This is a genomic window from Desulfosediminicola flagellatus (genome assembly GCF_005116655.2).
GTDB lineage: Bacteria > Desulfobacterota > Desulfobulbia > Desulfobulbales > Desulfocapsaceae > Desulfopila > Desulfopila flagellata.
The window spans coordinates 288,358-346,028 of the sequence record NZ_CP050698.1; the positions used below are offsets into that span (position 1 = coordinate 288,358).

Consider the following 57,671-nt stretch of genomic DNA (forward strand, 5'->3'; position numbering starts at 1 on the left):
AACTTCACGGTAAAACGTCTGCAGCTACTGTTTTTATGATACATTTCGGAAGCTAAAGAAAAAACACGATATTTTCATCTATTTCACTATGCTTGCAAAGGGTGACGACATGAAGAAACGTTCTGATTTAATGCGTGTTAAACATGGTAGCTCACGGAAAATATTGCGCCTTGCGTGTCTGGTAATTGTAACTCTAACTCTGATATTGCCGGGAGCGGTTGGGGCGGATGAAGGCATTTTTGAAATAGATGGAAACTTTAAGATAGAGAGACCGTGTAAAGGGTACACGTCCAAAAATACACACTCTGGTGAAGTCGATCTGGAGGTTAATAACATCTACGTAGCCAAATCAGAAAATACCAGAGTTAATGCAAGCCATGTGCGGCTAGTAGTTGATGGAAAGCAAAAATGGGCGGCCCTTGATTGCGGCAATTATGCTGGAGAGAAGCCGCCATTTAAAAATAATGAGAACCCTCAGCCTGAACCGCCTGCTGATTGTTTGAAGTTTTTTGATGATGAGAACAATCCAGTGAATGTCGGATTTGGCGGAAATGTTGATATCACACCTTCAGCTCCACCAATTGAACCCTTTGGAGCTGACGTTAATACGATGTGCGGAGCGCCTGGTAAAAAAACCAACAGGAACGAGTTCAAGGCACTCATGAAAAAGCACCCCGCCGTACTCGCGGATCTTATGAGTTTTACTGGTGGTAAGGTGTTTCCTAATCGTGCAGCTCAGCAGGATCCCGAATCGTATCTCGAAGAACTTACGCAGGCTTGGTATGCATTGAGCGCTTTTGATCATATATATTGCGGTGAACCAAAATCTAATGGCAATATTGGTGGTTTGCATTACCAGGGACGTTACCAGCAGTTGCAGGAAAGTGGGGAAGCGTGTCGCATGCCCAACTATCCTAAAAATGAAGTTGTTCCGGGCAGTATATACACAATGGGTGTAAATATGAATTTTTCCGGAGGTAGAACGTCGAGTGATCAGATAAAAGGCTATGGTCTGACATTAAGCGCCAGCGATATTCTGCTGGCAGCGACACGGGCATTTGTAGAGAATCCAACCTCAAGTGCTGCCAGCACAGGGTGTATTCTCGATCTTACGGATGGCCAGGTGAAAATGAATACCGTGTTTGTCAGAAGGGCAAAAGGGATTCGGACATTCTATCCCGATGCGACACCTGATCTTAATCGAAATCCTTACTGCTCAAGCCCAATAGTTTTACCAAAGGTAGATGAATTAGATCCAGTTTGCGGCGGCACTTCAGATGGCGGACAGGTCATACGTGCGGGACGTTTCCAGATTCGTGTAATCGGCTCTGATGAAAATGGATTTGATATGCGTGTGACAGAGTGTGAATAAGTCTGAAACTCTCATATAGACTAGTGCTCTGTAAACCTTTACCTATCGGATCTTGTTCGCCCTTTTAGCACACTGACTTCGTTTCTCATTCAGTCACATAGCGCTGCTATGCTCCTTCATTCGTGCCTCGCAGTGCACTAAAATTGCCGAACAATCTTTGCGACATTTAAAGATTTACACAGCACTAGAAGCATGCATAAGGATTGAGGCCAAAGGTAAAAAAACTAAGTTTTCAGCAGTTTATTGCATTTTCAATGCAATTTACTCAGTCCTCTCCCCTTTAACCTCAGTCCTTTTGTTGTGTTTTCAAGGATCCCACGCAATCTGTAAGGCTGAGGTTTTGACTTATGGGTAATAGGCATTCCTCGTACAGCCTTCTGGGAAATCAGTAATGTGGTGGTCGCTCATTGGCCACTTCACTGTCCACACCTGAAGCCGAAATGAATTCCTGAAGTTTAGCAAATTCTGCCAGTATCTTATCTAGTTGTACCTGTTGCCGGATTATTACTTGATTGAGGGTTTCTACGGTTTGATCCTGATACTCATGTTTTTCTTCAAGTACACGGATTCTATCTTCTAATTCACTGGACATAGGGACCTCCCTGCGACCATTTACTAGGAGGCTGTCCGACAATGGCTTTTGCCCAAACTCTTCGGAATTTTCAAAATATAATGCTCACAATATCAGGTGTATGGCTGTGATTATTTTTTGAAATACCTCGATTTTGACCAAAAATCCTATTCTCGGACAGCCTCCTAGGATCGCTTTTTTACGTATAAGTCTATAACTTTGCCAAGTTTTTCACTTGTATTAGAAAGCGCCTGAGCCGCCGGACAGTCCGGCGCGAACTCTGCTACAGGCATATAAGCCCTGAGCGCTTCATCTACAATTTCATCATACGGAATTTCGCCAAGCTCGGGAAGATAAATTCCAAGATATTTTGAAGCGAGTTTACGAAGCTTTAAGAGGTTGATTTTAGCACCGGACCCTACCTTGTTTACCACAAGTAACGGATTGAAATTATTAAGTGCAAGCTGTGCCTTTTCGCGTGAACCCTCCTGAATGGATTCGGCGATTTCAAAAACCTGGCTCAGTGAATCAAATTTGGTCTGACGCAGGGTGCGGCCGACATCACCCATTGAAAGAAAACTTCCCAACGCCTTGCGAATGGTTGCAAGCTGCAAAAATGTATAGAAGTCCATAATTGCGGTGGGTTCCGGGCTGGTCACGCAGATCTGAATGTCTGCATACATAAAGAAGTCAAGTGCATGATAGTTTGTGCCTGCACCTACATCTATAAGCAGCACATCCGTATCAATTGTACTTAGACTCCGCAGCAGTCTCTTTTTTTCCTGAAACGTCATGTTGGCTGTGTGCAGAGTGTCACCTGTACCGGGAATCAGCTGTACTCCATAGAAATTGAGGGTATGAATAAGATCTGAAATATTTTCTGTTTTGCGCGTGAGGAAATCAGTCAGGGTACGATCCGGTTCAAATAATCCGTAAAGTATATGAATGTCTGCACCACCAACATCAAGGTCAATCACACATACACGTCGACCAGCTTTTGCCAGCAGCATGGCGAGGTTGGCAATTACCATGGATTTACCGGTGCCACCTTTGCCGGATCCGACTGAAATTGTAATAGTCATGAGCGTTCTTGTTTACCGGGAGTGCATCAGTTTTTATTGTTGTGCCGCTTTTTTCGAATTGTGTGGATCTTTTGTGCCCGTTTCATGATTACGTCAAGAGTTACCTGCCCGGTGTCTGGGCCACTCCAGAGAATCCAGCCTTCTTTTGCTTTTAGTACCAGCATGTTATTTTCATGATAAAGAATTGCTTCTGACAGATCATCGTCATCAGGTTGAATTACAGGCACAGGTACAGGTTGAGGAGAGACAGCATCCTTTTTACGCACGCAATTCCAGCATACGTTTTCATCGTTACTTTCAAAGAGGTTGAGTGCCCCTCCGCATTCAGTACAGAATTGCATAGAGTCTGACTGGTAAATGTCGTGTTAATGTAGTTTTCACGATGGTAACCTGTAAAAATATTATCAGGATTAGAGCGTGTTACGCGTTGTTGTCAGCGCAAGTAATTGCCTTCTCCTTATAGAATACTATAAAGCAGGGTGTAAAAGGAAACGGCGAGCAGAGAATTCGTAGTACCAGGGTACAGCGCTCCTTCTGGATATATCACCAGAAAATTACACACTGACATTTCTTATCGGCTTGGAATGTTGAAACTTTTAGAAGTTGATGAAGAAATACAGAAATCCGCTGGTGAGATTCTCAAGTACATACGGTGGTAATGACTGTCGTAATTGTATTTCTTATCTCGCTGGAGCCTGTTACCATATGCCGGATGATATGTGATGAAATTCCCTGAATACCATTTATGGAGGTGTAGGCAGTATGGCTGTTCGTCTTTTACTTATTGCTGTTTCAACGTGTTTTGTCGGGGCGCTGGTATATGCTGGATGTGTTATCTGGCCACTGCAGATGTTAAAACCAACAGGGCTGATAGCAGCGATAAGCGTTTCATTTGGCTGGGCGCTTGTAGGTGCAGTGTTTCTGGATAGTAGAAAAAGCAGAAAGGACTAAGGGTATAGGACTAAGGACTAAGGTTAATGCTGTAAGCTCAGTCCCCAGTCCTGTCTTTATTTCAATATTTGCACAGCATTACCAAAGCTTGGTAATGTTACACTCAGGTCGCCCTCAAAGAAGTAATCTGACATCCCGGCTGGCAGGGTTGGATCCATATTGAATTCAAAGATTGTGCCGCCATTTGCTTTAACGAGTCCAGGCAGACCGGCTGCCGGGTATACCTTGGCAGATGTACCGATTACCATAAGCAGGTCACAGTGCTGGAGAAAGATATTGATCTCTTCAAGTCTTCTGACTTCCTCGCCAAACAGAACAATGTTTGGTTTTAACGGCTGATTACATCCGTCACAGGTGGGGATGGTATCCATATAGTAGTGCTTATCTTCAACCGGCTCAACAAAGCCGCAGTGGATGCACTGGAGATGCTGGTGATCTCCATGGATCTCAAACACAAATCTGTTGCCAGCACTCTGATGAAGATTGTCGATATTCTGGGTGACGATACCTTTCAGGTAACCCAACTCCTCAAGACCGGCAAGCGCATGGTGAGCTTTGTTTGGTTGTTTATCAATCAAGCCTTTTCCTAGCTCACGGTATAGCCCCCACGCTTTTTCAGGATTTTGCTCAAACACATCAATGGTAGCATATTCTTCGGGAGAGAATTTGGTCCAGAGCCCGCCTGGACTGCGGAAATCAGGAATGCCACTGCCAACTGAGATCCCGGCACCGGTAAGTGCCGCGACAGCTCTGGCAGAAGTGAAGGTTGAGACAGCATCATTCAGATATTCTTCATTATAATTGGGTATAATCGTTTTCATGAAAAGCTCCGTCAAGGGATTGCCGGCACCCCGGTTATTTCAAATAGTTCACTGTTCGGGTATTTGAATAATGAATCAGGTGATCTCTACTGTAACGGCGATCAGTGATCTATTCAACAATTCTACTTTCATTTACCATTCATGAAGCAGCCACTCTTGCAAAAAAATATCTCAGGTCGAACAATCAAGAACGATGCATATTTCCAGCGAGTTGTTGCGGGCTACTATACTGTTTTTTATTATGCTTTATTTGCTCTGTAAACTTGCTTCACCATTCTGCCTATCTTATTATTGAGGTATGGTTTGAGTCAAGCTACTGGAAAACGCAAATAATTTTAAAGAGGTACTTATGAAATGCCCAGACTGCGGGACTGATAGTTTTTACGTCAAAGACCCGGAAGACCAATACAACATTTCTGAGTTTAACCTTGAAAAGGGAAAAATCGAATATGTTGACCCGGATGGCGATGATGAACGAGTAGAGGTATTGGAAGATACAGAGGTTTTCTGTAATCGATGTGCATGGCACGATAAATTTAAGACGTTAAAATAACACGCTGAAGAAAAAAGAGGCTTCAAACAGGAATTGACTTCTCACTGGTCGTGAATTTGACTGGTGAACATACGAGAAAAAGGTGAATACATGACAGAAAAAGCGCAAGCAGCTCAAATGACAAATCTGGACCCTCATTGGAAATGTGGAAATTGCGGTAATACTCTTCAGGCTCCTGCTGCACCGGAAACATGCCCAAGCTGTTCAAAAAAATGCGAATTTAAAGATGTCAGTTGTTACACCCCTGATTGTGGCGGTCCTGGAAAAATTGATCCCAGGTTGCTATAGCATCAAATTTCGTTGAAAATATCGTATGTTCAACGAAGACAAGCATTGGTGAACCGGTAAGCATAGTACATACCTGCTTACTGGTTTGTTCGAATGTTCTTCGGGAGTGTTACTCATCCGCGTGGTTTTTATCTGTCCTTTTAGAGTGTGCAGATGTGTCTTCATCAAGAAATGCACGTATCTCAGAGGCCAGTGGTAGGGCGTCAGTTTGAGATTTTCCATATTCCAAGTTAAACGCGTAATCGAAATCTTCAGGGTTGAGGCCCTGATTGTGCTGTAAAATTGTTTCGATCTTGTCGAGTGCTTTTGCAACTTGTGCCTCTTTAGATGTCGCGTTCTCGTACTCGTCCCAAAGTGACAGGAATTCGGATTGGAGATTTTCCGGTAATGGTTCGATAAGGGATTGGAAATCTTCTCGTTCATGTGTTGATTTTGGGGCGGAATGATTTTGGGATGGTGCCGGGATATCTCCGTTAATCGCCTCTCCAAGATCATGCAGGATACAGATCTTCAAGAGTTTCAGCAGGTCGATATCAGGGAGCATGTCGGAGAAGGTGATAGCAAGCAGGGTTAACCGCCATGAGTGATCGGCAACACTTTCAACTCGTCCTTTGCTGGTATAGGCTAGACGGATGGTGTCTTTAAGTTGTTCAGCCCTGCGTATGAATTCAAGTCGGTTATGTATTGTTACGTTCTTCATTTTTCTGATGATTGGTTTCTAAATCTACGAGTAAATCCCACTGCACAGGTACTACGACAATTGTAAGTAATGTGGCAGAGCAGAGGCCGGTTACAAAGGTCATCGCCATACTACCCCAGATTATAGAATATTCAGGTATGCCAAGCGCCATGGGCAGCAGGCCGAGAGTTGTTGTGAGTGTTGTCAGGAGGATTGGCCGCAATCTGATGTTTGTCGCAAGCAGCAGCGCATCGCGCTTTGCCATTCCCTGCTGGTAACATTTATTGAGAAACTCCACTAACACAAGCGAATCGTTTACGACCACCCCTGTCACGCCGACTATGGCAACAAAACTATTGATGGTAAATAGGGTACGGGAAAAAAAGGTGCCATAAATAACGCCGGTTACGGCAAAGATAACTGCCGAAATTATGATGAGAGGTTGCAGATACGAACGAAACTGAGCTGAAAGGATGAGGTATATGAGCAGTATCGCAATTATGAAGGCATAGGTGAGTGACAGAAATGATTTCTGGGTAGACTCATGTTCGCCAGAAAAATTGAGTGCAGCGCCGGGGAATTCACCCCTGATTGTGTTGTAGTAATCGCGTGTTCGTTTGACCACCATTGCGCTTGATATCGGCGCTCCCGGTTTGATGTTTGCTGTAAGGGTAATGGCGCGCTGGTTTTGAAACCTGTTGAGGTATCCGGGTTCTATGGAAAACATCGGTTCGCAGAGATCACTGAGCCGTATGGTTCCGCTTGGATGATCGATTACGGGAATATCAAGTGCATCTATCATCTGTGAGTTACCGCTAAAACGTGTCTTCACCTTAATATCAACTATCTCTTCAGGCAGCCTCATCTCTCCGACAATCTGGCCATTTAGAACTGATGAAGCCAGTCGTGCAACTTCGGTGAGGTTCAGACCCCATTCTGCGACACGTTCTTTATTGATTTTGATTCGAAAAATTCTCCCATTACTTCCCTGATCATCTTGCAGATCGAGTAACCAGGGTGCGATATCTTCCTGTTGTCTCAGAAAATTTTCGAGCCTGGTTGCAAGCAAGGCGACATTGTTTGCAGCTGTTCCCAGAATCCTTATGTTGATATCCTTGCCTGAAGGCGGGCCATCTTTTTCAGGGCGGATTGACATCGTTGTGCCTTCAGGGATGTGGCGTTTAAGTTCTTCCCGCATGTAATCCAGATGGGCGATGACATCATTTTCCGGATAATCGGCAAAACGACGTTTTTGTGACTGTGGCAAGGTTACTGCCACATGACCGAGATTATTGCCGTATTGCGGTGAGTAATCCTCATTGATATAGAATCCTGAAAATCCCAGTGCAGATTCATTCATCTCTTCACCTTCGGCCATCACGGCTTTAGCAACCTTTTTCACCAGCGCATCTGTTGTATAGATCGGTGTACCGGATGGTGTGGTGAGCTCGATATAGTAGAGTGAATAGTTATCAGGAAAGAACTGAATACGCACAAGATTACTCGTCCCCAGCACTGAACTTGCAAACATGTATATTGCTACTGCAAAGCTTGCTGCAAGCAGCAATAGTGCAGATATCCTGAATCGTATAGAGAGCAGGATAAGAGTGTTGAAGAGCCTGCGGGTGGCGGTCATGAATATACCTTCCCGAACAGCTTCAAGGTAACTGTGTAGATCAGGCAGGTTATCGGTGTGACAATCTTTGATATCTTTGCGTGGCCCGAAGTCGAGGTAATGGCAGGGGAGAATTAATAGGCATTCAAGCAACGAGGCTATAAGTGCAAACACGATCGTTTTAGGGATGATTTCAAAGAAATCACCTACCATCCCTGTCATGATAAGCATCGGTAAAAAGGCAACGCCGGTGGTGAGAGTAGCGGAGACGACTGGCAGAAAAACTTCAGAAGTTCCAGTGATAATTGCTGCTCGAACCTCTTTGCCTGCCTGGATATGACGGTAGATATTTTCTACAACGACGATGGCGTCATCAACAATAATTCCTGAGACGAGTACGAAGGCAAAAAGCGAAACTTCATTGATGGAGTTCCCGGTAAGGTACATAAAAACCATGGTTACCAGGAAGGCAAACGGAATGCCGATGGTTGTAAGTGCAGCGTTCCTGAATCCCATAAACTTCCAGATGATTAGGCATACCAGCACAATACCGAGAAGCAGGTTAACACCAAGAACGCGGATAGAGTCATGAATTTTATTACTTGAATCCTGGCTGACCGTGAGTGTAATCCCCTCACTGGAATACGAGGACCTAAGCTCATCGACGATGTTACGAACCTCATCAGCAATAAAGAGGGCATTACCGTTACTGGATTTAAGAATCTGAAGGGTAACACACTCAACGCCGTTGACGGAGGCGATAATAAATGGATCGCGATAGGTGAAATATCCGTCGTCCGCAATATCGGCTATGCGAATAAATGAACCATCACTGTCGGTGCGGATAATGGTAGAGAAAACGTCATTGCGTGTCCTGAATTGTTCATCAACTTTGATGATAAATTCGCCATTGTCTGTTTCAGTATGGCCGGCCGGGAGATTGATATTTGCAAGTTGTAGTATTTGAGTAGCTTCATTGAAAGTGACACCGTAGCGTCGCATTTTCTCCGGTGAGAGCAGTACATGGAATTCTCTGGTGTATTCACCTGTGAGTTTTGTTTCTTTTACTCCATCAATCTGGCTTAAAGGGATTTTCATTTCCTCAGCCACCAGCGAGAGGGTGGTGTTGGAATGTTTGCCCGAAATATTTACACTGATCGTTGGAAACCAGTCGTTTACATCAAGGAAGTTAAAAACAGGAGGTTCTGGCAGATCGGGAAGGTCACCAACTATGGAGAGCACTTTTAACCGTACATCATCAAACCTTTTTCGATAGTCACTGTCATCGGTAAATTTTATTACGATATTTGAACGCTCTCGATAGGATACGGAGCGAATGAAATCAAGATCTTCAACATCTTCAAGAGCTTCCTCAATCTCTTTGGTAATGAGTGTCTCTACATCTTCAGGAGAGGCGCCGGGAAGAAATGTGTTGATGTACATCTTGCCGAACTGAATGTTGGGATATCGTTCGACCGGCATACGCAGCATGGCAAACGCACCAATCAATATCAGCAGCACAAAGAGTAGATTGAGCACAACTTTCTGTCTCAGTGTGAAATGAACGAAATGGTGCATGCCGCTGTGTAATTTCATGGCAGAGGGTATCTTCTTACTGGCTCAGTTGAGGTGTTGTTTGAAAGGATTGACCCGGTTGCAGCGTTTCTCCGGAAACTATAGCTGATTTTCCATTTTCGGTGGTACCAAGATAAATAACCTGAACACGTGATCCGTCAGGCTGTACCAGCCATGTTGCCTCATATCGATTAATCAGTGCGGATTTTGGCACAATAAACGATCGTGTAGTTTCAGGGCTGACAAATTCTAATTCAATGCGCATTCCGCCCCGTAACGGTTCTGGCAGGTCAGGCTGTGTTGCATTGACGATGAGGTCGATATGAATTTTTCGTGTTACGGCATCAAATACAGGGGAACTGCGATATACAGTGCCGGTAACGTTTTTATCGATATCTGGTAGGTAAAGACTCAGTTGTTGTTGCACAGAAATTGCCTGAAGTTCGCTATAGGTCACGGCAAGAGGGACAATCAGCCTCGTGAAATCACCAAGACGGGCTACAGGTTTACCGGCCTGTATATATTCACCGGACTCAGTAAATCGTTCGATCACCTGCCAGCCTTGCGGAGCGGTAAGCGTGTGTTGTGAATATCTTTCCTGAAGACGAGTTGCTTCGTTTTTTAAATTTTTAAGGGTGAGTCTGTGCAGGTCTGCGGCAAGGTTAACCTCATCGAGACGCGCCTGGGGAGTTGATTTCTGGCTGAGCAGGGTTGTGTAACGCTTAAGGGATTTTTCTTCTTCCTCAAGTTGCCGTATGGTCTGTTGCCGGGCAATAGCATTTGCTTCAATGTCCAGTTGAATAAATGTCGTGTCTATTTTGACGAATTCTCCGCTTTCGGGTACGCGGTCGCCTATATCGCCATAAATTTCCAGACACCTGCCGCTGACCTCGCTGGTAACAGTCATTTCCTGTCGGGGATAAGTGAAACCTGTCAGTGTAATCGTGCGAAGATACGGTTGTAGTTCAAAAATTTCGGCGGCGATTAGTTGCGTGCCTGGCAGAACGATCCAAACTGCAAGAAGCAGCATGAGTGGTATTCGTTTTGGAAATAAGTAATGTAGAGGAACCATAATTCTCCCTGTTTGAGAGGGGCAGGTATGTAGAAAAAATATCTTTAATAAACAGGTATAAAGGATGTTGGTATCATTCTAACACCGGAGTCCGGAAACACAAGGCTAGAGCTGATGAACTGTGTTCTGTTCAGCTTTCTTGGTTAATTATGCTGAGAAAAATCTATAATTTTGCCAAGGAGATAGTGCAGATGATAAGCTTAAATTAGCACGATTCGCGTATGCTCCGGTACAACTGGAGAAGTGGAGTCTAACGAATCTATATTTTTTTTAGATACCCTTTTGTGAGAGGAGTATATGAATAAGCGAGTCGAAGATCTCATCAATTCTATCAAAGAACTGGAAAAAGAACTCTCAGACGAGTTTGAAAAAGAGCTGATTGGAATGCGGGAACGATTAGAATATTCCATTGAACAAGGCAAAGTGAGGTTCAGGCAGCAGGCAATTGCCGCCCAGCGTTCCCTGAAAAAGGATGTGTATCACTATCTCAGGGAATCCAATATCATATTCATTGTGTCAGCCCCGATTATTTATGCCATGATAGTTCCCCTGTTATTGCTTGATCTGTTTTTGAGCGTGTATCAGGCTGTATGTTTTCCACTGTATCGGATCGCAAAAGTTAATCGAGAAGATTACCTGATTGTTGACCGTCAGCATCTTGCCTATCTCAATATGATCGAGAAGATTAACTGCATGTACTGCGGTTATGGAAACGGTTTGCTTTCATATGGACTGGAGATTGCTTCCAGAACAGAAGCGTTCTGGTGTCCGATAAAGCATGCGAAAAGACCACGTGATGCGCATTCAAGATATCATACATTTTCAGAATATGGTGATGCCGCAGGATATGAAAAGCGACTCCGGAAATCACGGGAAGCCAGGACTACCTCTTACCCATAAGTCAAAACTCCTATTCTCGGACAGACTCCTGAAGATTGCGTGGGATCTTTGAAAACACAACAAAAAAGGACTGAGGATAAAGGAATTGGAACTGAGCAAATTACATTGAGAATACAATAATCTTCTGAATTACTCAGTCCTTTTACCTTAGGCCTAAGTCCTTAAGCCCGCTTCCAGTTTATGAATAATAACGAAAGAACAACAGATTGCGGGCTTATGCATTTAATGGGGAAGTGTTAATTGCTTCGCCTCTTTAAAACTGATCAATTTACCACTATCCTCATCCCATAATGTGAGTAGAATGTTGTGCAATCCGCTGATGAGCTGAATGGGTGTGATTTTTTGCAGTTCAGGTACAGAGTCATAGCATTCTTTGAGACGGTAATTGGGGATGCGTGGTGCAAGGTGGTGGATATGGTGGTAGCCGATATTCCCGGTGAACCAACGCATGATTGCAGGCATTGTATAAAATGAACTTCCTTCCATTGCGGCCTTGAGACGATCCCACTCGCTGTCATGCGCCCAGTAAACTGATCTGAACTGATGTTGAACATAAAACAGCCAGACGCCTATTATGCTCGCCCCGATCATCATGGGGAGTAATATAACAAGTGATGCTTTCCAGCCGAGGGTGAGAAAAAAGGCGAGTACAACTATTGTGATCATGGCATTGGTAAAGAGTACATTCAGCAACTCTTTTCTTCGAAACCCGTGTGATGGAAATCTGTTAAGAACTAAAAACAGAAAAGGCGGAGAGACTACAATCATAACGAGTGGATGCCTGAACATACGGTAGAGCATCTTTTCTTTCCAATGAGCCTGTTGATATTCTTCAACAGTCATCAGCCAGACATCTCCCATGCCTCGCTTTTCAAGGTTCGCAACATTGTTATGGTGAATACCGTGGGTTCTCCGCCAGTCCATATACGAGGTAAAGGTGATTACTCCAAGCATATTACCAACCAGGTTACATGCACGTTGAGACTTGAAATACGATGCATGACAGCAATCATGAAAAATAATGAAAAGTTTTATGACCACAGGTGAGGTGATGGCAGAAATTGCAAATATCAGCCAGAGAGAAACTTCGATCTTGAGCAACACTATCATGAAAAGTATAGATGTCAGGTAAATGCCTAGTGTCACAATGAGTTGAGTAACTGATTTTCGGGTATCCGGTACGGTGAATTGTCGGATTGATTTTCGTATTTCTGTAAGTTCCATAATCATACTGAGATAGAGTTGGGTGAAAAAGAGAATCGCAACTATGTTAAAAATATTTTAGCAAAAGAAGGTGGAGGAATTCAAGTTAACGGCAGGGATAATCGTCAATTGCCTGAAATTTTAAAAAGCAGTTGAACATTGTGGTATCACACGTTGATTCTGCATAATTTTTTTCAAAAGTTTATGTGGGCGGGAGATGTCGGAAACTAGACGATAATATCGATGAACTCGCCGATATCTGATGCGGATGTGGAAGGTTGCACAACCGCCTGAGGCGATTGTGCTCTAGGTGTAGATTGTATGGATTCAACGGATTTAAGTAGCAGTTCAAGAGCGAGTTCCGGTTGTCGGTTGGCAGACCTGAGTGATGAAAGTGCCGAATTATATTGTATTGCGCTGAGACTGCCTGAGACATTCATGATGACATCCTTGTGTTTAACAAATGAGCTATAACTAAATAATAATGATACTTTTAAGGGAAGTCAAAAGAGCCCTGAGGAAATCGATAATTTCATTCTGCTGATGAGTTGAAGGTGTCAGTTATGCTTGCACTGCCTGCAGGATACCTGATATGCATACTGCTGATAGAAAACAAAGGGATACATGAACCCGGAATGTACAATGAAGAAAAGGAACGCGTACTATGAAGATTATAGGTGTTGCAGCAAGTCCTCGTAAAAATAAGTCTACGAACTTTCTACTTGAGCAATGTTTGGATGAAGCAAATAAGACAGCGCAGGAATCAGGTATACATCTGGATACTGAACTGGTCGATCTGGCAGGGATGAAAATTAACGGCTGTATATCATGTGATGCATGTAGAAAAGGTCTGCTTTGCAGTCAGCAGGATGATTTTCAGTCGCTCATTGGAACATTCGCTGATCCTGAAGTTGTCGGAATAATCATGGCTACGCCTGTATATATGGGGTCAATGACAAGTCAGGCCAAGGCATTTATTGACAGGTCGGTTCTTTATAGAAGAAATGGTTTTATGTTCAGGGACAAACTGGGTGGGGTGCTGACTGTCGGTGGTTCCAGAAACGGTGGCCAGGAGTTGACTATTCAGGCAGTGCATGCAGCGATGATGATTCACGGCATGATCGTCGTTGGAGATGGAGAACATTTTGGTGGCACTGCATGGGGCAATCACCCGGGTGGCCATGAAGGTGATGCAACCGGTATTGCAACCGCGAGAAAGCTTGGCAAACGAATAACTGAGGTCGCCAGCAAATTTCAGAGCTGATAAGCGCTAGCTCTCATCCTGAAAGAAGTGCAAGAACAAGCCGGAGTTAAAATCCGGCTTGTTATGTTTACATGAGCTAATCAATCAGCCGGGCTGAATTGCGATTTGTCTACACCGCAGACAGGACAGTTGAAGTCCTCCGGAAGATCTTCAAAGGCTGTTCCCGGTGCAATATTCTGACCAGGCTCACCTTGTGCAGGATCATATTCATACCCACAAACATCGCATACGTATTTTCCCATGATACACTCCTTGTGTGATAGGTTATTCAAAAAGCAACACTCAAATTTCTAAAATACTTTTCTCTAAAAGTCTTTAAAAATCGGGAATCAATCTGTTTCATTCGAGCCCGCATTTCTCATGAGCCTTATGAATACAAACTCAAATCCTTGATTTCATGTTGAAGAAATGACTGTCTCAAATAAGAGTTCGTTTTGCGTTTTAGATCAAAAACTCACCTTTTAGGTGAATAGATTTTCTCGTAGATGCAGCGTTAGAAACCTCTTGCGATAGTTTACTGCAGCGGCGCGGCTTGTGCCTCGACCTACGAAAAACTGTATTGATGATAAATCCGGGCGAAGTATAGAAGTATACTATACAGGCTAAATTGATGGCATTGGGTGGAACTGTTGTTATCGCATATGGTATCTGTAGAAAAAAACGTTGTGATGTAGTAATGAAAACCGATTACAGCCTATGAAATACTCATGTTTTCCGGACAGGTAACTCAACCCCGGATTTTACCAACCCATCTTGTAGTTATGGAGTATTTGTTATGTCTCAATCGAGATTAAACCGTTTGTGTAGCAATATCGAACAGCAGGGATTGGCAGCTATTGCCTTGAACGCTGGACCAAGCCTGAATTACCTAACCGGATTGCAGTTTCATCTGATGGAACGACCGGTCGTCATGGTTATTGTACCGGGTCATGATCCTGTTATCATTCTTCCTGAACTGGAAAAACTCAAGCTTTCTCAATTACAGTTCCCCGTGCAATCATTTACCTATGGGGAGAATCCTGATCTTTGGCAGAAAACCTTTACGGATGCACTTCAAGGATTGGGTTTGAAGGGGAGCAGAATAGGGGCCGAGCCGCGTCAATTGAGGCTATTGGAATATACGTATCTTCGGGGCGCTGTTGAAGCCGAATATATTGACGGGACAACAGCGATCTCTTCGCTTAGGGCCAGAAAAGATGCTGAAGAAATTGCAAGCATGCGTCAGGCTGTGGTAATTGCGGAAAATGCACTCAAGGCAACCTTACCTATGATAAAAATTGGGGTGAGTGAAATGGATATCGCCAGTGAGTTATTTTTGCAATTAATTCGAAACGGTTCTGAAATTTCAATTCCGTTCAGTCCTATTGTTGCTGCGGGGCCTAATGGGGCCAATCCGCATGCAAAGCCGTCTGATAGGGCAATTGCTGAAGGGGATTTACTGATTATTGATTGGGGTGCACGATTCAATGGGTATGCTTCTGATTTAACACGTACCTTTGCAATCGGAAAAATTGACGAAGAGGCTGAGAAAATACATAAGATAGTACAGGCAGCCAATAGAGCTGGACGAGAAGCAACTCAACCAGGTGTAGCATGTGCTTCCGTCGATAGAGCGACACGTGATGTCATTGAGGCTGCTGGTTATGGTGAATTCTTTACTCATAGAACTGGCCACGGAATCGGCATGGAGTGTCATGAAGATCCCTATATTCATGCCACAAATGAACAACTGCTTGAAGAAGGGAACTGTTGTACTGTTGAGCCGGGAATATATCTTGAGGGTAGAAACGGCGTGCGAATCGAAGATGATGTGGTTGTAACCGCTGATGGCGCTGAATCCCTCTCAACGATGTCAAGAGAGATAGTCGTACTCGGATAATCACGTCCTTCCAATGATAGAGTAAGGAGTACATCTAAGGAGATTGTTTTTTACTCTGGTTACCCCTTACTCTTTAGATATGCCAGGACAAAGTGGATGTCTGCATAGCGATACTCACTTCCAGCCGCATCCCGCATCTCTTTGAGGGTTGCACCCTGCATAGGCGAGATTCTTTCTGCAATGATATCCCTATCACTATCGGATATCATTGCCTGGATAGCGATCTCACCCTTTTCAATAAAATAGGCAAGATGCTTCTCGATGGTGTTAGTAGTCAAATTACGTTCTTCGGCAATCTGCTCTGCGGTTTTACCTTTTCGAAACAACTCAAGGCTGACCTGTTTGGTATCTACTTTTGGGTCTGCCGGTGATTTTTGTTGTTTCTGTTCTTGCTGCGCTAGCTGCAGAAGAGGTGTGGCGGGCAGATCGACTTTCTTGATATTGTGGCGTTCCCTGTAATCGGTAACTAAGGCGATAAGTTCTTCACCATAATTGTCAGCCATCTTCTTGCCGATACCCTTAACATTTTTCAGCGCAGTAAGTGTATCCGGCAAATGGACGGCAATCTGAACCAGAGTTTTCTGGTGCATGATCTGAAAGAGCTGAACACTTTTCTCAGTTGCTTTTTTTCGTCGCCAGTCTTTGAGGCTCTGGAACAGTTCGGGGTGTCCGACATCAGCTTCAGAATATTCAATAGCAACCGGTTTTGGTTTGGCTTTGGCTGCAGCCATTTCGGCTGTGGAAACTGAGCGGAGATATTCTCCTGGTGAAAAGCCATCCCGGCATGATGAAACCGCTGCAAATTTTACCGCAGTCTCTTCCTGTAGCCATTTGATGGAGTTGTTAATACGTTTTCGTATTTCCTTGTTGTCTGTTTCTATGTAGATATTTTCTGCTGTGGGCAACAGGATAGATTCAAACTTTTCCTGGAAATAGGTTGAGGCTTTCTGCAGCCTTTCAACTATTGTGCGATCTTCTGCAGGGAGTATATCTTCAGGGAACAGGTTGTAGAGCTGGCGTTTGAAGTTATCTCCGACTGCGCATATTTCGCTATTGGTCCGTTGCTGGATTTCCGAAAGATTCTCTGCGCCAAATACCTGAATTACACTCTCGTTACGTTTAATATTGGCGACAGTACGTCCAACCTCTGAGCGTAGTTTGTCAAAGGTGAAGCATTCCATAAGCAGTTGCTGTTGATAACGAATCTTTGCTGCATCAAGCTTTTCTGTTGATGGGGAATTCTCCTGTGCTTCGGAGACAAAACGGTTCACTGTCCGGTCTGTCTTGATTGACGAGGACGTGAGTGCAGAGCTGAGAACCATTCCTTCAAAAGTTCTGCAACGACTGAGGGCAACATATACCTGGCCATGGGCGAAAGCTGCCTGCGCATCGATAATAGCTTTATCGAAGGTGAGACCCTGGCTTTTGTGGATAGTGATCGCCCAGGCAAGTTTAAGCGGGTACTGGGCAAAGGTGCCGATCGTTTTTTGAGAGATTTCTGCAGTCTCGGGATCAACGGTGTACTCGATGTTTTCCCAGGTTGCCCGTTCTACGTCTATGGTTTCAAGGTCATCGGGGCAACTCACTTCAATACTGGAACCAGACATGCGGGTGATTTTACCAATCTTACCGTTAAAGTAGCGTTTGTCAGGTGACGAATCATTGCGGACAAACATCACCTGTGCGCCGACCTTGAGTTGCAGATCAGAGGCGGTAGGAAATGTGTGTTCGGGAAAGTCCCCGTCAGTTTCTGCACTGTAGTTACGGCTTACTCCGTGTAACTCTCTAAGTTTTTTCTCGTTTATAGCATCGGCACTGCTGTTATGTGTTGACAGGGTAATATATCCCTCTCCATCTTCCGGGCTGAAGTCGGGGATGTAACGCGTGTTGAGTTGTTCCAGTGACTGTTTATCAAGCCTGTTGTCGCGAACACAATTAAGCAGCTCAATAAACATTGAGTCGGTCTGTCTGTAAATGTGTTTGAGCTCAATCGGGACCAGCTCTGTCTGGCGAAGACCGTTACTGCTGAAAAAATATGGAGAATCATAGTGTTGCTTGAGGATATGCCAGTCACTGTCTTTTACAACAGGTGATAACTGATGCAGATCACCGATCATCAGCAACTGTACGCCACCAAAAGGTAGATCTAAGCGACGGTACCGGCGAAGAACGGTGTCGACCAGATCAAGCAGGTCGGCACGTACCATACTGATTTCATCAATAACCAACAGGTCGAGGCTTTTAATAATGTTCTTTTTTTCTTTACTTACCCGATGCTGGTTCTGCCGCGGGAATGGATCACTTCCCGGCGCAAAGGGGCCGAATGGCAATTGAAAAAACGAATGCAGGGTTACTCCCCCGGCGTTAATAGCTGCAACACCGGTCGGAGCGGTAATGATAATACGCTTATTCGTTTGATTCTTTATGTTCTGCAGAAAGGTCGTCTTTCCTGTTCCGGCTTTGCCGGTAAGGAAGATATTGCAGCTTGTGTGTTTAACAAATTCTTCTGCAAGCTGCAGTTCCGGATTCTGGATGCTCATAATGGCTGTGTCAGGTAAGTATGGACGCTGAATCGATTATAGAGCAACAGCGATCTGTTTTCTTATACGATGAAATGCAGGTCGATTATGCATAAATATTCTTCAATATTTCGTTAATATCTTCGATCTCTTCTTTATCAAAAAGTTCAGGTCGAAAATCAGGCCCGGCCCATTCTATCATTGCTGCATGATCCTCATGGGTGGGATCTGTATATGCTTCAAGAAATTCCTGATAGCCCCAGATACCCCCAATGTCTTCAGGTGGGCAGGCACGTTTACCCTTGATAACAGTGGGGTGTAATATTTCAGGAGGAGATGGAAGAATCTTTTCAATAGTTATTTTATGTTGCCAGTCATCGCCGAAATCGTAGGTGTAAGAGAAGGAACCTTTTTCAGGCAGCCCCAGGCTATGAAGATTGAATTTCCTTTCATTTCGAATGGACTCCCCGCCCCAGTCTTCATCACTTGGTGGACCGTACAGTTTTTTATCAATTTCAAAATGATGGAGATGTTCGTTATGCCATCCCATGCTTACCTGGATAACTTCGTGTAGTTCGGCAAGAGTGAGTGCACCCGGAACTATAAGTCTGCGCCAGATAGGTGGTTTTGCCCCTGCTAGAGCGATCTTGATCTGGTAGTGAGGAATGTTTTCTACTGGTGTGCTGACTTTCTTCTTTTTACGAAAATCAACTTCGATAACATTCGATTTCCCAGGAAAACGTTTTTTGGTCTGACGCTCAAAGACAAAATCATTAGGAGCGGAAAATGAGGTTTCTTTAATGAGATTTGCTGTAAATTTTCCGCCATCAGAGATTATCTTCTCTATTCTGCTGGCATGATTCTGCAAAGTCTGAATGGACAGAGGCAGTGTTGCAAGCAAAAATGCCTGAATTTGGAGTTCTCTACTTTCTGCACCGATTTCAAAGGTTTCGAAAGCTTCAGAGAAAATCTCATTGGGGAGTTTTTCAAAAAATGGCAGTATCTCAACGGGGTCCACAAGGCCCTGAACCACCATGATACTAAAAAACAGTTCTTCCTGTTGTTTTGCATTAAGGGTTGAGTCAAAATCAGGTTCCCAAAAATCGGGGCGCATTGCCAGCGCTTCTTCAAAGCCGGAAACCCACTCAAGAACCTCTTCGAGTTCTTCTTTTTCAAGTGTTTCCAACTGATAAGGGAATTGAAGTGTCCCTGCTTGATGGCGTGCCTGGAATGTAGAATAAATCTGCCCCAGTACAGTGCTCATGGATCTGGCCTGATCTTCAGCGGATATTCCTGTTTCGTCTTCACCAAAGATGACCGGCATCCATTCTGAAGCCGGTATGGAATCAGGAGTGATGACGAGTCCGAACAAGTACCCCATGAGTTCATTAAAACTGAAGGTTTGTTCTGGTACAGGTGAAAGTGCGAGCAGTTCCTTAAGGAGCATTTTTTCTGTTGGGGATAGCATATAGGGTATGTTGTTAAAATTGTAGACTGGTGCCATTGTTAATCGTATTGGTACCGAGAGAATTGAAAGAAAAGAATATACTCTATCTGGTGAAAAATGAAATAGTCATCGCTGGTATCTGTGAAGGCTATGGTATGGTAGCATATTCCATTTTTACATTAGTGATGGCTTATGGGATGATGATGGGTAATACAATGAGCAGCGTAAATATAAAAGATTGCATTTGAGAGATTTTTTAATTGTATATCCAGTTTCTTGATGAATAATTAGTTTCCATCATTTATTTGAGTAAGGGTAAACTGTAGTGAGTTTTCATTCGGAAAATAGTCGTTTCAGAGTTTGAGCTTACCTGTTCGAGATCAAGGCGCCTATCAGTTTTTTATCTCAGCCATATGTGTGATTTCTTGCTGTATCGTTAGTCATGTAGTTGAGAATTCGATCTTAAGGGCAACGAGGTAAGCGAAGACTTTGAGCGGGAGATGGAAAGCACAGTTTTCGGATGTAAACGAATTAGAAGAATTACTAAAAAAGTGTATCTCAGGAGATAGTTGCACCCTTGTCATGATTTCTTCGAAATTAAAAAAAATAGTATTCGATTGGAATTATCATATCTTTGAACCGGTAATCCGGGGCGTGGGTTTGTCTGCAATAGTGGTACATCTGCTATTTTATTTCACCATGCACCATGATAGCGCTGATTTGATCAATTTTATAGCTCGAATGGTAATTGTTGCACTGTATATCCCCTTTCTTTTTTATCCTACCAAAGACTGGAAGACTCGACACAAGATCTATCTCGAGTCAATCCTTGCTGTAACAATGCCAGGATTTTTCACACTGATGCTGCTTTCAGATATCGGTACCTATTGGGCGGTAACACTCATTTTTATTGTCATTTATTATGGAGTATTTGCCCGCTGGCAGTTCGCTCTCTTTATGTATCCGATCTCTGTTTCGGCTGCTTTTGTTACCGCATCAATCATTTATTCAGAACGTTTTGCTGACATGCACGAGGTGATTCAGATTCACGGTATTGCACTTCTTGCTCTAATTCTCGTTCAGGTATTGAAGTTTTTTGTCGAAAAATCTCATAACCAGATTGTGGTTATGAAGGAGAAAACCGAGCAGCAGAACGAGATCTTTTCGGCATTACTCGATATTTCCGTTGAAGTGAGCCGATTTGATGATCTTGATGAAATATTCCACTTGCTGCTGAAACGGTTTGAGACCATTTTTCCAAAGAGGGGATTTGGGTTACTTGTTGAAGGTCCGCGCCCAAAAATCATTCAGTATATGGCTTTTCGCGGCATTTCCCAGAAAGACACAACCTTTTTGCTCCAGGTCCACCCGTACGTACTGGGGTTTGCTAATGTCAGTCTTGAAAATGATGAAGAGACACTGTCATCAATAGAAGGAGATGACTGGCAGGTATTTGGTGGCGGAATTCGGTCATCATCTATTCAGGGACAGACCTTTTACTGCTTCAAACTGTTTATCAAAGGACGATCACTGGATGGGGATGAGCGCAAAACGCTCGAAGTTTTCCTGGAGACGATTCGCGGTATGACCCGTTCGCGTATTCAGGCGCTGGAACTTGAGCGTTATTCAAATACTGATCAACTGACGGGACTGTTTAATAGAAATTACTTTGACCGGGTGTTTGAGGAATGGAAAGAGAAAGCCAGGCCTGAAAAACCATTCTCGGTGATATTTGGTGATATCAACGGGCTGAAACGGATTAATGATACCTATGGTCATCATGCGGGTGATCTGTTGATTAAGTCCTGCACAACTCTCCTCATTCATGCGGCAAGAAACTCCGATCTGGTGTTCCGCCTGGGTGGTGACGAGGTGGTAGTCCTCTGTCCTTCTACCAGGCTTGCCCAGGCAGATGAACTGGTTAAGCGTATACGGGCAGGAATGGAAACGCTCATAGTACCATGTGCCAATGAAACCACTGGAGAGGTGACAGAAGAACGGGCATATATCAGCTTCGGCGCTGCCTGTTCAACCGAACATGGGCCTGAAGAAGTAGTTGCCCTGGCAGATAAACGAATGTTTGACGCTAAGGAAAAGTGGTACAGGGAGGGAAATCGGGAGCGGTATAGGTAATAGGCAGTCTCCTGCGAACTTCATAAAGCCAATACTGTGCCTATTCGTCCTTATCAGTCTCCAGGGAATCAGAACCTTCAGAGGGTGAGTTCTTTTGGCCTCCGTCATTATCATAAAGCTGTTTCCCTGCCAGCAGCAGAAGTCCCATAGCACAGAGCGGTGCGAAAAGCGGGATGAGACCAGATAATGGACTATCCGGAGCAAGGATATAGGGAGTACCGTATTTCAGCCCGCAATATGATCCAATTGCCAGGAAGACTGAGCCCCACCATGGAAAGCTGTTCATGAGTGTTCCTCCAGTACAAGTTCTACCATTTCCTGCACCTGTGGACTGGGGTCTGAAGCCATCTGTTTGATGTGCGCAACAGCTTCATCAGTGCCGATAGTTCCTAAGATACCTATAGCCTCTCCACGGATATTGGCTGATTCAGCGTTGAGTAAGCGGAGTAGTGATGGAATAGCGAGAGGTACTTTTTCAGGTTGCAGCTTTTTTAACTCTTCAAACAATATTGCCACTCCAACCCGTACTGCAAATCGTTCATCATCAAGGATTTCGCCGGTCCAGTCATAGTAGGCGGGATCTTTTCTAAACATAGTGATGATGTTTTCTACATGCCCCATCTCCAGGAAATCTGCAATCACCGTTTTGAGCTCTTTATCACTTACTTCTTTCATGTTTTACAGCCATTGTGTGGTGTTGTTTTTTAGTGAGTGTTACGGCCATTAATGTGCATCGTATTAAGGGAGTTGGCAAGGTAATTCAAGAAAATGTTGGAAATAACGTCAGGATGATGCGGTAGATTACTTTAGCTATTCCTTTGATATCTAGATTCACTAGTGTCCGGTTAAGTTTAAAATAATTTCAACTGGTTACGAGTGTCGGTATTGACAGGTTTGCAATCTCTTTCTGTAACTAGCTGATAAAGATCGATCTTTTCGAAAGCTGACACGCTTAAAATCTGTAAAATTGTGTAGAGGCTTTCTTCGAAGTTGAGCCGTTTTTTCATTATTGCTACGATGACATAAACAGAGACTGCTATCCAGACCTGAGTTTTGACTGCGTTCTCCGAAGTTCCATAAAATCTTTTTATCCTCAAATGTTGTTTGATCCATTTGAAAAACAGCTCGACTTGCCATCGACTGCGATACAATTGTGCTATTGTTAATGCTGGCAAAGTAAAATTGTTGGTGAGAAACACGAGAATTTTTCCGGTCTTGGGGTCCCGGAATTTTACTCGACGCAAAGTGTCTGGGTAATGCTTGCCTGTATAGAAACCGGTTAACACAATTGTCTGATCGCAGCGAAGCCCCGTCTCTTTGTCGACGGGATGTGAGTAACGTCTTTGGAATTTCATGTTTGTTTTTGCACGGGTAACGAAAAATGCAGGGATCTGGTTGAAGGCATAAAGCCTTTCGAAGTCCAGATAACCTCGGTCCATTACGTAATATGCGCCAGCTTCCAAACGTAGAAGATCGAGGGTGTTGACATCGTGTAGCTTGCCGTCTGAAATGTGGATGAACGTGGGAATGTTGCCTTTTAGGTCCAGCAGTGTGTGGAGTTTGACAGCGGCCTTGTTCTTTCGAAAAAGTGCCCAAGGAAACATTGACAGGCATAGATCGATCGTGGTTGCATCCAGAGCATATACTGTTTCGTTCAGCTCTTCGAGAAACGAGTCTTCCTTGTATAACTCTCTGGCTGTAGCAATCAGGCTTTGAGCGAATTCGGCATATATGCGCCAATCGCGTTTTTCGTTGGCTTCGGCAAGAGTTGACTTTGAAACTGTTCCACGGATTCCCATGTGATAGAGCTTTTTGTTTTGAGATCGTAAGCAGATTTCGATGTCGCGTAGACTTTCTCTGTGCGTAATCTGTGCGAAAGCCATGCATAAAAACTGATCCAGGCATGAGAAGGTTCTTACTCTGAAATCGCCCTGGTATCTGGACACGCAACGGCGGAATGTTGGTAACGGCACGAAGTCCATAACTTGTTTGAAAATCAATTTTCCGGCAAACATCTGTGTACCCCCACAGGGTTTTGCCGAATATCCTCCTCTGAAAGGGATGTGATTTCAAGTCGATTATGGTCATATTGTTGCCGATTTACATTATATTCAAGAGGTTGTGATGTGCTTGGAAAAGTTTAACCGGACACTAGTGATCTAGATTGTTGAATCAGCAGGCACTGGAAAGATTCGGGTTAGCAAGCAGTACCTGTGTTGGAATTTAGAAGGAAGCAGCCGACGAAATTACTGCTGTCAAATTTGGGATTTTACGAAAGCAGTTTGGATGGTTCTATAGGAGCCAAACCGAGAATACACTTTTGCCCTGAATCTTCGTTGTTTGTGAAAATAATGCTCGTAGGTAAGCGATGACCGGGATGTCAGGTATATGGTTGAACATATTGTTTTAGAAATCCCTCGATTCTAAATACACTAACTGTTCTCGGACACCCTCCCAGAGAACAGTTAATGCTTAGTCGTGGAATGATGAAATACGTTAAAAGTTAAAGATATTACGAATTTTTTCTCTTTCGAGATTACCGAACTTGGCTTCAATGGTGAAATTAATACCGTATTGCGGCTCCCGATCATGTGATTCAGGGAAATTGACCTGTGGGGCAATTTCAAAAATCAGCCAATCCCGTAAGAAATTTTGCCGATAACGTAGACGCAAAGTGAGGTCAGAGAGTTTGTGAGAAGGTTCCGTATCAAAGGTGTTTGCCCATTCGTAGGAAATTGCCCGGTATTCTGAGATAAATTGATACAATTGGAAGGTGAGGTAATGATCTCTGCTATTTTCTATTTCGCGCCAGTACATTTCAGCTGAAGAACGTAATAGCCATTTTGCAGAAATATGCCTTTCAAGGTCAAAAGATATGTAGTTTTCCCATCCGTCGTCAGTGTAATATCTTACCCGTTCGACGAATCTGCTTTGCCATGGACCTAAGTCCTTATAATAACGGAATCTCAGCCCACCGTAGAGATAACTGAAAGATCCACCGAAGGTTGTAGAGATATTATATTTTTCAGAGCTTTTTATGAAGTATTGGATTCCGGCTGCAAAACTCTCACGGAAACTGTCGTCGTTGCTTCTGGCTCCTTGAATGTTTGAACCGAGGTCATCCTCCGGGTCGTCTTTTGCAAAAAGGATAAGCTGGGCTTTGTTCGAGAGTCGTGGAAGGTCTATTCTCCACCTGATTGATGGACTGAAGTCAAAACCATTTTCTTCGGTGTACTCTGTGGATATTCGAAGTTTAGCTATGCTTTGGTTTTCTTCTTCAGTGAATCTGCTGTCATCGAAAAAGTGGTCAAACCACTCCGCTGCATCAAGAAGCATTACTGATGCTTTTTTCTGTGTTGTGTCGAGTAATTCCTCATCATCATTCTCTTCTTCTGTGTTTAGTTCCTCCGCTTGTGAAGAGATGAGCTGATCTGCAGATTCGGTTTCTGCAGCATAGATCGATGAAGGACGCAGAAACGTAAGCAGTGCAGTTATAGAAAAAATAGAAAAAAGTATATACACAATGGATAGTGTACGATTCTTCTCTTGAATACGCACTCTCATGCAGAGCCTCTAAATATAAGGGGAAGTCATTACCAGACGTTATATATAACAGTATATGGCACAAGCCTAACAATTTTCAAGGGCATGTCGCAGAATAACCTATGATTGTTGGTAGAATTATCCGAGGCTCTTGTAAAATTAGGCTTTCTGTCTGTTTTTCGATGTAGGTTACGTAACTATCCGAAAAAAATATGATAAAAAAAGGTATAGGTTATAAGTTGTTGAATATATGAGTTAAAAAAATGAATGGGCGAGTGGGGGGGCTGTTTTGGGGCAGGCAGGAAGAAATATTGAGGCTTGTGCATTCTAGAACGTTTTATATGGCAGTAACCGTTTAGTCACCCGATTCTTAGCAGGTAAAGGATGGTCTTGACGATGGTCCGGACTATTGGTCTCAGCGTAACTCTACGTTTTACTTTTTGTCATACTCACCTGTATCCAGTGCGGAAATAATTTCGTAATATCTGCCGCTTGCTTTGAGGATTGCGAGTCCCTGATTGAAGAGCTCAATGAATCGAGAGTTTTCCTCCACATTTTTAGAGAGTATCAGATGGTATTGGCGGAGTTGCAGGACTGTCGAAGAATGAGTGATTTTTACCCGATCTTTTAGGCTGAGCCTGGCACGTTGAAAATATTTTCCAACCTGGTTCACCTGTGGAATCGCATCTATTCTTTTGTGAAGAAGGCGCTGGTAGAGATTGTCATAATTGCCCGATCGATCGATTGTCAATATGCCTTCCTTCTCGGCTGCTTCAAGAGTTGGGTAAACCGTATGCAGCGTGGCGCCGATAGTTAAATTTTTCAGATCCTTGACCTCTTTCCATTTAAGCTTGCGTGATTTCAGATAGAAAAGGTATTCAGGGTCGGAGATCACCACATCTGAGTAATAAAAATCCTTTTCTCTTTCCGGTGTCTTTACCCATATCAGGGTGCCGTGCCATATACCATCAACGGCAAGCTGATAAGCTCGTTTCCAGGGGAAAAAACCGTATTCAACATCTACGCCTACAGCTGCAAAAGCCTCTGTTACGATGTGCGATGCTGCACCGTTCTGCGGGAGTTTTGCGGAGAGGTATGGAGGCCACTCTCCGTTGGTCAGCCGTATCTGTTCATTGGCTCCTGCTACTGAATAGACTGTGAGGAAAAGAGCAATGATTAGAGTAGGAAGTGATTTCATCACTGATACCCCTTTATTGACGTGCTTGATGTGGGGAGTCGGAGGATCCTGGCACAAACCGGGAGACATCCCGTAACTGGCTGTTTCTGTGAAGCAGGTCGCCTTTTGATTCCAGGAGTAGGTCAGGAAAGTGCAGTTTCCTTAAAAACTCATAATACAATGATAGTTCCACAATGTAGTAAATGCAAAAAAGGAACTACTGAAGCCTGCCATTTTGCAAATCCATTGCTACTAGAGAAGAGTAGTGACCCGCGAGTGCCATCAGTTCATCGTGGCTGCCCTGTTCGACAATCGAACCGCTGTCCATAACGATGATATGATCGGCTCTACGGATCGTTGAGAGGCGGTGAGCAATAATAAGTGAGGTGCGGTTACTGAAAATATCTTCAATTGCCGCTTCGAGAATGTTTTCAGATTCTGTATCAATGGCAGCGGTCGCCTCATCAAGTACCAGAATTTTTGGATCGCGGCAGAGAACCCGGGCAAATGAGAGCAGCTGTTTTTCACCTGTTGAGAGTTCCTGGCCACCTTCGCCAATACGGGTGTCCAGTCCTTGCGGTAATAGGGCAACGAATCGCTGCATACCGGTTTTTTGAAGAATCTCTTCGACACTTTCCCTGCTTTTTCCTGTGTCCATAACAATATTAGTCAGCAGAGTATCCTGGAGTATCAGCACATCCTGAAGAACAACTCCGACGATATTGCGGAGTTGATGCAGGCTGAAATCACCAATGGAAGTGTCATCGATGGTTATAGTTCCATGTTGCGGTTCGTAAAAACGGAGCAAGAGATTAACCAGAGTTGTTTTTCCGGAGCCGGTTGTCCCGACAAGCGCCACAGTCTGACCATGCTTGATGCACAGATTGATGTTTCGAATAACCGGGGTGCCAGGACTATAGCCGAATGTTACGTCAGTGAATTGTAAATCTCCCTGAATTGAGGGCACTACTGCCTGCCTGGTAGGATCTTCAATGGTGTTTTTTGTGTCGAGTAGTTGAAAAATCCGCTCAGCTGATGCCATTGCCGATTGAACAATAGAGTATTTCTGGCTGAGTTCACGAAGTGGTTGAAAAAAGAGACGCATATACGAAATAAAGGCAACAAGTTCACCGATGGTCAGCCGTTGTTGAAGTATTTCTCCACCTCCGTACCAGAGAATGAGAGCCATGGCGGCAGATCCCATAAATTCAGTAATCGGCATGAACATGCCAAATAGCTTAATCTGGGAAAGGGCTCTGTCCTGATATTCCAAACTCATTTCTTCAAAATCATCACGGGTTCGAGTGTGTCTCCCGAAGAGTTGCAGGATAGACATGCCTGAAAGTGATTCTGAGAGAAAAGAATTAATGCGTGCGAGTTGAGTTCGGATCGCCCTGAATTTTTCGCGGGCGAGTCTGGCAAAAACAAACGTCAGGGTGAGTGAGATCGGCACAAAAAAAGACATGATCAGTGCCAGTCGCGGGTTCATGAGAAAAAGAGCAAAGAGGATACCTGCAATACGAAGAAGATCGTTAAACATCGTCACCATGACAGAGGTGAACATCTCATGCATGTTCTGGATGTCATTGGTCAGGCGGGTGACAAGTTTGCCAAGAGGATTGGTATTGAAGAAAGGCAGATCAAGCCGCAGCATATGGCGAAACAGATCCTGCCTGATTGAGTGCATAATTGATTGACCGATATATTCAAGCAACAGCACCTGTAAAAATGAAAGAAGAAAGACGGCTAGAACCATCAAAAGGTACCAGAAAGCTGTGTCGGCCAGTCCTGCAAAACGTTCATGAATTGCAAGAATATCACTGGTGATAAAACTGTCAATTCCGCGTTGCATCAACCATGGCTGAGCCAGAGTCGCACCTGTTAAAGCTAAAGAAAGGAAGACAGCAACTGAGAATGATCCCAGTCGATCATAGCTGTAACGGGCTATACGTCGCCAGAGACCGAGGTCACTAATAGATACAGTTTTTCCGCCTTCATCGTAGCCATAATTTCTCATGAGATTGACACCTCGGCGGGATTCTGACGTATCTGTTTTTCAAACATCGTCTTATATAGCGGGCTTCCATCAAGGAGTTGCTCGTGGGTACCGTCATGGGCAACCCTGCCTTCTTCAAGAATGATAATTCTGTCTGTCATTGATAAAAGCTTGATGCGATTGGAGACAATGATCACGGTTTTGCCAGAAAGACGGTGTTGCAATCCTTGAAAAACTTCATGCTCGGTGGCGACATCGACTGCTGAGAGGCCATCATCAATAAGCAGTATAGGCTTATCGCAGAGAAGTGCGCGGGCGAGAGCAAGACGCTGGCGTTGCCCGCCTGAGAGTTTTACTCCGCGTTCGCCAATCATCGTCTCATAGCTGGCTGGAAATTCGAGGATATCCTCATGTATCGCGGCATGTTGGGCGGCAGTTTCAATTTCATCCTTGCTTGCATCCGGTACGCCAAGGGCAATATTCGCGGCAATTGTATCCGAAAAAAGAATCGGCTCCTGTCCTACATAACCAATATGAGCATGGATATAGCTGACAGATAATGTGTTTACATCGTGATCATTTATATAGAGCAGGTCGTTATCAACCGGATAAAGGCGGGCCAGTAACTTACAAAGAGTTGATTTGCCGCTGCCGGTACGGCCGGTAATGCCATGTATTCCAGGGCCGAGTTGAAGGCTGATTCCAGCAAGAGCAGGACGTTCAGCACCTGAATAGCTGAAGCTGAGGTTTTTAAGTTCAAATACAGGATTTTCAAGAGGAGACGTCGGCATTGTCTCAATTTGCGGCAGGGTCGACTTACAGTTCACCAGTGCAAAAATGCGGTTTAAGGAGGTAAGACCGCGCTGTACAAGATTTGCCACCCAGCCTATTGCCATCATTGGCCAGACAAGCATGTACAGATAGCTGATGAAGGCGACAAAATCACCGATGGTGATGCTGCCGGAAATGACAAGACGCCCGCCATACCAGAGAACCAGTAACATACCAATGTTGCCGACCAGCGTTGCTATTGGAAACATCAAGCCCTGGAGAAAGGCTACCTGCAGGTTACTTTTGACGTATTTTTTACCAAGACTGTCAAAACGACCGGTCTGAAATGTTTCTGTAGTATAGGCTTTAATAAGTCGGATCGATACCAGTGTTGAGCGTGCAAATTCAGTGAGTAGAGAAAACTGTTCCTGAACGGTGGTAAACCGTTTATGCATTTTGGCGGACAGGATACGGGTGAAAATTGCAAGGAAAGGCATCGGTAAAAGTGCCAGTAGAGTGAGTTTCGCGTTTATGTGGATCATAAATCCAATAGCTGCGGTCCCCATTACCAGCGCATCAACTGCTGCCACCATTCCCATTCCGCACGCCATCTGAACCGCATTCAGGTCGTTACTCATATGGGCCATAAGATCGCCGGTGGTGTGTTTCTCAAAAAATGGGGCATCCATTTTCAGGATATGATTAAACATGCGATTTCGTACTGCTCGTTCAAGAAGTCGGGAGAAACCGATAATGAGATAGCGCCAGAAGAATCGTAAACAGGCAACAATGACAGCGAGAAAAACGATGAGGCCACCGAGTTTCAGCAGGCCCATTTGAGTGATTTGCTGCTCAGCGAGGCCGTCAACTCCATGTTTAACAACCCGGGGGATAATGAGCTGAATAAAATCTACACATAACAGCGCGATGAATCCAATAACCAACCTTCCTCTGTGTTTACGGTAGGATGGAATCAACAACGTCAATAACTCGGCAATGCGTGCCTTTGCGGGTTGGGAAGCTGTTTGAGTTGATGTGTTTCGCAAGGTGTGTTTGTTGTCGTTAAGTATTGAAATCCCGTTATGTAAAAGTATCAGGGCTGTTCACCTATTATCTCTTTTTGGTATAACAGACAATGGTTCGAAACCCAAGATTGAAAAAACGGTAATGTTAGTGCGTAATTTTCAATTCCTTTTACAAATCCCAAGATATGATTAAGGTTCTTGGTACATTGGATAAGTGATAAATTATATATTCTTATCAACAGGGTAGGGCTGTTCTATGAAGAATGCAATCCTCGAAGCAAAAGAGTTGAAAAAAACGTATATCATCGGAGACCGGCAGGAGTCGATCCTTGATAATGTTTCAGTTACCATTGATGAGGGTGAGTTTGTGGTGATCTCCGGGAGTTCTGGGAGTGGTAAAACTACCTTGTTGAGTCTCCTCTCAGGTCTTGATCGTCCGACCTCCGGCAGGGTGATGATGGCCGGTCAGGATATAACTGATCTGAGTGAAGATCGACTGGCACCGATACGAAATGAACTTACCGGTTTTGTGTTCCAGGCATTTCATCTTGTCCCTTCTTTAAATGCACTCGAAAATGTGATGTTTCCAGCAGAACTGAGGCATGATAAGGAGGCGGGCAGGAAGGCGGCAGATCTGCTCAAACAGGTAGGTCTTTGGCCCAGAAGATTAAACTACCCGCACCAGTTGTCAGGTGGTGAGAAGCAGCGGGTGGCGATCTGCAGGGCGCTGATTAACGAGCCAAAATTGATTTTTGCAGATGAGCCGACAGGTAATCTGGATTCAGAAAATTCAAATGCCATTATTGAATTAATGATGACATTGCACCGTGAGCGTTCTACGACTCTCGTTATGGCAACCCACAGCCGTGAAGTGGCAGAAATAGCTGACCGCATCATCCGCCTCCACGATGGGAGATTACAGGGTAGCGGAGGGCAAACCTGATGCTGAATCTGAGATTTCTTTTCCGGGAAATGATTGAGTCTCGAAATCAGGCTGTAATCTTTGTTCTTTGTGTGGCGCTCTCTATCACAACATTGGTTGCACTTAACAGCTTTAAACGGGATGTGAACGATTCGATTATTGGTGATGCTAGAGCACTGCATGGTGGTGACCTGATACTACACTCCCATTATGAGTTTTCACCCGGGCTATTGGCTGGGGTTGAATCCATGAAAAATGATATTCAATTAACGTCACGGAGCTGGGAGTTTTACTCTGTGGTTCGAAGTTCTTCTGGTGATAAGACTAAGTTCAGTAACATCATGGCAGTGAGTTCGACGTACCCTCTGTATGGATCTGTGGATCTTGATTCAGGTAAAGAATTTCAGCAGGTACTTACGCCCGGAAATATTGTGGTTGGCAGGGAATTGCTTGAAAAACTCAGCCTGAAGGTTGGTGATTCGCTCCATGTCGGAAAGGCAGAGTTGATAATAGCTGATGTGGTTGCAAGCGAATCTTCAAAACCTGTCGAAGTATTTAATTTTGGTCCAAGGGTGTTTGTTGCAGCAGCTGATCTCGAAAAGCTCGACCTGATTAAAACAGGCAGCCGTGTTGAATATGAGATGATGCTGAAACTAAAAGACAGCAGCAAAACTGCTCTTTCGGCTTTAGAAGAGCAGTTAAAAACTTTCGCAGTGGCGGGACAGGAACGGGTAGCTTCATATATGTCTGCCAGGTCAGGTCTAAAACGTTTTTTTGACAACCTGCTCTTTTTTCTTTCACTGATCTCAATTTTTACCTTGTTGCTGGCTGGTATCGGCATGCAAAGCTCTCTTTCTGCACTATTACGGCAGAAAGAGAAAAGTCTGGCCATAATTAAAGCAATTGGGGCAACGCAGAAATTTCTATTAACCCATTACCTGACTCTGGTATTGATCTTTGGCCTGGTGGGCAGTTTGATTGGCGTCTCTGCCGGTGTAGCTTTGAAAGCGTGGTTTCCATTACTTTTTGGTGGAATTCTCCCTGCGGGGACTATCGGCGGTATGAGTCCTGGTGATATTGCTGAAGGTCTTATTCTCGGTTTTCTGGTGGTAGTCTTTTTTACGTGCCTGCCGCTCTACCGTCTACAGGATGTGAAGCCCAATACAATTTTCAGAAGTGAAGGGGGATCTGCAAAGAGAGGTGCAGTATATTATCTCGCTTTAACTGGTGGATTAGTGTTTCTGACATTGCTGGTGGTTCGTCAGCTTGATGATTTTAAAACTGGCGTATATTTTATGGCCGGTACCATCGGGCTTATCCTGCTTATTACACTTCTGACAAAGCTACTTTTGAGTGGCCTCGGACGAATTACCATTAGTTCATTACCATTGAGGCAGTCTGTCAGAAGTTTGCTGAGGCCGGGCAATTCAACGCGGCCTGTCGTCGTTACCCTTGCTTCAGCTTTATCCGTGCTTCTGGCAATTTTTTTGGTGGAGTATAACCTGCATTCCACGTATGTTGAGTCCTATCCTGAAGATGCACCGAACCTGTTTCTGGTAGATATCCAACCTGATCAAAAAGAAGGGTTTACCCAGATCATCGGCGAAGGTGTGCAATTACACCCGATAATCCGGGCACGATTAAAAGCTATCAACGGGGAAAAAATTGAGCGCGGGCAAAAACGCAATCGTTGGAGCGACAGCCTCTCCCGCGAGTTCAATCTGACTTACAGAGATAATCTGTTGCCTGATGAAATTGTTACTGAGGGCAAGGAACTGTACCAGCGTGATAGTAGTGGTTCATTGCCGCTTCAGGTTTCTGTTCTGGATATGGTTGCTGATATGGGTGACATGAAGGTGGGAGATATTCTCGAATTTAATATTCAGGGCGTTCCGCTTACAGCAAAATTGACGAGTATTCGTACCAGAAATAAATCTATGCTCTACCCGTTTTTCTACTTTGTTTTCCCCGAGCAATATCTGAAAAAAGCACCGCAAACATTATTTGCTGCAGTCCATGTTGAAAAGAGCAGAATCTCACAGCTGGAATCTCAAGTGGTGAGTCGATATCCGAATATCAGCATAATCAATATGGCTGAAACGGCTATTGAACTGGGTGCTGTGATGAAAAAACTCTCAGGTATTGTAAACTTCTTCGCGTTTTTCTCGATATTGGCTGGAGGGCTTATCATCATTAGTTCAATTCTGGCAACACGCATGGCAAGAGTACGGGAGGCTGTATATTATAAAGTACTTGGAGGAAAATCCGGCTTTGTTACATCTGTGTTTTTCTATGAAAATATGGTGCTTGGACTGTTGAGTTCATTGCTTGGAGTAGTTCTTGCTCAACTGGGTAGCTGGGCGCTATGTCATTTTCTGTTTGATATCGGATATTCACCGAACTGGTTAGCTTCGGGATTACTTGTATTTTTTACTCTCTGTCTGGTGGTAACTGTCGGTATGACAAGCTCTGTCAGTATCATCAGGCAGAAGCCAATAGTGTTTTTACGGGAGCAGACAATTGAATAACCATTTTTCTTCGAATCGGGTTGTTGTCTTCCTGCTGATGATACTGCTGTTATTGGTAGCAGGTTGTGAGCAGGACATTAAGGTTGAAACCCCAGTTGCTGAGGCGCGAAGTTATACAGGTACCATTGTGGCGGTTGGCGATAGTCTCACAGCTGGACTTGGAGTTGATGAACAGTTCAGTTATCCATCGCAACTCCAGGAACGGTTAGATAACGATGGATATACGTTTAAGGTTATTAATGCAGGAGTGAGCGGTGAGACAACCAGTGGAACAGTCTCCAGGCTTGATTGGATTATGACCATGAAGCCGGATATTGTGATTCTCGAGATTGGTGCTAATGACGGCCTTCGTGGAATTGATGTGAAGGTCCCTGAAGAGAATCTGATCAAGATCCTCAACTATTTTGAAAGAAACAATGTAATAACTGTTCTTACCGGGATGCAGATGGTCTGGAATCTCGGGCCTGAATATACTGCAGAATTTAATGCTATTTATCCAGCGATTGCAAAAGATCATGGTGTGATCTTTATGCCGTTTTTTCTAAAAGATGTGGCAACAGTCAGGGCCCTGAATATAGAGGACGGATTACACCCGAATGGTGATGGGTATACCATAATTGTTGATAATTTGTACCCATACGTGAAAGAAGCCATCGAGCGTTTTACAAATTATTACTCAGATGCAGACTCGATTGAAGAGGTTCGGTAAATGGTAGCAGAGAAACAACGCGATGGAGATGCCCAGTCAATTATCCTTGAATCGATTTCAGATGGAGTCTTCACGGTTGACCATGAATGGCGGATTACCTCGTTTAACCGTGCAGCCGAGGAAATTACAGGTATACCACGCAGCAAAGCAATAGGTAGTTTCTGCCGGGAAATTTTTCGCTCGAATATGTGTGAGAGAAACTGTGCTCTCAAGCGATCTATGAATGAGGGAAAAAATTTCGTCAGCTCTTCAACCTATATTGTCAACAGCAAAAACGAGCGTATTCCCATAACAGTCTCGACCTCACCTCTTGTCAACGAGGGGGGGGATGTGCTTGGAGGAGTGGAAACATTCAGGGATCATAGTCTTGTAGAAGAATTGCGACGTGAGCTGGCAGGCACGGCTCAACTTCAAGGGATTGTCAGCCGTGCCGGTACTATGACTACGATACTGAAAATTCTCCCTCAGGTCGCTGAAAGTGACAGCACCGTGCTAATTCAAGGTGAGACAGGCACAGGTAAGGAATTGCTGGCACGGGCAATCCATTCCTTGTCCGGCAGAAACTCGAAACTGTTTACAGCAATAAATTGCGGTGCTCTGCCTGATAGCTTACTGGAGTCGGAACTGTTTGGCTATAAGGCGGGCGCTTTCACTGGTGCTGAACGTGACAAACCCGGCATTCTTGAGGCTGCTGCTGACGGAACTATTCTGCTTGATGAAATCGGTGACACCAGCCCGGCATTCCAGGTGAAATTGCTTCGTGTTTTAGAAGAACATGAGTTCCAGCCTCTCGGAGGCGTAAGCAAGGTGAAAACTGACGCAAGAGTTATTGCGGCCACTAACTGTGATCTCGAAGAAATGATTGAGAAGGGAGATTTCAGGCGTGATCTGTTTTATCGAATCAATATTGTTCGACTGGAACTGCCTCCCTTAAGAGAACGTGTAGAAGATATTCCTCTGCTTGTTGATCACTTTACCGAGCGGATGAATATCAAAAAAGGCTGTAATGTGAGTGGGGTCGAACCGGCTGCAATGGCGGTTCTTCTGGCACACGACTATCCTGGTAATATACGGGAACTTGAAAATATTATTGAGCACGGATTTGTTCTTTGCCGCAATGGCGAGATAGGTGTTGAGCATCTTCCTTTGTATCTGGTGAAATCTACATCGGGTTTTCAACCATACACGGATGGTGCTAAGTCTTCAGCATCACTGGTCGACGCTGTGCAATCAGCGGAAGGTGAGGCCATTCTTCAAGCGTTAAAGAATACACACTATAATCGTAAAGCTGCAGCTGCTGAGCTTGGTATGCATAAGTCGACTCTGCATCGTAAAATGAAAAAGCTTAAATTATCCCTTCCTCCTCTTGATGGTCGCTCAGGTAAAGCGACGCAATAACGCCACTCTTCGCGACTGTGCGACTGTGCATGGTTGCATTGTCGCGCCTCTAGCTCCTTCCAAATAGTCCTCTGAAATCGTCAGAAAATCTTTATCACATTGAAATATGGTTCTAAAATGCTATTTATGTGCATATGCAAATTTCTGGTACGATGCTTGCTCTATATCTATTCATAAACTGCTCCAGAAGAGTAGCCTGCATGATGCAGGGTTAAAATGATGGAGGTATTACCATGCAAAAAAAGAATCAGGGTAATCAGGGTGGCCGTGGATTGGGAAAAGGTGGTGGTAGAGGTATTTGCAGGCAGCAGAATATTACAGAGGGCACCGGACAAGGAATGGGCCTTGGCAAAAGGCTTGGCCGTAATGAAAATGCCGGGAGTGGAGGTCGATGCGGCATGAGAGGAAAAAACATGACAGCTGCCGATCCGGTACAACACGACACGCGTATGAAAGGACAAGAGGATGAGGGAACACAAGATGCATCAGAATGACCAGGGCCCGTTGAAAATCATTCTTGCAAGTAAACAGCACGAGCGTTTTGCCCCAATAGAACGAGGGCTGTGGAATGCTGCTGATACAGAGTTCTATGAGGCGGATTCTGCCGGAGCGGTATTCGAGATCCTGAAATCAAAAGACATCAAGCTTGTGATTTTTGATGACACGCTGGCTGACACAAGCGGGCTTGATGTTGTCAGGGTTCTTGCGAGGCAAGCACCTTTTGTCTCCTGTGCTCTGGTGAGTGATCTGGAAGCTGAAAAATTTCACCATGAAACTGAAGGTCTTGGGGTGCTGATGCAGCTCTCTGAACCTCTCGGGGAAGAGGCTGCAAAATTGCTTATCAACAGCCTTGTTGCATGCGGCTTGCTGGTTGACAATTATGTCATCAATGCAGGGGGTGAGCAATGATCATCAGTGTAGCAAGTGGAAAGGGAGGGACGGGGAAAACGACAGTTGCAACAAATCTCGCTGCAGCAATGGATATTCCTATTCAGCTTCTTGATTGCGATGTTGAAGAACCCAATGCCCATATATTTATCAAACCGGTCATTCATGACAAAAGAACAGTCTATACGATGGTCCCCGAGGTGGATAGCGAGAGGTGTACCGGCTGCGGTGATTGTGTAAAGATTTGTCGTTTTAGTGCCCTTGCAGCGATAGGTGGCAAAGTAATAACCTTTGCAGATCTTTGTCATGGGTGCGGTGGTTGTGTCGAGGTTTGCACTGACGGGGCAATCACAGAGGGACATCGGGAAGTTGGTATTGTGGAATCCGGTAACAGTGGTCTGATTGCTTTTGAGATGGGTAAAATGAGGATAGGTGAGCCGGCGGCGCCCCCGTTAATTCGGAAAGTCAGAGAAAAAATAACTCCAGAAGGCGATACCATTATTGATGCACCTCCCGGGACTTCCTGTCCGGTAATTTCAGCAATCGAAGGCACCGATTATGTCATTCTGGTTACTGAGCCGACGCCCTTTGGTCTTCATGATCTCAAGTTGGCTGTTGAGGTGGTTAAAGAGATAGCTATTCCCTGTGGGATAGTGATCAACCGATCTGATCTTGGAGATGACAAAGTACACGAATATGCATCGAATGAGGGGATTCCAATTCTCATGGAAATACCATTCAGTCGGGATGTTGCATCTGCCTATTCACGTGGGGAAATGCTCATTACCAGTGGTGATAATGGTGCTGAGTGGCGACAGATGTTTCAGAGTCTGTTCAGGAAAATACATATTCTGGCAGAGTGCTGAAAATGGAGGATTATGAAATGAAAGAAATTGTCGTCATTAGTGGCAAAGGCGGGACAGGCAAGACCAGCCTCACAGCATCTTTTGCTTCGTTGGCAGGAAAATGCGTTGTTTGTGATGCTGATGTGGATGGTGCTGATCTGCACCTGCTGCTGCAACCCAGGACAAAGACCCGCACAGATTTTATGGGAGGAGGACTTGCTGTAATAAACGGTGAAACCTGCACTGAATGCGATCGATGTCGCGAGCTGTGCAGGTTTGGTGCTATTTCAGAAAACTACGTTGTCGACCGGTTTAAATGTGAAGGATGTGGAGTCTGCGTAGATCTCTGTCCGGAACAGGCTATAGATTTCCCGATTCAGAAATGTGGTGAGTGGTATAGCTGTACGACACGGATCGGTCCCATGGTGCATGCCAGGTTGGGTGCAGCCGAAGAAAATTCAGGAAAACTCGTCAATCTGGTTCGTAAAGAGGCGCGAAAAATAGCCGAAGAAACGGGAAATGACCTGCTTATTACAGATGGCCCTCCGGGAATCGGCTGTCCTGTAATAGCTGCGATTGGCGGAGCAACTGTTTTGGTAGTCATCGTTGAGCCAACCTTATCCGGCCTGCATGATATGTCGAGGGTTATAGATCTTGCTGCCCATTTCAGAGTTCCTGCGATGGTCTGTGTCAATAAGTTTGATCTGAATCTGGAAATGACAGAAACAATTGAAGAGCATGCCAGATCGAGAAATCTGATGCTGCTGGGTCGGATACCGTTTGACCCTGTTTTTGTTCAGGCGATGGTGCAGGGACAGAACATTATAGAATATGCGGATGACTCAAAGACTGCAGAGTCTGTTCGCGAAGTCTGGAACAATATTATTGAGTCACCAGTGATTAAAATGGCCGGAATCGTCAACATTCCTGCTGCAATATCTTAATACAACGGAGAAGAATAATGTCACGAATGCGGATAGCTGTACCATCGGAAGGAGCAGGCGGTTTAGACGGAGTGCGGGCAGGTCATTTTGGTCACTGCGATGTGTTTACCCTTATAGATCTTGAGAATGGCGAGATTACACAGACCTCCATACTCCAGAACGTATCGCATGTTCAAGGTGGATGCATGGTTCCTGTGAATCTGCTGGCAAATAATAGTGTAGATGCTTTAATTGTCGGCGGTATCGGTATGCGTCCCCTGATGGGCTTCCAGCAGGTTGGAATCAAGGTATATCATGAAGGAGAGCGTCAGGCCATTCGTCCGGTTGTTGAGGATATGATTGCAGGAAAAATACCTTTGATAGCAGAAGATCAGGTTTGTGGAGCAGCGCAATAATGAGTTCTCCCTGTTGTATTGTATCATCAAGTACTTCAGGAATGGTGGAGGATACAATAATGAAAATAGCCGTAAGTTCAACAGGGCCGGATATTTCGGATGCTGTCGACCCGCGTTTCGGCAGGGCCGCATATCTGCTAGTTGTTGAGATTGACGATATGACGTTTAAGGCAATAGATAATACGAAGAATGTAAATGCCTTTAAAGGTGCTGGTATACAGGCGGCTACCACCCTGAGTCATGAGGGGGCAGAGGTCTTACTTACAGGATACTGTGGTCCGAATGCTTTTAAGACACTGAAAGCTGGAGGTATACGTGTCGTAAACGATATGGGTGGAACTGTGCACGATGCTGTTATGGCATTTAAGAATGACGAGTTTGCCTATAGCTCAGAGCCGAATGCTGAAGGGCATTGGTAATAATTCCTATGTGGTAAGGCATAGTAGATAATACTGCTGTGCCTTACTATAAAAAAAAAATAGTACTTTCCGAGATCACGTAGAATTGTCCTGCAATCAGAGAGAAATCGTCTTGAAATTTGAGAAATGTAAATGATTTAGTCAGCTAATTAGTTAGGTGTATGTCCGCTAATTGAGCGAGATTCGGTTGAAAAAAATAAATATATCTCTAATTATCGCTTTACGTAAGTTAATTGTAAGAGTATAGAAATAGTGTTGCCGGATACAGCGTTTCCTGTCAAGTACAGGGATCAGGTAAGGTTTTTGCAAAATGTAAAATAATTTGGTCTATTTGCAGAATCATTACCAGGTAGCGGAGGGAGACAGGCGTATTATTGATATTCTATCGTGGATTACTGGTTGTTTTTACGATATACTGGCGTGAGAATAGACAGAGGAGGGGGCTTGATGGATGATCTCCAGGCATTGATTGAAAAGATCAGAAAGAATGTCGTGGCAGAGCAGGAGCAGAAATTTGCTGATGAAACATTCCAATACTTACGATACTCAATTCATAATGGGCGTATGCGGAATGCCGATGCTTTTGCGTGTTTAACCGGTGAGAACGGTGAGTCGATGGAGCTGTATCTTCGCTTCCGTAAAAACGGTGTGGAAGAAGCGTCATATGTGACAGATGGCGGATCAGCCAGTCGCTTATGCGGTTCCTGTGTCGCCGAACTTGCAATAGGTAAAACAGCCCGGCAGCTTTTAGAGATGAGTGCGGCAGATATCCTGAAAAGGGTACAGCGTGCAGGTGAAGGCGTCGAGACAAGTGCAGTGCTCGTAATTGAAACCCTGCATAAAGCTGTTGAGCAGCATTGGGTTGTAAATAATTCTAATTCGGCTCCTCCTAAGAAAATACAACGCGCTACCCAGTTTATAGCAGTTGGTGTTGGCCACAATCATATGCATTACTCAAATTAATTACTTTCTACCTTATGATAAACAGCCACTGAGAATATTCTCACGTGGCTGTTTTTTTTTGACCTGTCTCACTTCTATGCACATTGTAACAAACTGTGATCGTCTGCTGTTCACTACGGCATCAACAGATCACTGTAAATTTTTGTGCCCAGCCTTTTCTTATTTTCCTTTCTATCTTTCATACGTGTAATGCATGCAATCGCTATTGATTCATTCGCGTTTTCTACTTCGTCAACATAAAATAATCCTATTAATTTTCGATAGTGATTTCCTGTTTCTTGAAAAAACTGGGATACGCATGTTGTTCATCTTACCCGAACTGTCGGAAGCGGTTATGGCTGGAAAATGCTTGTCGGGACTGCTGATACGCAGTGGGAAAAGATAGTTTCACAATAATTTTCCTTGTCAAAGGGGTGGCTTTTGCATTACTTGTCATGTGTCCTGTCAGACAGTAGTATGGCTTTTTTCATCCAATTAACTCGTCGATTTTATGTGTACTTCACCTGCACTGATGGGTAAATAATGATGGCTCTGCTTTTCGGGTGGCAATTTTAAGAGTCTCATGTTTCACCCTGCTTGTCTGTTATGGTTCAATAATCCTTAATCACTCTCCACAGGAATATGTAGTATGAATGAAAATGAGATACTAAGACGGGGATTTTCCGTTTTGGAGCAGTATCATTCCAGTCAGAAAGACGGAAGATTTGTTGATTATACGTCCCCGGGTGATCTGCAGCGAATACTCCAGCTTGACGATCCTGAAAGTGAAGGGGATTGGGAAAAACTGTTCACCTGGATGGAACAGTACCTGAAATATGGTGTGAAGAGTGCGCATCCCTCTTTCGTCAACCGTATGTGGGCAGGAGCTAATCTTCCTTCTATGCTCGGTGAAATGGCTGTAGCTATCTCCAACACATCATCCTGTACATTTGAGTCAGCACCGGTTTCCACCCTGATGGAAAAGTATATGATCAGGCAGATGCTTGATCTGGTCGGTTTTCGTAACGGTGAAGGGCAGATGACTACGGGTTCCAGCAATGCCAACATGATTGCTATGATGTGCGCCAGAAACCTTGCAGGTAAAGAGGTAAAGAGAACAGGTCTTTTCGGGCAGCAGGAACTCTATGCTTTTGTCAATGCAGATGCTCATTACTCAATGGATAAAGCAGCAAATATTCTCGGGATCGGCATCGATCATCTTATCAAACTGCCTGTAAATGGCAGAGGAGAGGTTGACCCTGCTGATCTTGAAAGTGAACTTGCATCGGTGGTCGAAGCTGGTGGAATTCCCTTTTTTGTAGTGGCCACCGCGGGAACTACCGTGCGTGGTGCTTATGATCCGATAGAAGCAATGTTGAAATTGCGTGAAAAATATAAATTCTGGTTGCACGTCGACGGTGCCTGGGGTGGTGCGGCGGTGATGAGTGAGAAGCTGCGAGCAAAATTCCTGCCTGGATTGAGTAAGGCAGACTCGTTTACCTGGGATTTTCACAAGATGCTTGGCTCGTCACTTATGTGCAATATTCTTCTGGTTAACCATAGCACACACACTTTTGGTACAGTTCTGGGGGGGGGAGACGGTAGTTATCTCTTCAGGGATACCGATGATAATGATGTGCAGGATCTAGGTTCTGTTTCTCTGCAATGCGGACGCCGGGTAGACAGTCTTAAATGGTTCCTGGACTGGAAGTATTTCGGCAAAAAAGGATTTGGTGAGCGTATTGAGCATTATCTCGATTTGTGCAGATATGCACAGGAATGCGTCGAGAATATTCCTGAGTTAGAGATGGTTGCCCCCCGGGTATCATTTAATATCTGTTTTCGCTACAAGGTAGCCGAGCATATGGCGGACGATTTCAATCAGGAACTACGTACCCGCCTCTATAAACGCGGCCTGGCTCTTGTTGGTCTCGCCTATGTTAAGGAAAAACTGATTTTGCGTCTACTTATCACCAACATCAACGTCAATCGCGATGAGATAGACACGTTCTTTAAAGAACTGGTCGCTATCGGAAATGAACTGGTTGGTGAGGGGCAGCTCGGATGAGAACTGAATGCGGAAGTAGCACAGAGGTATTGTGAACCACTCTTGCATGACGAATAACGAGAGCAGGGGGGCACTCTATGCACTATTTTCTACAAAGAGATACTCTTTACAATTGTTCCTCGGCCTCTTTTCTGTGCTCTTGGAGTGCTGGTTCCTGTCACTCTGGAAGTTGAAACTCTATTGCATTTTACCTGTTTTGCTGCGGCTTTTCCGCTCCACTCTATTTGGGCTTCAGAATAACCCGGAAGCAGCCGATGGAAATGGAATCACTCGAAGTCAGATTTTCTGGCTAAATCATTAGTGGTGAGGTAGTTTGCAAAATTCAAAAAGTTAGCTATCATAATTATGATAACAGTGATTGATTCCAGTTGTTATGGATGAACCGGTAAAATAGCCTTCAGATATTTGACATTAGACATCGAAGTAACATTAAGGAGAGAGAGCTACCATGGGCAGTTCGCTTCAGGACCAACTCTTGAAACTGGGAGTGGTTGACAAAAAACAGGTAGGAAAAGCGAAAAAAAAGCAGCACGACAAACGCAAACAGCAGATTTCGAAAAAGCAGGCACCACCTGTGGACGAGAATAAACTGCTGGCAGAGCAGGCTCTTGCTAAAAAGAAAGAGCGGGCAAAGCAGTTGAACCTTGAGCGAGAGGAGAAGCTGCGAAAGCGTGAAGAGGTTGCCCGGATCAGACAGATGATTGAGCAGAGCCGGCTACCTAAAGATGATAAAAAAGGTGTTGCTTATCGTTTTGTTGACCAAAAAAAGGTTTTCAGGATTTTTATCAGCCAGGAGCTGATAGATAGCTTGAGCAGGGGAACAGTGGGAATTGTTCGTCATAATGCTCAGTATGAAGTCTGTCCTGCTGAAATAGTTAAAAAGATTCGTGAGATGGACAGCAGTGTTGTGGTTGTCTTAAACAAACGGGTCAAAGATGATAAAGCCGACGAAGATGATCCTTACGCCGGCTATGAAGTTCCGGATGACCTCATGTGGTAGATGTCTATGCGTTTATATGGTGTCTCTGAGGCACTATTTTGCAGTAAAGAGCGGGTTCAGCAAAAGCTGGAGTCGCTCTTTTTTTGCTTGTATATCAGTTATGCGGGTAGTGATGATTAATTTTTTCACCCCTGTTTCTGCAATAATCGGGTCTATTTCACTTAAATCGATAGGCAGTTCACGGCCATTTACCAGAGCGACGAGAGCGTTACCTATATCACCGCCGCCAGCATCTTTGCTTGAATTGACCTTGTCAATTACCGGAGTAATAAATAATGCCTGTTTAGCAGCATCAAAGCGTAGTTTTGCTTTGGTGTTGAAATCAAGTTCAACTGTGCCTACATCGAGATTGATTGTATGACCTGCAAGCTCAGTAATAAATTTCATGCCGTTACCTGTCAGGTGCAGTCGGCAGACGATGTGATCCTGTATGATTTTAAAATCGCTGATGCTTTTGAGGTGTATTGTTCCCTGAAGAGTTTTAGATTGCGCCGGATATTCAAGCGGTAGCGCAGCAGCAATTGCCTTGGCTAATACTTTTTGGGGCAGATCTATTGTTATATGGTCATCAGCAGCTGCTGCATTGTTGAGGTGAGCAGTAGAAAAGAGAAGTATAGAACAGATAATAATCAGAAATTTGCGCATATCAAATTGGCTTGGTGATAGAAGTTATTTGTTTAAGATGTACATGTATGGGAGTCTGTCGGAGTGAACATTTTTCTCTCAAATCAAGGCATTGTCAGAAAATTAAGGGCATCCATGTTGTTAATATTGCGAAAATTAACTTTTCCACAATTACGACCAGTTGAGGGGAAAGCGGGCTGTTTGACAGTCTCCTTGTGAGGATTGCCTAAACTACCATTACGTGTAGTAATACAGATTGCCAGGCTAAACCGCAAGCCCTAAGAATGCGGCGTTGGTTGTCGTCTATTTTGATACGCATTTTCAGGCTATTACGTTATGGTGCATTTCTTTATATCCATGAATTACAGACAAATGTTTATATATTGAACCGGGCATGCCAAAACTTACCGTCACCTCAGATTGCCATTTGGCAGGTATTGACCAGCAACTCGAAGAGGAGTTGAAGAGCAAACTGACTATCGACAATCCTAAATATACCTCAGCAAAAAAATATGGTCGCTGGATCGGCAAAAAGCTCAAACCGACGTTAGAGTATTACGAAACGGTGCCGGGCGGTATTCGTTTTCCACGCGGGTTTTCAAACCAGGCGGTTCTTCTTTGTCGTGAACATTATGGTGAAACTCCGGAAATAATTGACGAGCGACAATTGCTTGATGAAATTGATTTGGTGTTTTTAGGAGAGCTCCGGCCATATCAGGAACAGGCAGTAAATCTGGTGAGTAAACGTTCTTTTGGTGTGCTGGAGGCTGGAACAGGTAGCGGGAAAACCGTTATGGCTTTGGCAGCAATAGCTGAACGCAAGCAACCTGCGCTGGTAGTGGTTCACACCAAAGAACTCCTTTACCAGTGGCAGGAGCGTGTGAAAACCTTTCTCGGTTATGAGGCCGGGCTTATTGGTGACGGACATTTTGATATAAAGCCGGTGACTATTGCCATTGTCAATACAGCGAGAAAGCGGGCTATGGAGCTTGTCCCGCATTTTGGTCATCTGATTGTTGATGAATGCCATAGGGTTCCGGCTGCGCTTTTTACCGATGTTGTGGCAAACTTTAACTGCCACTATCTGCTCGGTTTGTCCGCGACCGCCTTTCGAAACGATGAAGGGCTTACCCGGTTAATCTATTATTTTATGGGTGATAGGATTCATCAGGTAGATCAGGGGGAACTGCAGGCAACGGGTGCAATACTTAAACCTCAGCTTATTAGAAATACAACGCTGTTTACCTATCGATATCGTGGTGATTATCAGGCACTAATCAAAGCGTTGACAAGACATCAGGGGCGAAACATGCAGATCACTGAAGATATCGTAAGGGTTGCGGCTGATAGAGATTCCGGCACTTCACTTGTTGTTTCGGATCGTGTCAGTCACTGTGAGATTTTTGCCCGTTTACTCACCGAGAGGAATGTGAAGGTAGAAATGCTCACGGGGCAGGTGTCTGCTGAAAGGCGGGCTGAGATAGTTGCCGCAGTCCAGCAAGGTAAAGTTCAGGTCCTGGTAGCAACCTTGCAACTGATTTCGGAGGGTTTTGACTGTCCCGGCCTTTATACGCTGTTTCTTACCACCCCCATAACATTTGAAGGACGCCTGTTGCAGGTTATTGGTCGAATCATGCGACCTGCAGTAAATAAGCAAGCACGAGTATTTGACTATGTAGATAAAGGGGTCAGCACATTGAACCGTTCCGCTAATATTCGACGTAACGTTCTTTCCCAAATGTAATTCTGATGGGCTTGTAAAAAGCCCGATCTATTTCGTTGAAGACACTACGGCTCGGAGTCTCCCTGCCGTCGCTTACCTGTATGTCGAACTTTTTTCAGAGGCCATCCGTACGACAAGGCAGACTTTTTCCGAGATCATCGATCCTAACCTGAAAAAAATCGGATTAATCTATTCCGCATCTGCATTATCTTATCTTTATCTCGTTGATTTTTGCGGATAAGCAACTATTGTTACGGAAAAGTTTGCTTGTATGCGACACTTCGGGTATTATAAATGGTTTTGCTGCACAGAATGACAGCACAGCTAAAGAGTGTCCGCTCAGGATGCTTTCCTATTTTCAACTGCACACACAGTGCATATGGTATTGAGGTCTCAGGCTCATTCACTGCCTTTGGAGACCAATTAAGGACACAGAATGGATCAGAGTAAACTTCGTAACGTTGCCATTATCGCCCACGTTGACCACGGTAAAACCACGCTGGTAGATCAGCTTTTCAAACAATCCGGAATGTACAGAGATAATCAGGAAGTTTCTGAGAGGCTTATGGATTCTATGGACCTCGAGCGTGAGCGCGGTATCACCATCACATCAAAGAACGGCTCCTACACTTACGAGGATAACTGGATTAATATCATTGATACACCTGGTCATGCTGACTTCGGTGGACAGGTTGAGCGCGTTTTGCGTATGGCCGATGGTGCTTTGCTGCTCGTTGATGCGCAGGAAGGTCCAATGCCTCAGACCTATTTCGTTTTAAAGAAAGCTCTTGAGAATAGCCTGCCTGTTATCGTTGTTATCAACAAGATCGATAAGCCGGCCGCCCGTTGCGACTGGGTAGTTGATCAGGTTTTTGACCTGTTTGTTAAGTTAAACGCTCCTGATGATATTCTCGATTTTCCTATTGTCTACGCCTCCGCTAAAGAAGGTTACAGCTTGGAAAGTCTTGATGACGATAAGGGTGAAGGTAATATGGACCCGATTTCCAAAGCGATAATCGACCATATACCTGCCCCGACCGGTGATGTTAATGCTTCTTTGCAGATGCAGGTTGGTACTATTGATTACTCTCCGTATCTTGGTAGATTAGGAATTGGTAAAGTTGTCAATGGCACCCTCAAAATCAATCAGCCAATTGCAGTTGCGCGTCGTGACGGTTCGATCAAGCCTATTAGAGTATCAAAGATTTTTCGTTTTGAACGCGATCAGAAAATTGCTGTTGAAGAAGCCGGAGTAGGTGAAATTATAGCAATTGCAGGTATGGATGATGTAACTGTCGGTGTTACTTTTACTGATATTGATGACCCGAAGCCGTTGCCACTCATCACCATTGATCCTCCGACAATTTCAATGAACTTTATCCCTAACGATTCACCGTTTGCGGGTAAAGAGGGTAAGTATGTTACTTCCCGTCATATTGAGGACAGACTCAAGCGAGAGATCCTTGCCGATGTCGCTCTCCAGTATGAGCCACTGACTGACGCTGTCGGCTTCAAAGTATCCGGCAGGGGAGAACTTCATCTTTCCATTTTGATCGAGAAGATGCGTCGTGAGTTGTACGAGTTTCAGGTAACCAGACCTCAGGTTATCATGAAAGAAGAAGACGGAAAGCTTCTTGAGCCTTATGAGGAACTTACTGTTGATGTTGACGAGAAATTCCAGGGCCCGGTTATTGAAAAACTTGGGAAATTGAAAGGCACCCTTGAAGAGATGGGAACCGAGAACGGCATGGTTCGTATGGTTTTCAATATTCCGACTCGAGGTCTTCTTGGTTACAGATCACAGTTCATGACCGATACCAAAGGTATGGGTATGATGAGCTATGTGTTTCTGAAATATGGTCCGCATGCTGGTGAAATCATTAACCGTGTTAATGGTGTTCTGGTGGTAAAAGAGCCATGTACATCGATAGCTTATGCGCTTTTCAATCTTCAGGATCGTGGTAAATTGTTTGTAGGGCCTGGTCTGCCGCTCTACTCCGGCCAGATAATCGGTGAAAATGCACGTCCATCTGATATGGTTGTAAATCCCGGTAAAGGAAAAAAGCTGTCAAACGTTCGTGCGTCCGGAACCGATGAAGCCGTTGTGCTGACTCCTGCAACTATTTTGTCTCTTGAAGATTGTATTGCATATATAAATGACGATGAGCTTGTAGAGGTTACTCCACAGTCTATTCGTTTGAGAAAAACGACTGGAACACGAATTAAGATTTAAGGACAACAATGATGGATATTCTCTATATCATAATTTCTGCGGTTGTGGGTTTTGCTGCGTTTGCCCTGATTAAGAGAAAATTCGGCAGTGATTGTATACCATGACTGTTGATGTATGGATCCGTCGGGACGGGTCTTGTCACTTTCATGATATTCAAAGCATTGTTCTAAAATGAAAAGAGCGTTTTCGGATTAACTCCGAAAACGCTCTTTTTTTATACTATGATCTAAACTCCTTTACAGAGAGATCAAATCAAAACATCCTTCAACGCCTTACGCCTTACGCCTTACGCCTTACGCCTTACGCCTTACGCCTTACGCCTTACGCCTTACGCCTTACGCCTTACGCCTTTTCATCTCATAATAATCTGCTAGAATTTTTGCATGATCAAAAGCGAGTGGTGGTAGGTCTTCTTCTGTAAATAATCCAGCTTTTCCAGCATCGTCGCCAGCTTTAGGTTTTCCTTCTGCATTGCCGATAAAAACCGTTGATGCTGTATGTTGCCGCGGATCACGATCTGGGGCGGAATAGGTACGGAACTGTTTCAAATTTCTTACTATAAGTCCGGTTTCTTCTTCGGCTTCGCGAAGAGCAGCGGTTTCATACGATTCGCCGTAGTCAACAAAACCACCTGGCAAAGCCCAGCCAAGGGGATGATTTTTTCTCTCTATAAGCACAATTGCGTCAGCAATCTCGATAATTATATCAACCGTTGGCGTCGGGTTCCTGTACACCTCTATTGGACTATCGCAATGTGGACATTTCATATTTTAAAACCAGTCTGAACGTGTTGGTTATGATGAGAAAACGAGCAACTCTCTAATCTCCTGCCAGTTTTGAACGGAGTTAAGATTATGCCTGTCATGGTTCCAGGGATGACTGAATACCAGAGGGGTAATCCCGGCTTCTGCCAATTTGTTACAGGTTTCTGCACGATCATCAACGAAATATTTAATCCCATGTTCCCTGATGTACTTAAGTTTGTCGTCATGGTCTCCCATGGCTATGACTTTAATGGCTTCACGGGTAGTGGGTGGAAAAAACGTATCGAACCAGTCTATCACAGGTTGTTCAAAAGGGCGGGCAGTGATAACGGTAATTGGTGCATGGCAGGCCAGTTCCCCAAGGACTTCAACTGCTCCCGAGATGGGTTGCAGGCCGGTTGAGAGAGAATCCTGCATGATATCAAAAAAGATTCGTTCAACCAGATCTGTTGGAATGCTGATGCAGTTTTCAATCTCAAAACTGGTGATGTCGTTTAATGTAAAGGAGCAATATTCGTGTTTTTCGCAAGCGAGCCGAAGAAATGTCTCGGCAGTATCAGCGATAACTCCATCGAGGTCGAAACCAATTTCAGCAGGGTGGATAGCGAGCGACTTTTTTATAAACATATGTTTCTACCTACAAATAGGTTTTTTCGAGATCTTTTACCTGTTGTACAAGTGTCGAGTTTTCAGGCGTGTCAATTCCAAGCTTTTGGGCAGCCGCGACGACAGCACCATTTATCGCATCGATTTCGGTGCGGCGGCCTGAGCGCACATCCTGCAACATTGATGAAATATTCGTAGAGGTTTTTTCGCAGACATCGCGGGTTATTTCAAGTGAGTCTTCAGGTACATGAATATTACATGCTTTTGCTACGCGCATGGCTTCTTCGACCAGCTTTTTCATTCGCTCCTGAACTCCGGGCAGGGTCAATAGTTCACCATTAGTACAGTCAAGAGTGGCGGTAAGGCCATTGATGCCGGTATTCACCATGAGCTTGGTCCAGAGACGGGAGAGAATGTCACTGGAAATTCTTGATTTGAGACCGGATGCATTAAATAGCTCTGTAACAGTGGTAAGTTTCTTTTCAGCACAATCCGGGACTGGGCCAAGGAATCCGAATTGGGTAAGTCCTCGTCCTGCATGTTTGACCTGACCGGCTCCGGTCATATTCGCACCTTCAGTTGTTGTGCCGAAAGCGGGCGTGGCATTTCCGGTAAGGGTTTCGGCTTCCAGATGAGCAACACCGTTCTGCATAAAGAGCACGAGTGTTTCAGGGCCAAGCAGAGGACTGCAGAAACCGAGGCAGCGTTTAATATCGTAAGACTTTACACAGAGTATGACAACATCAGCCTGCCCTGTTTCGGTAGGGGAGGAGGATACAGGAACGGCAGCCCGTTCCTGTATTCCTTTGTATTCGTAGACAATGCCTTTAGTGGATAGCTTTTGAGCCCGTACAGCATTGTGATCCAGGAGAGTGAAGCGATGCTTCCCATCCCGATCGGCCCTGACTAGCATTGACGCAAGAAGACAGCCAAGGGCTCCAGGCCCGACCAGAACGAAATGCATTTCAGTTGCTCCAGGTTATTTGATGATTTTGGCTTCTTCGATTATAGCGGCATATTTGTAGCCGGCTCCAAAATCTTTATCAGCGGCCAGTGTGCCTTCAAACAGAATAACTGTGTCACTTGATGCATGCTCATGTGTAGTGACCACGAGGTCGTGGGTATTGTTCATCGGGTTTCCAGTACCATCCTGGAGGTGGATCCAGTTTCTACCCATGATGTTCTCACTGACCTTGACTACCTTGGCCTGCACTCTGATGGTTTTGCCATTGAGAGCTTTTGCCTGGGTAAAGATTTCTTCTACAGTGTAGCTATTTTCACCGGGTGCTTTCTCTACGACGATTTCAGAAAATGGGACAATGGCACCTGTGCTGCCACCACTAGTTGCACCCATTACAGGGGCAGGAGCAGTTGGAGCAGTTTGCTGTTCGCGGGCAACCGCAGCGGCAAACGGATCAGCAGGGGCGTCTACAGGTGTGGCTTCTGCAACGGCCACCGGAACCAGTTCTGTATCTACAATACCGGAAGAGAAAATAATTGAAGGGAATGTACGATCAAGCGATTTAGAGTGAAAATTCTTTATCTCCATTCCTTCGCTGTAGCTTATCCTATCTCCGGCAGCAATCTCAGTTTTTGGGACTGCAATCCAGATTTTACCTGTGCCGCTGTCAACATGAGCATAGGTGTAACCGGCAGCGTTCATTGTCTCGAGTACTGTTCCGGAAGTGTCTGCTGCTCTCAGTTGGTCGGCAGAACCGCTTGCAAGGGTGAGCATAGCAGCTGCAGCTATATGAAAAAACGTTCTTTTCAGCATGGTATCTCCTGTTATTAATGGATTTTTAAGCACCGCCGCACAGGTTAATCATTCTCTACCAGAAAGGCAATGTGCTCAAGGAGAGTTCGTGTCCATAGTTCATAGCCGGCGTTATTGATGTGCACCCCATCAGCTTCGAGCAGTCGGGTATCCGCATTCAAAAATCGAGCATAGGCATCGATAAAGCAACTTCCTGTTTGCCTGCAAATGGTTTGTATGTGATTGTTAACACTTGAAACAGCATCTTTGCCAAGATACGGCAGTTCCATTGGAAGCAGACTGTTAACCATTATTTCGGCAGTAGGATATGCCTTGGCCAGGTAGACAATTATTTTACGTAAGTCTTCTGTAAAAGCGAAATTTTCCTGGGCAACATCATTGGTACCTATCATCAGCAGGATAATTTCTGCTGATTTATGACGAGATTTAAGGCTGGGAAGAGAGCGAAGGATTTCGCTGGTTGTTGCCCCCGGGACACCGTAGTTCTTTATAGTGAAATGGGGAATGCGTTTCTGCCAGTCAAAGCCGGCGATCATAGAGTCTCCAATCATCAGGAAAAGAGATTCGTGACCAGTGTGTGAGGGAGGAGCAAGTGACATATCAGGTTCGCAAAGTATGGCTGCAATAACAGCGTTAACGGTTGAAATTGTATACAATGCATATAACACAGGCAACAGGTCCTGCCAAAGGTTTTTACCCGAATGTTAATGTCGTACCAGTCCGCTGCAACTCTTTAGACAGTGTATATTGTCTGGAGTTTAGGCGACGTTCCGCTTACCCCCACTTTTAGCACCCTGATTGTGTTTCTCATTCGGTTATACAACGCTGGGATGCTCATTTATTCGTGCTTGCAGAGCGTTAAAGTTCCGAAATAATTATGTAAATAATTTAATATTCACAAAGCACGAGGTTGTTTTATCGCTTGATAAAACTTTATTGTCGTCTTAGGCAGATCGTGACTGCAACACTTTTATGCCTAGAGGCGCAACAGATATCGGTCTGGTACCATTGTCAAGCGGGTCTGAGTCACGTTGAATATCACCCGGAGACTCTGCAGCAGTATCAATCAGAAGATGCCACTTACGGTTATTTCTGTTATGCGGAACCTGTGGTGGAGTAAAGTGTAACATCCGCGCTCTGTCGCCGTTAAGCATAATGAAAAAATCATCATCGCGCGAGTGATCTTTGCGCGCCCCATAGAGCAATACTCCGAGTCCATGGCATTCGCGGGACCAGTCCACTTGGCCGGGGATCAGATATTGCCAGCGTATCTCTTCAGCAGTCTCACCTCCAGTCGGGTTGACGGGATGGAAAAAATCCTCTCTTCTAAATACAGGATGGTTTTGGCGTAACTGAGCACACAGTCTGAAAAAACGCAGGAGGTCATAGTTGTCGTGTAGCAGTTGCCAGTTTATCCAGCTTATCGGGTTGTCCTGGCACCATGCATTATTGTTGCCCAGCTGGGTTCTGCCAAATTCGTCACCGGCAGTTATCATTGGGACTCCCTGAGAGAGCATAAGGATGGTCATCATTGATTTGATCCGCTTTTTGCGAAGCTGCTCTATTTTGCCGGTTGCAGGTGTCCCTTCGTAGCCGCTATTCCAGCTGATGTTATTATTTTCCCCGTCCTTGTTATTTTCTCCGTTACTTTGATTGTGTTTCTGGTTGTAGCTGACCAGGTCATACAACGTAAACCCATCGTGACTCGTGATAAAATTTATTGAGCTGAGAGGGCTGCGGCAACTTGCCTGGTAGAGATCAGAGCTGCCGGCTAATCTGGTGGCCAGGCGGGTAATCATTCCGCTATGCCCTGCCTGAAAAGCCCGGATATCATCACGGAACCTGCCGTTCCACTCGCCCCACCGGGCATCTGTGGAAAAAGATCCGACCTGATAGAGCCCTGCGGCATCCCATGCTTCAGCTATTATTTTAGTGTCACGCAGGACAGGATCTTCAGCGATGATTTCAATCATTGGAGGGTTTGGAAGAACGTTTCCTTCCTGATCCCGACCCAGAATTGATGCAAGGTCAAAACGAAAACCGTCAATGTGCATCTCCATAACCCAGTAACGAAGTGAGTCGCGGATGAGAGAGCGGACCACCGGGTGGTTGCAATTAAGTGTATTTCCACAGCCTGAGAAATTTAGATACTCTTTTTCTTCAGGGTCGAGCAGGTAATATATGGAGTTATCGATTCCTCGGAAGCTACTTGTGTTTCCCTGGTAATCACCTTCCCCTGTATGGTTATAAACCATGTCAAGAATCACTTCTATACCGGCCCGATGCAGGTCACGAACCATGGTTTTGAATTCATTGATGTGATCTTGTGGATTACAGGCGTATCCGGATTTCAACGCAAAAAATGAGACAGGATTATACCCCCAGAAGTTCTTAAGTTTCTGCCCAGAGACGGGGTCGGTAAAAATGTTGTCATTTTCATCAAATTCTGTAACCGGCATAAGCTCAACCGCTGAAATGCCGAGTTCCTTAAGGTAAGGTATTTTCTTGATGATACCGTTGTAAGTACCGCTGATTTCGGGGGTTGATCCATTTGCTTGAGTGAATCCCCGAACATGGAGTTCGTAAATCACTGTTTCTGCGAGAGGAGTTTTCAGCGGTTTGTCGTTGTTCCAATCAAAATCGTGAGTGATTATTCTACAACTGGGTTCAATTCCATATTGTGAAGAATCACCCCATTTTCTAGCGGAAAGAGCGTGGCAGTATGGGTCTATTAAAATTCTCTCTGGATAAAATACTGAGCCGGGAATATCGTCATCTCCTGCTATACGATACCCGTACGTGATATCACAATGTGAAGTTTCCAGCAGAGTATGCCAGATATCACCAGTACGATGTTCATCCGCGCTGAGTACGATTTCGTAGCGATCTTTTTCATCGATGTCTGCCTGATCAACATCTATGACCAATGTCACTTGTGATGCATTTCGGGCGAACAGCGCAAAATTGATACCTTCATTTAGAACTGTAACCCCTAAAGGGAGAGGGTAGCCTCTTTTAATAGGCCAGGGATAGTTTTTTTTGGACATGTTTGGTAATGATTATTATAATCAGTAAATGTAAAGATGATTGGAAGATTACTTTTCTAATGCCGTCGAATTAGTATACCTCAGTTTTGTGTCAGGAAGAAGGGTGTACAGTACTGATAAATCTAAGAAGGTGCAACACTCAGCATGAAGGAGTCAATATGGGAATGTTTCACAAAGTCAAAGTAGGCAATAAGGTCATCAGCCCGATCGACTGGGAGATGAGTCCGGAATTAACCTTCGGAACCTTTGAATCCTGGGGAGGCCGTGAACGGGTCCGAAATAATAATGAGCGTGTCTATTACTTCTTCGTGGATGACTGGGGTGATCAGCCGAAACTCTGCCTAATGGAGCGTGCGGTAAAGCATGCTAAAGTTGTGGCAGAAATCAAAGCTCCAATGGACATGATGAAAAAATGCGTAGCCGAACATGGCTATGTTGCAAAATTTGAGCAGAGCTTTGCCATCAATGATCAGATCCGTGAATGGTTAATCAGAAATGTTCTTGATGACGGCAACTCCACACTGGTAGTTCCGGTTTTTGAAGACGATGAAGTTGAAGATATGGGCCCAACCTTGCCTGATCAGAAAGTCTCGGCTTTTTCAGGAAAAGCATTACGGTTGCCGACAGAACCGGTCTTCATTCAGGAGGAAGAGGTTGTTGAGCTGATCAAAAAATGGAACTTTTACGATAGTGAGCATAATCCTACAGGGCGCTTTGATAACTGTCTGGTAAATGGCGCTGATGAAAACACTGTTGTCGATCTACGTACAAATCTGATGTGGCAACGTGCTGGCCTGGACATCCATTCAATTCGGCATATCAGAAAAGAAATTGAAAAGATAAATAGTGAAGGTTTCGGCGGGTATAAGGATTGGAGAATGCCGACCCTTGAAGAGGCCATGTCGCTTATGAATCATGAGCCCAATGAAAAAACCATTCACCTCAATCCATGTTTTTCAAAGAACCAGCCGTTTATATTTGTCGAGGCACGGCGCAAGCCCGGTGGATATTGGTTTGTAGACTTTAAACAGGGGAGGGCATTCTGGTCCTCCGGCACTATTCCTGGTGGCTTTGGTCGGTTAGTGAGGTCTGTGGTATAAGTAGTTGAAAAAAAGCGATGTGAAAGTGTAATTTTTACCTCGATTATCAGGGAGGCCCTATGAATTTTCATAGGGCCTTTTTTTGTAAAGAGGGTATGTCGTGTCTGTTTTGTGGGATCGAAGTGTAAATGACGTGACTGACATTCTCCAGGGTAGATCTCGGAATATTGGAGAATAGCCATGTCTCTATTGATCTTTCGGAGGTAATTCTTACACGGAATGATCAGCAACCCAGATTATTCCGAACATTTGTATTACCGCTGAATTATTCAGTGGCCTTTTTGCTTCGATATCCCGGTTTGACAAGAATTTCCAAGTAGAAGGAGTCGAGTTGTTTTGACTCGGCCTCAGAAATGTATGTATTAATTTCGGAGAGATGAATGACTTTACTCGTTGCTTCATCGGCACCGAACTTGCAGTCAAAGTCCCAAAAATCAACTTTATCAGGCAGAGTCTTTTTGCGTTCTCTTTTGATATACTTTTTCACTTCATGTTTTATGGCTTCAACAAGTCTAGGAAGGGGGAGCTTTGGATGGGTCAGACTAAAGGTTTTTTTCATTATGATTCCAGGGGTGTTATTTGTAGTAATTGATAATTGGAATGAGGCTATAAAATTATAGCGCTAAAGGTGTTGTTCACCAAATTATTTTGGTTCCTCGAAGTGCTGAGTGGATTTACCATTTTTAAATGAGTTCGTCTTCCACTAACGCTTATTGAACCATTTAGCAGGAGTTCGGCTGGAGACATCTTTTCACATTCCCTGATCTGATAAATAGTGAATTCATGTGAAGTAGATCACGGTTGGGAAGCACATGCACAAATAAGCCGGAATACTACGTAGTTTCCTTTGCATCATAACGTGGTGTTTCTTGAGTACAAGGGTGAATGTTAATCCGCACGAAACATCGAAAAATCGTATACATTATCTACCAGATCATGTTTCTTCAAATGGAGATTGAAGGTAATTCTAATCATTTTTTCGAGGAAGAGTTAAACACGAAAGGCTCTATGGAAGAAATCCATAGAGCCTTTCGTGTTTAGGAGGGTGTCCGGGAATGCTATTTTCCCCAAATTATTGGCGTTTTTATAATAACAATGCTCGAAATATCGAACATACAAATTCGCTTGTCATTATCGAAATTCCTCAATTTGAGAAGGAATGTCTATTCTCGGATAACCTCCTATGCACCTGATGTAATTCGTTGGCACTGCGGCATCTGTGCAGGAGTGCCAACGAAATCGGTCTGCTATCAGCTCGCAGAGGCTGCTTTCTCTTTCTCAACGATATGTGGTTCGTTGGGGCAGGACTTGGCTACGCGAAGCTCAGATGACGGCAGATCGTTCTGATCGTAACAGTAGATTCCGCAATTCAGGCAGCGGGCCGCTTCGGTGAGGCACTGTTGTTCGGTAATTGTGCCTTCAACTTCTCTAAAGCTACCCATGCGTTCTTGTACTGTGATCATTGGTTTTATTGCCTTGGTTTTGGCCGGGGCAACGTTTACCAGTGAATCTATTACTGATGGAGCCATCATTTCACGTTGCCTGTCTTCGATAGGTGGAATTTCACCTGTGGTAACGTAATAATGGATAGATCTGGCGGCAAATCGACCACCAGCTACGGCCTCGACCAGAAGTCTAGGTCCAGTGAAACAGTCTCCACCGGCGAATACTCCTGGCAGATTGGTTTGCAGAGTTTCTTCAGATGCATCAATGGTGCTGAAACGGGTTTTTTCAATTCCGTCAGCTTCGACGATGGCATCGAGATCTGCAGCCTGACCGACAGCCTGAATAACGACATCACAAGGAATGATTTCCTTTGATCCTTCTACAGGAGAAACGTCCGGCATTCCACCAGGATTTTCTTTCAAAGTGACTTGCTCGACTTCGATTCCTGACAATTGGCCATCTTCACCGACAAATCGCACCGGGGAAATGAGACAGCGCATTTCTACACCTTCGTTTTCCGCATCGGTAATTTCATGCGGGTTGGCCTCCATCAGTTCCCGTGAGAATCGGAATATCAGAAGAACGCTGGAAGCGCCGGCTCTCAGTGCAGAACGTGCACAATCCATTGCAACGTTACCTGCGCCGATTATGACAAATCTCTTTCCGGTGACCTTCTCCTCATCAGTATGGAAACGTCTCAGGTAATCAATGCCGCTGTAAATGCCTTTGAGTTCTTTCCCCTCAAACGGCAGCAATCGTCCCTGCCATAAACCGATAGCAAGATATACAGCATCAAAACCGACAGCTTTCAATGATGTAATTGTGATATCTTTACCCAGGGTAACGCCAGTGTGGGCTTT

At 44.6% G+C, this 57,671-nt stretch carries 52 protein-coding genes (1 of these 52 running past the window's edge); 24 read left to right on the forward strand and 28 right to left on the reverse strand.

Features of this window, described 5'->3' with window-relative positions:
* Nucleotides 1-109 precede the first annotated feature (109 nt).
* A complete protein-coding gene (locus FCL46_RS01145; protein ID WP_167506021.1) occupies nt 110-1,372 on the forward strand; it encodes an EndoU domain-containing protein in 1,263 nt (420 codons plus the stop codon).
* A gap of 385 nt (nt 1,373-1,757) precedes the next feature.
* Here the strand turns inward: FCL46_RS01145 and FCL46_RS01150 are convergent, their stop codons facing one another.
* The 3 genes from FCL46_RS01150 to FCL46_RS01160 form a co-directional block, all read right to left on the reverse strand.
* A complete protein-coding gene (locus FCL46_RS01150) occupies nt 1,758-1,964 on the reverse strand; it encodes a SlyX family protein (protein ID WP_136809792.1) in 207 nt (68 codons plus the stop codon).
* A 164-nt stretch (nt 1,965-2,128) separates the two neighbouring features.
* Nucleotides 2,129-3,025 (reverse strand): MinD/ParA family ATP-binding protein, encoded by an 897-nt coding sequence (locus FCL46_RS01155; RefSeq protein WP_136809791.1) that lies wholly within the window; start codon nt 3,023-3,025, stop codon nt 2,129-2,131.
* A 26-nt stretch (nt 3,026-3,051) separates the two neighbouring features.
* Complete coding sequence (locus FCL46_RS01160) at nt 3,052-3,366, reverse strand: hypothetical protein (RefSeq protein WP_136809790.1); 315 nt, start codon at nt 3,364-3,366, stop codon at nt 3,052-3,054.
* 421 nt (nt 3,367-3,787) lie between these two features.
* Between FCL46_RS01160 and FCL46_RS01165 the strand changes: the two genes are divergently transcribed.
* On the forward strand, nt 3,788-3,976 hold the full coding sequence (locus FCL46_RS01165) for a hypothetical protein (protein WP_136809789.1): 189 nt from the start codon (nt 3,788-3,790) through the stop codon (nt 3,974-3,976).
* Between the two features lie 56 nt (nt 3,977-4,032).
* Here the strand turns inward: FCL46_RS01165 and FCL46_RS01170 are convergent, their stop codons facing one another.
* Entirely contained in the window at nt 4,033-4,797 is a 765-nt protein-coding gene (locus FCL46_RS01170) for an SIR2 family NAD-dependent protein deacylase (protein ID WP_136809788.1), read from the reverse strand.
* 349 nt (nt 4,798-5,146) lie between these two features.
* Here FCL46_RS01170 and FCL46_RS01175 point away from each other — a divergent pair, with 349 nt between their 5' ends.
* Entirely contained in the window at nt 5,147-5,350 is a 204-nt protein-coding gene (locus FCL46_RS01175; protein WP_136809787.1) for a hypothetical protein, read from the forward strand.
* Between the two features lie 90 nt (nt 5,351-5,440).
* A complete protein-coding gene (locus FCL46_RS01180; protein WP_136809786.1) occupies nt 5,441-5,638 on the forward strand; it encodes a rubredoxin-like domain-containing protein in 198 nt (65 codons plus the stop codon).
* A 109-nt stretch (nt 5,639-5,747) separates the two neighbouring features.
* Here the strand turns inward: FCL46_RS01180 and FCL46_RS01185 are convergent, their stop codons facing one another.
* Genes FCL46_RS01185 through FCL46_RS01195 form a run of 3 tightly spaced genes read right to left on the reverse strand, consistent with a single transcriptional unit; the run spans nt 5,748 to nt 10,579 of the window.
* Nucleotides 5,748-6,338: an HD domain-containing protein gene (locus FCL46_RS01185; RefSeq protein WP_136809785.1), complete on the reverse strand. Its 591-nt coding sequence runs from the start codon at nt 6,336-6,338 to the stop codon at nt 5,748-5,750.
* On the reverse strand, nt 6,316-9,528 hold the full coding sequence (locus FCL46_RS01190; protein WP_217909544.1) for an efflux RND transporter permease subunit: 3,213 nt from the start codon (nt 9,526-9,528) through the stop codon (nt 6,316-6,318). Before FCL46_RS01190 ends, FCL46_RS01185 begins: the two co-directional genes overlap by 23 nt.
* Nucleotides 9,529-9,544: 16 nt before the next feature.
* Nucleotides 9,545-10,579 (reverse strand): efflux RND transporter periplasmic adaptor subunit, encoded by a 1,035-nt coding sequence (locus FCL46_RS01195; protein ID WP_136809784.1) that lies wholly within the window; start codon nt 10,577-10,579, stop codon nt 9,545-9,547.
* 297 nt (nt 10,580-10,876) lie between these two features.
* Here FCL46_RS01195 and FCL46_RS01200 point away from each other — a divergent pair, with 297 nt between their 5' ends.
* Nucleotides 10,877-11,479, forward strand: a complete 603-nt coding sequence (locus FCL46_RS01200) for a hypothetical protein (protein ID WP_136809783.1) — start codon at nt 10,877-10,879, stop codon at nt 11,477-11,479.
* Nucleotides 11,480-11,701: 222 nt separating this feature from the next.
* On the opposite strand, the gene FCL46_RS01205 is transcribed toward FCL46_RS01200, so the two are convergent.
* Both FCL46_RS01205 and FCL46_RS01210 read right to left on the reverse strand, forming a co-directional pair.
* Entirely contained in the window at nt 11,702-12,703 is a 1,002-nt protein-coding gene (locus FCL46_RS01205) for a fatty acid desaturase family protein (RefSeq protein WP_167506020.1), read from the reverse strand.
* 206 nt (nt 12,704-12,909) lie between these two features.
* Nucleotides 12,910-13,122 carry a hypothetical protein gene (locus FCL46_RS01210; protein ID WP_136809781.1) on the reverse strand — a complete coding sequence of 71 codons (213 nt, stop codon included), beginning with the start codon at nt 13,120-13,122 and terminating at the stop codon, nt 12,910-12,912.
* A gap of 224 nt (nt 13,123-13,346) precedes the next feature.
* Here FCL46_RS01210 and FCL46_RS01215 point away from each other — a divergent pair, with 224 nt between their 5' ends.
* Nucleotides 13,347-13,946, forward strand: coding sequence for a flavodoxin family protein (locus tag FCL46_RS01215; RefSeq protein ID WP_136809780.1), 600 nt, complete (start codon nt 13,347-13,349; stop codon nt 13,944-13,946).
* An 80-nt stretch (nt 13,947-14,026) separates the two neighbouring features.
* On the opposite strand, the gene rd is transcribed toward FCL46_RS01215, so the two are convergent.
* On the reverse strand, nt 14,027-14,188 hold the full coding sequence (gene rd, locus FCL46_RS01220) for a rubredoxin (RefSeq protein ID WP_136809779.1): 162 nt from the start codon (nt 14,186-14,188) through the stop codon (nt 14,027-14,029).
* 533 nt (nt 14,189-14,721) lie between these two features.
* Between rd and FCL46_RS01225 the strand changes: the two genes are divergently transcribed.
* A complete protein-coding gene (locus FCL46_RS01225) occupies nt 14,722-15,825 on the forward strand; it encodes a M24 family metallopeptidase (RefSeq protein WP_136809778.1) in 1,104 nt (367 codons plus the stop codon).
* Between the two features lie 59 nt (nt 15,826-15,884).
* Here the strand turns inward: FCL46_RS01225 and FCL46_RS01230 are convergent, their stop codons facing one another.
* Entirely contained in the window at nt 15,885-18,365 is a 2,481-nt protein-coding gene (locus FCL46_RS01230; protein WP_136809777.1) for a helix-turn-helix domain-containing protein, read from the reverse strand.
* 85 nt (nt 18,366-18,450) lie between these two features.
* The gene (locus tag FCL46_RS01235; protein WP_217909545.1) at nt 18,451-19,812 is read right to left on the reverse strand and encodes a UPF0149 family protein; all 1,362 of its coding nucleotides are present in this window, start codon (nt 19,810-19,812) and stop codon (nt 18,451-18,453) included.
* Between the two features lie 561 nt (nt 19,813-20,373).
* Between FCL46_RS01235 and FCL46_RS01245 the strand changes: the two genes are divergently transcribed.
* On the forward strand, nt 20,374-21,924 hold the full coding sequence (locus FCL46_RS01245; protein ID WP_136809775.1) for a sensor domain-containing diguanylate cyclase: 1,551 nt from the start codon (nt 20,374-20,376) through the stop codon (nt 21,922-21,924).
* Between the two features lie 40 nt (nt 21,925-21,964).
* Here FCL46_RS01245 and FCL46_RS01250 read toward each other — a convergent pair whose 3' ends face one another.
* The 7 genes from FCL46_RS01250 to FCL46_RS01280 all read right to left on the reverse strand — a co-directional run bounded on the left by FCL46_RS01250 (nt 21,965) and on the right by FCL46_RS01280 (nt 30,457).
* Nucleotides 21,965-22,210: a hypothetical protein gene (locus FCL46_RS01250; protein WP_136809774.1), complete on the reverse strand. Its 246-nt coding sequence runs from the start codon at nt 22,208-22,210 to the stop codon at nt 21,965-21,967.
* Nucleotides 22,207-22,599, reverse strand: coding sequence for a HEAT repeat domain-containing protein (locus FCL46_RS01255; protein ID WP_136809773.1), 393 nt, complete (start codon nt 22,597-22,599; stop codon nt 22,207-22,209). Before FCL46_RS01255 ends, FCL46_RS01250 begins: the two co-directional genes overlap by 4 nt.
* A 176-nt stretch (nt 22,600-22,775) precedes the next feature.
* Nucleotides 22,776-23,939, reverse strand: coding sequence for an IS4 family transposase (locus FCL46_RS01260; RefSeq protein WP_136809772.1), 1,164 nt, complete (start codon nt 23,937-23,939; stop codon nt 22,776-22,778).
* Between the two features lie 481 nt (nt 23,940-24,420).
* A complete protein-coding gene (locus FCL46_RS01265; protein ID WP_136809771.1) occupies nt 24,421-25,488 on the reverse strand; it encodes a hypothetical protein in 1,068 nt (355 codons plus the stop codon).
* Nucleotides 25,489-25,900: 412 nt separating this feature from the next.
* Entirely contained in the window at nt 25,901-26,665 is a 765-nt protein-coding gene (locus tag FCL46_RS01270) for a substrate-binding periplasmic protein (RefSeq protein ID WP_167506019.1), read from the reverse strand.
* Between the two features lie 196 nt (nt 26,666-26,861).
* On the reverse strand, nt 26,862-28,661 hold the full coding sequence (locus tag FCL46_RS01275; RefSeq protein ID WP_136809769.1) for an ABC transporter ATP-binding protein: 1,800 nt from the start codon (nt 28,659-28,661) through the stop codon (nt 26,862-26,864).
* Nucleotides 28,658-30,457, reverse strand: coding sequence for an ABC transporter ATP-binding protein (locus FCL46_RS01280; protein ID WP_136809768.1), 1,800 nt, complete (start codon nt 30,455-30,457; stop codon nt 28,658-28,660). The genes FCL46_RS01275 and FCL46_RS01280 overlap by 4 nt, the downstream gene beginning before the upstream one ends.
* Before the next feature lie 235 nt (nt 30,458-30,692).
* Between FCL46_RS01280 and FCL46_RS01285 the strand changes: the two genes are divergently transcribed.
* From FCL46_RS01285 to FCL46_RS01345, 13 genes are all read left to right on the forward strand, one after another.
* Nucleotides 30,693-31,379 carry an ABC transporter ATP-binding protein gene (locus FCL46_RS01285; protein WP_136809767.1) on the forward strand — a complete coding sequence of 229 codons (687 nt, stop codon included), beginning with the start codon at nt 30,693-30,695 and terminating at the stop codon, nt 31,377-31,379.
* Nucleotides 31,379-33,886 (forward strand): ABC transporter permease, encoded by a 2,508-nt coding sequence (locus FCL46_RS01290; RefSeq protein WP_136809766.1) that lies wholly within the window; start codon nt 31,379-31,381, stop codon nt 33,884-33,886. Before FCL46_RS01285 ends, FCL46_RS01290 begins: the two co-directional genes overlap by 1 nt.
* Nucleotides 33,879-34,595, forward strand: coding sequence for an arylesterase (locus tag FCL46_RS01295; protein ID WP_217909546.1), 717 nt, complete (start codon nt 33,879-33,881; stop codon nt 34,593-34,595). Before FCL46_RS01290 ends, FCL46_RS01295 begins: the two co-directional genes overlap by 8 nt.
* Entirely contained in the window at nt 34,596-35,993 is a 1,398-nt protein-coding gene (locus FCL46_RS01300; protein ID WP_136809765.1) for a sigma-54 interaction domain-containing protein, read from the forward strand.
* 233 nt (nt 35,994-36,226) lie between these two features.
* Complete coding sequence (locus FCL46_RS01305; protein WP_136809764.1) at nt 36,227-36,487, forward strand: hypothetical protein; 261 nt, start codon at nt 36,227-36,229, stop codon at nt 36,485-36,487.
* Complete coding sequence (locus tag FCL46_RS01310; protein ID WP_136809763.1) at nt 36,459-36,902, forward strand: ANTAR domain-containing protein; 444 nt, start codon at nt 36,459-36,461, stop codon at nt 36,900-36,902. The genes FCL46_RS01305 and FCL46_RS01310 overlap by 29 nt, the downstream gene beginning before the upstream one ends.
* Nucleotides 36,899-37,747 (forward strand): ATP-binding protein, encoded by an 849-nt coding sequence (locus FCL46_RS01315; RefSeq protein WP_136809762.1) that lies wholly within the window; start codon nt 36,899-36,901, stop codon nt 37,745-37,747. The genes FCL46_RS01310 and FCL46_RS01315 overlap by 4 nt, the downstream gene beginning before the upstream one ends.
* Before the next feature lie 17 nt (nt 37,748-37,764).
* Nucleotides 37,765-38,670: a nucleotide-binding protein gene (locus FCL46_RS01320; protein WP_136809761.1), complete on the forward strand. Its 906-nt coding sequence runs from the start codon at nt 37,765-37,767 to the stop codon at nt 38,668-38,670.
* A 17-nt stretch (nt 38,671-38,687) separates the two neighbouring features.
* The gene (locus FCL46_RS01325) at nt 38,688-39,065 is read left to right on the forward strand and encodes a NifB/NifX family molybdenum-iron cluster-binding protein (RefSeq protein ID WP_136809760.1); all 378 of its coding nucleotides are present in this window, start codon (nt 38,688-38,690) and stop codon (nt 39,063-39,065) included.
* A gap of 59 nt (nt 39,066-39,124) precedes the next feature.
* Nucleotides 39,125-39,484, forward strand: coding sequence for a NifB/NifX family molybdenum-iron cluster-binding protein (locus tag FCL46_RS01330; RefSeq protein WP_136809759.1), 360 nt, complete (start codon nt 39,125-39,127; stop codon nt 39,482-39,484).
* 447 nt (nt 39,485-39,931) lie between these two features.
* Nucleotides 39,932-40,447 carry an iron-sulfur cluster assembly scaffold protein gene (locus FCL46_RS01335; protein ID WP_136809758.1) on the forward strand — a complete coding sequence of 172 codons (516 nt, stop codon included), beginning with the start codon at nt 39,932-39,934 and terminating at the stop codon, nt 40,445-40,447.
* Nucleotides 40,448-41,075: 628 nt separating this feature from the next.
* The gene (locus tag FCL46_RS01340) at nt 41,076-42,494 is read left to right on the forward strand and encodes a pyridoxal phosphate-dependent decarboxylase family protein (protein ID WP_136809757.1); all 1,419 of its coding nucleotides are present in this window, start codon (nt 41,076-41,078) and stop codon (nt 42,492-42,494) included.
* Nucleotides 42,495-42,942: 448 nt separating this feature from the next.
* On the forward strand, nt 42,943-43,494 hold the full coding sequence (locus tag FCL46_RS01345; protein WP_136809756.1) for a DUF2058 domain-containing protein: 552 nt from the start codon (nt 42,943-42,945) through the stop codon (nt 43,492-43,494).
* Between the two features lie 33 nt (nt 43,495-43,527).
* Here FCL46_RS01345 and FCL46_RS01350 read toward each other — a convergent pair whose 3' ends face one another.
* Nucleotides 43,528-44,139, reverse strand: a complete 612-nt coding sequence (locus FCL46_RS01350) for a hypothetical protein (protein ID WP_136809755.1) — start codon at nt 44,137-44,139, stop codon at nt 43,528-43,530.
* 373 nt (nt 44,140-44,512) lie between these two features.
* Between FCL46_RS01350 and FCL46_RS01355 the strand changes: the two genes are divergently transcribed.
* Together FCL46_RS01355 and typA are read left to right on the forward strand one after the other, a co-directional pair.
* Complete coding sequence (locus FCL46_RS01355) at nt 44,513-45,862, forward strand: DEAD/DEAH box helicase (protein ID WP_136809754.1); 1,350 nt, start codon at nt 44,513-44,515, stop codon at nt 45,860-45,862.
* A gap of 415 nt (nt 45,863-46,277) precedes the next feature.
* A complete protein-coding gene (typA, locus tag FCL46_RS01360) occupies nt 46,278-48,074 on the forward strand; it encodes a translational GTPase TypA (protein ID WP_136809753.1) in 1,797 nt (598 codons plus the stop codon).
* Nucleotides 48,075-48,409: 335 nt separating this feature from the next.
* Here the strand turns inward: typA and FCL46_RS01365 are convergent, their stop codons facing one another.
* The 6 genes from FCL46_RS01365 to glgX all read right to left on the reverse strand — a co-directional run bounded on the left by FCL46_RS01365 (nt 48,410) and on the right by glgX (nt 54,265).
* Nucleotides 48,410-48,841 (reverse strand): NUDIX domain-containing protein, encoded by a 432-nt coding sequence (locus FCL46_RS01365; protein WP_136809752.1) that lies wholly within the window; start codon nt 48,839-48,841, stop codon nt 48,410-48,412.
* Nucleotides 48,842-48,868: 27 nt separating this feature from the next.
* Entirely contained in the window at nt 48,869-49,465 is a 597-nt protein-coding gene (locus FCL46_RS01370; protein ID WP_136809751.1) for a 5' nucleotidase, NT5C type, read from the reverse strand.
* 10 nt (nt 49,466-49,475) lie between these two features.
* Nucleotides 49,476-50,408 carry a ketopantoate reductase family protein gene (locus FCL46_RS01375; protein ID WP_136809750.1) on the reverse strand — a complete coding sequence of 311 codons (933 nt, stop codon included), beginning with the start codon at nt 50,406-50,408 and terminating at the stop codon, nt 49,476-49,478.
* 15 nt (nt 50,409-50,423) lie between these two features.
* Entirely contained in the window at nt 50,424-51,218 is a 795-nt protein-coding gene (locus FCL46_RS01380) for a DNA-binding protein (protein ID WP_136809749.1), read from the reverse strand.
* A gap of 44 nt (nt 51,219-51,262) precedes the next feature.
* Entirely contained in the window at nt 51,263-51,886 is a 624-nt protein-coding gene (locus tag FCL46_RS01385) for a GDSL-type esterase/lipase family protein (RefSeq protein ID WP_228723400.1), read from the reverse strand.
* Between the two features lie 276 nt (nt 51,887-52,162).
* Nucleotides 52,163-54,265 (reverse strand): glycogen debranching protein GlgX, encoded by a 2,103-nt coding sequence (gene glgX, locus FCL46_RS01390; RefSeq protein ID WP_136809747.1) that lies wholly within the window; start codon nt 54,263-54,265, stop codon nt 52,163-52,165.
* A 158-nt stretch (nt 54,266-54,423) separates the two neighbouring features.
* Between glgX and FCL46_RS01395 the strand changes: the two genes are divergently transcribed.
* Nucleotides 54,424-55,365: an Lcl C-terminal domain-containing protein gene (locus tag FCL46_RS01395; RefSeq protein ID WP_136809746.1), complete on the forward strand. Its 942-nt coding sequence runs from the start codon at nt 54,424-54,426 to the stop codon at nt 55,363-55,365.
* Nucleotides 55,366-55,630: 265 nt separating this feature from the next.
* On the opposite strand, the gene FCL46_RS01400 is transcribed toward FCL46_RS01395, so the two are convergent.
* On the reverse strand, nt 55,631-55,924 hold the full coding sequence (locus FCL46_RS01400; protein ID WP_136809745.1) for a DUF6172 family protein: 294 nt from the start codon (nt 55,922-55,924) through the stop codon (nt 55,631-55,633).
* Between the two features lie 691 nt (nt 55,925-56,615).
* Nucleotides 56,616-57,671: the 3' portion of an FAD-dependent oxidoreductase gene (locus tag FCL46_RS01405; RefSeq protein WP_136809744.1), read on the reverse strand. Its footprint extends 1,077 nt past the window's final position; only the last 1,056 of its 2,133 coding nucleotides appear in the window; its start codon lies off the right edge, out of view; it ends in the stop codon at nt 56,616-56,618.

Coding starts and splice junctions, on each gene's coding strand:
- FCL46_RS01155 (WP_136809791.1), bottom strand. CDS start 3,025: ATGACTATTACAATTTCAGTCGGATCCGGCAAAGGTGGCACCGGTAAA.
- FCL46_RS01335 (WP_136809758.1), top strand. CDS start 39,932: ATGGATGATCTCCAGGCATTGATTGAAAAGATCAGAAAGAATGTCGTG.
- FCL46_RS01185 (WP_136809785.1), bottom strand. CDS start 6,338: ATGAAGAACGTAACAATACATAACCGACTTGAATTCATACGCAGGGCT.
- FCL46_RS01150 (WP_136809792.1), bottom strand. CDS start 1,964: ATGTCCAGTGAATTAGAAGATAGAATCCGTGTACTTGAAGAAAAACAT.
- FCL46_RS01225 (WP_136809778.1), top strand. CDS start 14,722: ATGTCTCAATCGAGATTAAACCGTTTGTGTAGCAATATCGAACAGCAG.
- FCL46_RS01290 (WP_136809766.1), top strand. CDS start 31,379: ATGCTGAATCTGAGATTTCTTTTCCGGGAAATGATTGAGTCTCGAAAT.
- typA (WP_136809753.1), top strand. CDS start 46,278: ATGGATCAGAGTAAACTTCGTAACGTTGCCATTATCGCCCACGTTGAC.
- FCL46_RS01275 (WP_136809769.1), bottom strand. CDS start 28,661: ATGAGAAATTATGGCTACGATGAAGGCGGAAAAACTGTATCTATTAGT.
- FCL46_RS01310 (WP_136809763.1), top strand. CDS start 36,459: ATGAGGGAACACAAGATGCATCAGAATGACCAGGGCCCGTTGAAAATC.
- glgX (WP_136809747.1), bottom strand. CDS start 54,265: ATGTCCAAAAAAAACTATCCCTGGCCTATTAAAAGAGGCTACCCTCTC.
- FCL46_RS01245 (WP_136809775.1), top strand. CDS start 20,374: ATGATTTCTTCGAAATTAAAAAAAATAGTATTCGATTGGAATTATCAT.
- FCL46_RS01200 (WP_136809783.1), top strand. CDS start 10,877: ATGAATAAGCGAGTCGAAGATCTCATCAATTCTATCAAAGAACTGGAA.
- FCL46_RS01235 (WP_217909545.1), bottom strand. CDS start 19,812: ATGCTATCCCCAACAGAAAAAATGCTCCTTAAGGAACTGCTCGCACTT.
- FCL46_RS01330 (WP_136809759.1), top strand. CDS start 39,125: ATGAAAATAGCCGTAAGTTCAACAGGGCCGGATATTTCGGATGCTGTC.
- FCL46_RS01365 (WP_136809752.1), bottom strand. CDS start 48,841: ATGAAATGTCCACATTGCGATAGTCCAATAGAGGTGTACAGGAACCCG.
- FCL46_RS01230 (WP_136809777.1), bottom strand. CDS start 18,365: ATGAGCATCCAGAATCCGGAACTGCAGCTTGCAGAAGAATTTGTTAAA.
- FCL46_RS01380 (WP_136809749.1), bottom strand. CDS start 51,218: ATGCTGAAAAGAACGTTTTTTCATATAGCTGCAGCTGCTATGCTCACC.
- rd (WP_136809779.1), bottom strand. CDS start 14,188: ATGGGAAAATACGTATGCGATGTTTGTGGGTATGAATATGATCCTGCA.
- FCL46_RS01285 (WP_136809767.1), top strand. CDS start 30,693: ATGAAGAATGCAATCCTCGAAGCAAAAGAGTTGAAAAAAACGTATATC.
- FCL46_RS01250 (WP_136809774.1), bottom strand. CDS start 22,210: ATGAACAGCTTTCCATGGTGGGGCTCAGTCTTCCTGGCAATTGGATCA.
- FCL46_RS01170 (WP_136809788.1), bottom strand. CDS start 4,797: ATGAAAACGATTATACCCAATTATAATGAAGAATATCTGAATGATGCT.
- FCL46_RS01215 (WP_136809780.1), top strand. CDS start 13,347: ATGAAGATTATAGGTGTTGCAGCAAGTCCTCGTAAAAATAAGTCTACG.
- FCL46_RS01180 (WP_136809786.1), top strand. CDS start 5,441: ATGACAGAAAAAGCGCAAGCAGCTCAAATGACAAATCTGGACCCTCAT.
- FCL46_RS01190 (WP_217909544.1), bottom strand. CDS start 9,528: ATGAAATTACACAGCGGCATGCACCATTTCGTTCATTTCACACTGAGA.
- FCL46_RS01325 (WP_136809760.1), top strand. CDS start 38,688: ATGTCACGAATGCGGATAGCTGTACCATCGGAAGGAGCAGGCGGTTTA.
- FCL46_RS01175 (WP_136809787.1), top strand. CDS start 5,147: ATGAAATGCCCAGACTGCGGGACTGATAGTTTTTACGTCAAAGACCCG.
- FCL46_RS01305 (WP_136809764.1), top strand. CDS start 36,227: ATGCAAAAAAAGAATCAGGGTAATCAGGGTGGCCGTGGATTGGGAAAA.
- FCL46_RS01160 (WP_136809790.1), bottom strand. CDS start 3,366: ATGCAATTCTGTACTGAATGCGGAGGGGCACTCAACCTCTTTGAAAGT.
- FCL46_RS01315 (WP_136809762.1), top strand. CDS start 36,899: ATGATCATCAGTGTAGCAAGTGGAAAGGGAGGGACGGGGAAAACGACA.
- FCL46_RS01165 (WP_136809789.1), top strand. CDS start 3,788: ATGGCTGTTCGTCTTTTACTTATTGCTGTTTCAACGTGTTTTGTCGGG.
- FCL46_RS01205 (WP_167506020.1), bottom strand. CDS start 12,703: ATGGAACTTACAGAAATACGAAAATCAATCCGACAATTCACCGTACCG.
- FCL46_RS01145 (WP_167506021.1), top strand. CDS start 110: ATGAAGAAACGTTCTGATTTAATGCGTGTTAAACATGGTAGCTCACGG.
- FCL46_RS01255 (WP_136809773.1), bottom strand. CDS start 22,599: ATGAAAGAAGTAAGTGATAAAGAGCTCAAAACGGTGATTGCAGATTTC.
- FCL46_RS01370 (WP_136809751.1), bottom strand. CDS start 49,465: ATGTTTATAAAAAAGTCGCTCGCTATCCACCCTGCTGAAATTGGTTTC.
- FCL46_RS01375 (WP_136809750.1), bottom strand. CDS start 50,408: ATGCATTTCGTTCTGGTCGGGCCTGGAGCCCTTGGCTGTCTTCTTGCG.
- FCL46_RS01345 (WP_136809756.1), top strand. CDS start 42,943: ATGGGCAGTTCGCTTCAGGACCAACTCTTGAAACTGGGAGTGGTTGAC.
- FCL46_RS01340 (WP_136809757.1), top strand. CDS start 41,076: ATGAATGAAAATGAGATACTAAGACGGGGATTTTCCGTTTTGGAGCAG.
- FCL46_RS01400 (WP_136809745.1), bottom strand. CDS start 55,924: ATGAAAAAAACCTTTAGTCTGACCCATCCAAAGCTCCCCCTTCCTAGA.
- FCL46_RS01355 (WP_136809754.1), top strand. CDS start 44,513: ATGCCAAAACTTACCGTCACCTCAGATTGCCATTTGGCAGGTATTGAC.
- FCL46_RS01395 (WP_136809746.1), top strand. CDS start 54,424: ATGGGAATGTTTCACAAAGTCAAAGTAGGCAATAAGGTCATCAGCCCG.
- FCL46_RS01300 (WP_136809765.1), top strand. CDS start 34,596: ATGGTAGCAGAGAAACAACGCGATGGAGATGCCCAGTCAATTATCCTT.
- FCL46_RS01320 (WP_136809761.1), top strand. CDS start 37,765: ATGAAAGAAATTGTCGTCATTAGTGGCAAAGGCGGGACAGGCAAGACC.
- FCL46_RS01210 (WP_136809781.1), bottom strand. CDS start 13,122: ATGAATGTCTCAGGCAGTCTCAGCGCAATACAATATAATTCGGCACTT.
- FCL46_RS01265 (WP_136809771.1), bottom strand. CDS start 25,488: ATGAGAGTGCGTATTCAAGAGAAGAATCGTACACTATCCATTGTGTAT.
- FCL46_RS01195 (WP_136809784.1), bottom strand. CDS start 10,579: ATGGTTCCTCTACATTACTTATTTCCAAAACGAATACCACTCATGCTG.
- FCL46_RS01350 (WP_136809755.1), bottom strand. CDS start 44,139: ATGCGCAAATTTCTGATTATTATCTGTTCTATACTTCTCTTTTCTACT.
- FCL46_RS01260 (WP_136809772.1), bottom strand. CDS start 23,939: ATGTTTGCCGGAAAATTGATTTTCAAACAAGTTATGGACTTCGTGCCG.
- FCL46_RS01270 (WP_167506019.1), bottom strand. CDS start 26,665: ATGAAATCACTTCCTACTCTAATCATTGCTCTTTTCCTCACAGTCTAT.